The 43,227-nt window shown below is 33.2% G+C and carries 30 protein-coding genes; 20 read left to right on the forward strand and 10 right to left on the reverse strand.

Annotated elements, in window-relative coordinates:
* Window positions 1-85: 85 nt before the first annotated feature.
* The 5 genes from B5X64_RS12380 to B5X64_RS12400 all read right to left on the reverse strand — a co-directional run bounded on the left by B5X64_RS12380 (window position 86) and on the right by B5X64_RS12400 (window position 6,846).
* Window positions 86-529: a hotdog family protein gene (locus B5X64_RS12380; RefSeq protein WP_079465552.1), complete on the reverse strand. Its 444-nt coding sequence runs from the start codon at window positions 527-529 to the stop codon at window positions 86-88.
* A gap of 133 nt (window positions 530-662) precedes the next feature.
* Window positions 663-1,094 (reverse strand): hotdog family protein, encoded by a 432-nt coding sequence (locus B5X64_RS12385; protein WP_079465553.1) that lies wholly within the window; start codon window positions 1,092-1,094, stop codon window positions 663-665.
* The gene (gene darB, locus B5X64_RS12390) at window positions 1,094-2,233 is read right to left on the reverse strand and encodes a dialkylresorcinol biosynthesis protein DarB (RefSeq protein WP_079465554.1); all 1,140 of its coding nucleotides are present in this window, start codon (window positions 2,231-2,233) and stop codon (window positions 1,094-1,096) included. The genes B5X64_RS12385 and darB overlap by 1 nt, the downstream gene beginning before the upstream one ends.
* 2 nt (window positions 2,234-2,235) lie before the next feature.
* Window positions 2,236-3,150: a hypothetical protein gene (locus B5X64_RS12395; RefSeq protein WP_079465555.1), complete on the reverse strand. Its 915-nt coding sequence runs from the start codon at window positions 3,148-3,150 to the stop codon at window positions 2,236-2,238.
* 42 nt (window positions 3,151-3,192) lie between these two features.
* Window positions 3,193-6,846 (reverse strand): MMPL family transporter, encoded by a 3,654-nt coding sequence (locus B5X64_RS12400; RefSeq protein WP_079465556.1) that lies wholly within the window; start codon window positions 6,844-6,846, stop codon window positions 3,193-3,195.
* 190 nt (window positions 6,847-7,036) lie between these two features.
* Here B5X64_RS12400 and B5X64_RS12405 point away from each other — a divergent pair, with 190 nt between their 5' ends.
* The 6 genes from B5X64_RS12405 (at window position 7,037) to topA (ending at window position 22,300) form a co-directional block, all read left to right on the forward strand.
* Entirely contained in the window at window positions 7,037-8,041 is a 1,005-nt protein-coding gene (locus B5X64_RS12405; protein WP_079465557.1) for a hypothetical protein, read from the forward strand.
* 3 nt (window positions 8,042-8,044) lie between these two features.
* Window positions 8,045-9,184: an EpsG family protein gene (locus tag B5X64_RS12410; RefSeq protein ID WP_079465558.1), complete on the forward strand. Its 1,140-nt coding sequence runs from the start codon at window positions 8,045-8,047 to the stop codon at window positions 9,182-9,184.
* Window positions 9,185-9,200: 16 nt separating this feature from the next.
* Window positions 9,201-10,238 carry an acyltransferase family protein gene (locus B5X64_RS12415; RefSeq protein ID WP_123921039.1) on the forward strand — a complete coding sequence of 346 codons (1,038 nt, stop codon included), beginning with the start codon at window positions 9,201-9,203 and terminating at the stop codon, window positions 10,236-10,238.
* Window positions 10,239-10,564: 326 nt separating this feature from the next.
* Window positions 10,565-15,322 (forward strand): PKD domain-containing protein, encoded by a 4,758-nt coding sequence (locus tag B5X64_RS12420; RefSeq protein WP_079465560.1) that lies wholly within the window; start codon window positions 10,565-10,567, stop codon window positions 15,320-15,322.
* Between the two features lie 608 nt (window positions 15,323-15,930).
* Window positions 15,931-19,374, forward strand: coding sequence for a T9SS type A sorting domain-containing protein (locus B5X64_RS12425; protein ID WP_079465561.1), 3,444 nt, complete (start codon window positions 15,931-15,933; stop codon window positions 19,372-19,374).
* A 355-nt stretch (window positions 19,375-19,729) separates the two neighbouring features.
* A complete protein-coding gene (gene topA / locus B5X64_RS12430) occupies window positions 19,730-22,300 on the forward strand; it encodes a type I DNA topoisomerase (RefSeq protein ID WP_079465562.1) in 2,571 nt (856 codons plus the stop codon).
* Window positions 22,301-22,355: 55 nt separating this feature from the next.
* On the opposite strand, the gene B5X64_RS12435 is transcribed toward topA, so the two are convergent.
* The 5 genes from B5X64_RS12435 to B5X64_RS12455 form a co-directional block, all read right to left on the reverse strand.
* Window positions 22,356-22,817 carry a hypothetical protein gene (locus B5X64_RS12435; RefSeq protein ID WP_079465563.1) on the reverse strand — a complete coding sequence of 154 codons (462 nt, stop codon included), beginning with the start codon at window positions 22,815-22,817 and terminating at the stop codon, window positions 22,356-22,358.
* A gap of 102 nt (window positions 22,818-22,919) precedes the next feature.
* Entirely contained in the window at window positions 22,920-23,141 is a 222-nt protein-coding gene (locus B5X64_RS12440) for an ankyrin repeat domain-containing protein (protein ID WP_079465564.1), read from the reverse strand.
* A 51-nt stretch (window positions 23,142-23,192) separates the two neighbouring features.
* Window positions 23,193-24,059, reverse strand: coding sequence for a WG repeat-containing protein (locus tag B5X64_RS12445; RefSeq protein ID WP_079465565.1), 867 nt, complete (start codon window positions 24,057-24,059; stop codon window positions 23,193-23,195).
* Window positions 24,060-24,430: 371 nt separating this feature from the next.
* Window positions 24,431-24,910, reverse strand: coding sequence for a hypothetical protein (locus tag B5X64_RS12450; protein WP_079465566.1), 480 nt, complete (start codon window positions 24,908-24,910; stop codon window positions 24,431-24,433).
* Between the two features lie 211 nt (window positions 24,911-25,121).
* A complete protein-coding gene (locus B5X64_RS12455) occupies window positions 25,122-26,228 on the reverse strand; it encodes an aspartyl protease family protein (RefSeq protein WP_079465567.1) in 1,107 nt (368 codons plus the stop codon).
* 411 nt (window positions 26,229-26,639) lie between these two features.
* Here B5X64_RS12455 and B5X64_RS12460 point away from each other — a divergent pair, with 411 nt between their 5' ends.
* The 14 genes from B5X64_RS12460 to B5X64_RS12525 all read left to right on the forward strand — a co-directional run bounded on the left by B5X64_RS12460 (window position 26,640) and on the right by B5X64_RS12525 (window position 42,174).
* Window positions 26,640-27,725 (forward strand): glycoside hydrolase family protein, encoded by a 1,086-nt coding sequence (locus tag B5X64_RS12460; protein WP_079465568.1) that lies wholly within the window; start codon window positions 26,640-26,642, stop codon window positions 27,723-27,725.
* Window positions 27,726-27,836: 111 nt separating this feature from the next.
* Window positions 27,837-28,907 (forward strand): formimidoylglutamase, encoded by a 1,071-nt coding sequence (locus B5X64_RS12465; RefSeq protein ID WP_079465569.1) that lies wholly within the window; start codon window positions 27,837-27,839, stop codon window positions 28,905-28,907.
* 3 nt (window positions 28,908-28,910) lie between these two features.
* Window positions 28,911-29,912 (forward strand): glycosyltransferase, encoded by a 1,002-nt coding sequence (locus tag B5X64_RS12470; RefSeq protein ID WP_079465570.1) that lies wholly within the window; start codon window positions 28,911-28,913, stop codon window positions 29,910-29,912.
* A gap of 103 nt (window positions 29,913-30,015) precedes the next feature.
* Window positions 30,016-31,146: a glycosyltransferase family 4 protein gene (locus tag B5X64_RS12475; protein WP_079465571.1), complete on the forward strand. Its 1,131-nt coding sequence runs from the start codon at window positions 30,016-30,018 to the stop codon at window positions 31,144-31,146.
* 30 nt (window positions 31,147-31,176) lie between these two features.
* Window positions 31,177-32,019, forward strand: a complete 843-nt coding sequence (locus tag B5X64_RS12480) for a polysaccharide biosynthesis/export family protein (protein ID WP_079465572.1) — start codon at window positions 31,177-31,179, stop codon at window positions 32,017-32,019.
* A 3-nt stretch (window positions 32,020-32,022) separates the two neighbouring features.
* Entirely contained in the window at window positions 32,023-34,515 is a 2,493-nt protein-coding gene (locus tag B5X64_RS12485; RefSeq protein ID WP_079465573.1) for an exopolysaccharide transport family protein, read from the forward strand.
* Window positions 34,516-34,720: 205 nt separating this feature from the next.
* Window positions 34,721-35,614 carry a type IX secretion system protein PorG gene (gene porG, locus B5X64_RS12490; protein ID WP_079465574.1) on the forward strand — a complete coding sequence of 298 codons (894 nt, stop codon included), beginning with the start codon at window positions 34,721-34,723 and terminating at the stop codon, window positions 35,612-35,614.
* 6 nt (window positions 35,615-35,620) lie between these two features.
* On the forward strand, window positions 35,621-36,370 hold the full coding sequence (uppS, locus tag B5X64_RS12495) for a polyprenyl diphosphate synthase (RefSeq protein ID WP_079465575.1): 750 nt from the start codon (window positions 35,621-35,623) through the stop codon (window positions 36,368-36,370).
* Window positions 36,371-36,398: 28 nt separating this feature from the next.
* Complete coding sequence (locus B5X64_RS12500) at window positions 36,399-38,936, forward strand: BamA/OMP85 family outer membrane protein (protein WP_079465576.1); 2,538 nt, start codon at window positions 36,399-36,401, stop codon at window positions 38,934-38,936.
* 4 nt (window positions 38,937-38,940) lie between these two features.
* Window positions 38,941-39,486: an OmpH/Skp family outer membrane protein gene (locus tag B5X64_RS12505; RefSeq protein WP_066681129.1), complete on the forward strand. Its 546-nt coding sequence runs from the start codon at window positions 38,941-38,943 to the stop codon at window positions 39,484-39,486.
* Window positions 39,487-39,559: 73 nt separating this feature from the next.
* A complete protein-coding gene (locus B5X64_RS12510; protein ID WP_079465577.1) occupies window positions 39,560-40,063 on the forward strand; it encodes an OmpH/Skp family outer membrane protein in 504 nt (167 codons plus the stop codon).
* A 69-nt stretch (window positions 40,064-40,132) separates the two neighbouring features.
* Window positions 40,133-40,618, forward strand: coding sequence for an acyl-CoA thioesterase (locus B5X64_RS12515; RefSeq protein WP_079465578.1), 486 nt, complete (start codon window positions 40,133-40,135; stop codon window positions 40,616-40,618).
* 10 nt (window positions 40,619-40,628) lie between these two features.
* Window positions 40,629-41,489: a dTDP-4-dehydrorhamnose reductase gene (gene rfbD / locus B5X64_RS12520; RefSeq protein WP_079465584.1), complete on the forward strand. Its 861-nt coding sequence runs from the start codon at window positions 40,629-40,631 to the stop codon at window positions 41,487-41,489.
* 1 nt (window position 41,490) lies between these two features.
* Window positions 41,491-42,174, forward strand: coding sequence for a hypothetical protein (locus B5X64_RS12525; protein ID WP_079465579.1), 684 nt, complete (start codon window positions 41,491-41,493; stop codon window positions 42,172-42,174).
* Window positions 42,175-43,227: the final 1,053 nt, after the last annotated feature.

The following is a 43,227-nucleotide window of genomic DNA, read 5'->3' on the forward strand; positions in this document are numbered from 1 at the left end:
TATATTTTTCTCAAATATATCGAGAATTTAGTCAATAAAAAAAGCCAACTCTAAAGTTGGCTCCTGTATTTTGGAATGAAATTTTTTATGATTCGATTTCCTGAATAAACAAACTGATTTGCGTACGAATCAACAGTTGATCATCCAAAAAAGTTTCACAGAAAATATTACAGATATTTTCATATTTCGAAATCAAGGAAGCTTTAGAAATAATCCTGTCACCAATTTGCGGCAACCCGAAAACTTCAATTTTTTTGATGTTGGTAATAAAACCGATTACTTTGGTGTTTGATTCCGGATCTTCAAAAAAGCTTTGTCCGAGAATCGATGATGAGGTTTGTGCAGAATGTTCAATTAATCCTGCTTCCACAAACTGATTGTTGTGTACAAAAATATTGTCTGGAGTAATTTCAAAAGAAGTCACAACATTTTCCGGAGTAAGCTCCAGAATATAATCTGCCATCAACATCGGGTTGCGATGAGGCAAAAAATGATGAATATTGATGAGGTTTTCTTCTTTTAATTCCATTGTTTTTTAAACCTATTGTTGATAACGTCACTTCGAGTAGATTTTGATAAAAATCGTATCGAGAAGTTTTTGATTAAAGTTCTCGATATAAATTCTTGCAGAATTTTACTCGAACTGACGAATACTGTTTAAATTATTTTACGACCGTCTTCATTTCAGACTTTGCAATAACTTCATTATTTACTTTCGTACTGATTTGAACCAAAGTTACACCCATCATTTCATTGATGATTTTTACTTCAGAAACCAATTGATCTCCAGTTTTAGGTAAAGTTTCTGCTGCAAAGGTTTTAATCGCACCAATATATCCTGTAGGAGCTTCTTTTCCTAAAAGATAAAATTTATATCCTGTATGAAGCGCTACACTTTGCGCCTGATGTTCGATCAAGCCTGAGGCCTGAAAAATTCCTTCATGCACAAAAATATTTTCTTCTTTAATGGTAAACCCTGAAACCAAATGCTCTTCAGAATATTCTGAAATACGGTTTACCATCACAAAAGGAAATTTCTGTGGAATTAAACTTTCTACGAAATTCTGGTCAGATGTTGGTAAAGAAATATCCATTAGCAAACCGTTAATAAGGCACAAGAATAAGCAAATCTTCCACTTTCGGGAACGCAAAGCATGATTCTTTCTCCTTTTTTAAGTTTACTAGAATTCATCAATTGTTCAACTGCAATAAAGATTGAACCAGCCCCAATGTTTCCAACTTCCGAAAGGTTATAGAACCATTTTTCCCAAGGGAAATCAAGACCTACTTTAGCAAATTCCTCTTTTAAACCTTCTTTAAAGTAGCCGGAAGAAATATGTGCCAAAACATGGTCGATAGAATCCGGATCAAGATCGTGTTTGGTAAAAGATGCTCGTAGACTTTCTGCACCTTTCACTAAAATATATTTATCTAAAATCTTGGTATCTTGTTTTAAAGCAAAAATAGATTGGTTCAACCATTCTTCAGCAGGATATTCTGCCCAAGATTTTAAGCTTCCATCTTCCTGTTTTTCACAACCGGAATACATACATGCTTCGATCTCGTGAGCATAAGAATAGAAATCGATCCATTCTATTTTCAAAGAAGTTTCGTTTTCTCTTGGTTTGTTTTCCAATAAAAATGCACCGGCTCCGTCAGAAAGCATCCATCTCAAAAATTCTCTTTTGAAAGCTACAATTGGTCTTTCTTCCAGAAGTTTTAAGTTTTCGGCTTCATGATTAAATTTATCTGCAGTCATCCATGCAGACATTCTTTCTGAACCTACGCAAACTGCATTATCTTTAACTCCGGCTTTAATATTTAAGAAACCATAATTTAAAGCGTTCATTCCTGAATTACAAAGTCCGGTTGAGGTGTTAATTTCAACAGATTTTCCGATGTTCAGTTCACCATGCACCATTGATGCGTGAGAAGGTTGAATTTGGTCTGCAGAGGTTGTTCCGCACGAAAGCAATTCCATATCTTCTTTTTTGAAATTTTCATCAAAAAGACCTTCAATTGCTTTTGCTGTAATCTGCGCATTGGTGTGCGTAGATTTTCCGTTTTTATCTAAAGCGTAATATCTGGTTTTAATTTTATTATTTCTTAGAATCAGTGCTTTTGCTTTTGACGGTTTGTCATTTATATAGCCAAGATACGTTTCCATTTCGTCATTAGAAACCGGTTCATTCGGCAAGTATGTTGAAGCTTTTGTTATAAATACGTCGTACATTTCTATTTTAAATTAATTCCTTGTAAATATTTTTTCTGTTTTTGTCTTTTCGTCCATAAAATTGGAGCAAGCAAGATATGAAAAATCAACACAATAGGTGAGATTATCCAAATTGCTGCCATCAAATATACCTTAAAGAATTTTATCAGCAATGGTCGTTTTTCTTTTTTCTTTATGATCAGATTAGACCAAATTGTAAAGATTTTATTCCCTACTTTTTCAACTCTCACAAGGAAAGCTCTGATTTCCACAGCTCCGTTCTTTACCAGATCAGGTTGAAGATTGGCGAGATTATTATTTTCAAAATGATTTTCAATAATCTTACCATATTTTCCGGCTCCGTTGATCTCTTCATCCGAAACTCCGGCGGCGGGAAGTATTCCTGATTTTTCTTTTTGCCCGGTAGTCATCCAGCGAAGAATAGTCAATACGCTTGTGTAATTGTCTCTTCTGTCTACTAATGCAATATTTCCGACCAGTTTAGCATCGAAATTCTTTAAATAAACTTTCAGTTTTTCCTGAGAAAGCATCCACATATTTCGGGTTGCAGAAATGGTAACCACCGGTGTGTTTTTTAAAATATCTGCTGCATATCCGCTTTTCAGAAATGAGATGATCGGAATTGATGGCGTAAGATACCAAACCTGATATCCAAAAAGAATCAAATCAAATTTAGTATTGAGCACTTCTTCCGGTGGTGGAAGAATTTCGCTGGGAATCTGTAAATAAGATTCGGGAAACGTGTTAAAAAAAACATCACTTGGCCACGGAAAAGGAAAATCTTTTTTGAGCTGAATGTTGTAGTACGTCACTTTATATTCGTCTTTTTTATCTTCAAACGGCTGAGCAATATTTTTTACAATATCCTCCAGCTGTCCGGTTTGAGTGTAATAAATGACAAGTATATTTTTTTGCATTAATCTATTTTATGGATTACAAAAATAAGATTTTCATATTTATTATTCGTGCCTAAATATTTTTATTGATTCTGAAATAAGAACCTCTTTATAATTAGAGTTTTCAAAAGTCTGATTCTTTCTATTCAATAAAATAATTGTCTCAGGAAAATCTTTGATATCATTAAGATTAAAATTATCGTCAGAAATTAAAAGAACATCAACTTTTTTATTGATTTGGCTCTGATTATCAATGTAGAAAATTTTTCTTCTTTGTACCAGATAATTGTTTTTTGCAACCAATCTTTTTTCTTCTTCATTAATTAAACTGAAAATTCTTCTTCCCGCTTGTTGCAGTGTAAGCAAAATGTCTTTTTGCCCAAAATCATCTGCAATGTGAAAAATGGTCGCATCGCTTGAGATGTGTTTGTTCAATTCAAAATAAACCGATTTGTTTTTGTTGAAATCTTGTTTTACAGGTTTTACAACTTCGTTCTCTTTATATAAATAGCTTAAAAACAGTTTCTTTTTAAAATAGTTTTCGTCTTCCAACTCATTTCTAAGATTGGCAAATTCTTCTCTGAAATACGCATTGATTTTTTTCGTTCTTTCAGAATAATCTTTTCCAAAATTTAAATCATCTTTATTGATTCTGTCGCCCACTTTTACGGTAATGCTTCCGTCGTAGATGATAAAATCGCCTTTTGGCTGCACTTCAGAGTTTCCGTGAATATAAATCGGAACAATATCTAAACTAAATTGTTCGGCGAGATAAAAAGCGCCTTTGTGAAATCTTTTTACATCATTCGTATAAGAACGTTCAGATTCAGGAAAAACAACTAAAGAATATCCTTGTTCAATTTTTTCTTTCAATTGCTCCATTCCGTTTTCTATACCTTGAGAAACCGGATAGAAACCTAAAGCTCTGACCAGTTTTCCGAAAACCGGAGAATGATATACCCAATCATTTACCAAATAAATAATTTTATGATTACTCATTGCCAAAGCTAAAGTATCGAGAAAAGAAGTATGATTGGCAATAATTACGGCGGGTTTAGAAAAATCTTCATTCGGGTTTTTAATCACTCTTTTCTTTACAAACGGATTGGAATATAAAACAGAAGTCAGAAATTTTGCTAAGATTAATTTAATTAAGTCTAAAGTTTTCCCTTTCGATCTTTTCACAAAAATACTTCCGATTGCAGAAAAGATCAATCCGCCTAAACCATAATATAAAAATGAAATAACAGAATTTAAAAACAGTCTTAAAGTAATTGGAGATAATCCTTTTTTCGATCTGTTGGTAATTAAAAACCTAAACCAAAACGGGTATAAAGTAGACGTAATGACGATCACTGAAAACATTCCGATTAAAGCAACTAAAGCTAAAGAATGTAAAGCCGGATGTTTTGCAAAAATCAACGAACCGATCGATAAAATAGTGGTGAAAACTGCCAGAATAATAGATGTTCTGTAAGTCGGAAGCTCATTTTTCCCGTTTGTATGTTCTTTCTGCATTGCTTTCGTGAGGAAAATGCTGAAATCGTCGCCGACTCCAAAAACCAAAGTACAAACGACGGTGCTGAAAATATTTAATTCCAATCCTAAAAAATAAAGAATTCCAGCTGTGACAACTCCCGTTAAAACAATAGGAAACATTGTTAAAAGCGAAAGTTCAAAATTTCTGAAAAAAACAATAATCGTTAAAACAATTGCTAAAAGAGAATAATTAATCAATGTATTAAAATCTCTTTTCAGTAAACCTAAAAAGTTTTCATTCATCTGTTGACGGTCGATTGCTAAAGCTTCGTGGCTTTTTTCGACATCTTTGATGAATGCGTCCCTATTTTTCTCGTCAACTTTTACAACATTCGAAACGGTATAAAATCCTTTTTCATTGCTAAGGAATTCTGAGATTTGGAACGCTTTTACTTTTTCATAATCTTTTAAACTTAAAGTAGAGTAAGTTTTATTTAAGTTTTCATTAAACTGGTCAAATGCAGAAGCATTGAAACCAAATTTGTTTCCGTTTTGAACTAATTCAGAAATTATCTGGTCTTTTTTGTTTTGATTCCAGAACTGATTCCACTGGTCAACTTTTTTCTGCTGATCTTTTTCGGATAAAACCACATTTCCAATCGAGTTGTAGCTTAAAATTTTCCCTTCCTGTTTTTCCTTTTCCAAAAACTGACTCAATTGAGAATTTCTTGTCAACGCTTCACTTTCAGAATTTCCGTAAGAAATGGTATAAATCGATTTTGAAGTGATATCAGATAATTTTTCAAGCTTGGCTTCACTTATTTTAAGATCTTTCGGAATATAATTTAAATCGCCAATGTCTTCATTAAAACCAACGTGTCTGAAACCGAAAAGACAAGCGATGATGATCAGAGAACATCCGATAATCAACGGTTTGTTCTTCTCATAAGGATAGCTCCCTATTTTATCGATGAAATTGGTGTTGGTTTTTTCTTCATCTGCTTTTGGATGATACAATTGTGGAACAATAATCAACGCTGCAAAAGATGACAGGAAAACCGTAATCGAAGCAAAAAGGCCTAAATCTTTCAGCGCTTCTGAACGAACGAAAACCAGGCATAAAAACGAAACCGCGGTAGTTGCGCTACTCAGAATAATGGGTTGTGTAATTTCTTTATAAAGCTCTTCAATATTATTGTTGTGCTTGTAATGCGTAAGAATATGAAGGGCATAATCAATGGTAATTCCGATGAGAATTGCACCAACGCTGAGCGAAATTGCGGAGATTTTATCTTTAATAAAGTATAAAATCATCAGTGAAATAAAAACAGCAAAAACAGTCGGCAAAAACACAATCAATGGCGTGAAGAAGTTTCTGAAATAATACATCAGCAAAATCAGAAGAACCGTCATCGAAATAATCACCGTATTTTGAATATCTTTCTTGATCTGTTGAGCATTGGCAACGGCAATCACAGGTGATCCAAAATAACTGATCTCGGTTTTTCCGTTAAAAGTTTTGTTGATCTCGTCTTTGATTTCGTTTAATTGATTGACGAAAACTTCGTTGTTTTTGGTGTCGTTACTTTTATTTTTAGGATCGATGAAAAGCAAAAGATTTTTGCCGTCTTTGGTGACGATATAATTGTCTTCAAGCTTAAAATCTTTGCTGATATTAAGCGCATTCAGTTTTTTGATACCAAGAAAAGTAATTCCGAGAGGGTCTTTTTTGATGAAATCTTTGGTCACTAAACTTGTAGGCGAAACCAGTGAAACATAATTATTCTCAACCTGTTTGGCAATGCTGTCTTTGTTGAGCTTTCTTTCGATTTCTGCGTAATCTTTTTCGTTTAAAAACAAAGGAAGATTCTGGTTGACAAAATCGAAAGTCTCAGAAATCTCATTGTCATTTACTTTTCCCTGAACTGAGCCAATGTATTTTTTTAAAGGTTCAATTTTATTTAAAAAAGTATCTGCAGTTTCCGAAAGCTGAAAATTCTCGTCTTTAGATTTCTTCTCAATAATGATAATGATTTTATCGGAAAAGTTAAGTTGCTGTAGAACTTTAGCCGTTAAATCAGACTTTTCGTTTTTAGGAATAATTTGATTAATGTCTTCCTCGAAATTTATTTTCGAAGCAAAAAAGCCACAAATGATAAGAATTCCCAACGCCATAGCGATAGAAATAAAACGATTTTTTGAAATCAGATAATATAAATGGATGAAAAAACGATGCATGAGCTTCTTAAATCAGGTTTGCAAATTTAAATTTTTAAGTAGTAGTTCAAAACAATTATTTGATAAGTTTTAACTGTAAATCAATAAAATATTGAATGTAAAATGAAAAAAACTTATACTTTTGTAAAAATTCCCTCACTGTTAAGTTATTTATAGCAGGAAAATGTTCTTAAAGGCACAACGGTTTTATATGTTGAAAATATTTGATGAAAAATTATCCGGATTTCTGTTTGTAGTAATTTTACCGTTTCTGCTTTTTTTCATGTCTTATTATGGATTTGAGTCTTCTTATACTCAGTTTAAGACTTCTGAAAGACCACCAGAGTTTTTGTTTTCTTCGGTGTATTCTTACAGGATAATTCCTAATTATCTGAGTATTTATATGACAGATTTTATGGAGTACAGTATCAATAGTTTTTTATTGCCATGGAAAAATCTTCTTATTAAAAATGGAACCTCGTTTTATCATGGTCTTTTTTTGATGAATACTGTTTTCTTTATTTTAAGTTCGATAATTATTAATGCGATTTTAAAATTTAGAGCGGTTGAACTATTTTCAAATATTCATATCAGGAGAATTGTGCATCTTTTGATGATTTTTTTTATTGTGATGACGCAGTATACTCCTTCAAACTGTGATGCAATTGCTTTGTTTTGTTATTTATCGGGAATTGTTTTGACTTTAAAATATCTTCACACCAACAGAAGTCTGTTTTTTTATTTATTGATTATTCTCATTGTGGTATCAACTCTTGTGAGGGAAACTGCATGTCTTAATATTGCTTTCTTTGCTGCTGTTTTTTTCAGTGTAAGAGAATTAAAACAGAAAAATTTTCAATTTATTTGGAAGGTGATTCCTTTACTTTTATCTTTCCTGATTCCCTATTTGGGTTTAAGGATTTTTTTAAATCACGAAGAAACGTCTTTTATGGAAGGAGTTTATGTTGTTGCTAATTTTACAAGTCCTTTTAATCTTGCCGGATTGCTGTTTTCTGCTATTGCACTTTATTTTATGTGTAGACTTTGTACAAATGATAAAAGCAGATTGGTTTTCAAAAAATATTTATTCTTTTCACTGCCTTATATTGGAATGATTACTTTAGTTGGGCTCTTTTGGGAAGTGAGATTATTTTTACCACTTATTTTGACTGGAGTATTGGTAGCAGGTCATGATTTTAAAAAAATATATATTTAAGCGATGAGTTTATTGCACCCCTATTATCTGATTGCTATTATTTACATGCTTATTTTAAGCTTTCAGGAAGTTTATGTAAAAAAAGTTGAAAAAAAATGGCTTTGGTTTTTGGCGGTCTACTTAATTATTGTTGCAGGGCTTCGTGAGAATGTGGGGCCTGACTATGGGAGTTACCAAATGATTTATTATTATTCTGATACTAAAGATTATGTGAGTATCATTATGAAGGGCTTGTTTATGGAAGGTCCCCAATCCATGGAGCTTGAGTGGCTGTTTGTGCTGATCAATAAAATACTGATCAATATCTTCAATGCTCCTTTTTATATGTTGACTCTTGTAATTGCAGTAATCACTATTTTTTTCAAAATAGAATATATCGATAATAATACTTTTTATCCTTTTACATTTATATTATTTCTTTTTATTCCAGGATTTTTTGTAGGTGAAAGCGGGCAAATTAGGCAATGTCTAGGGACGTATGTCGTTTATTATGCGATACGCTTCATCAAAGAAGAAAAGCTTTGGATGTATCTTCTGTGTATTTATTTGGCGGCAGGAATTCATAATGTTTGTTACTTGTTTTTACCAATGTATTGGATTGCTAGAATTCCTCTGAACAAATTTTGGATGCTTGCTTTAATTATTTTATCAATTTTTGCTTCTCCATTTGAAGTGTATAAAATTTTTGGTAATTTTTTGGATAGTATTGCCAGCGATAGTATGCTTGTTGTAGGATTTAATGGATATATGGATGAGAGTGTAGAAAGATTAAACGGAGGTTTTGGTATTCCCGAAGGGATGATGATGATTCTTACTTTCTTTCTGTTTTGCTTTGATACACCAATGAAGGAGAAGTTCCCTTATTATGAGTATCATCGAAATTATGCTATTGTAGCAATTTGTTTCTATTTTATTTTCCGTAATAATTCTATATTTTCGTCACGTTTGGCAGGATCCTTTATCATCTTTGCTTACATATTAATACCCAACGCTATGTATGTTGTATCCCATAATAAGAAAAAGATGATTCATTCATTTATTATGGCTTTAGTATTATTTTATTTTGTTGTTTTTTCTAGTTTTCAAAATATAAAATCAGGAAGATTTACTATTGATCTTTATAAAAATTATCTTCTCCCGTAATTTAAAATTTAATATAATGAAAAAAGAAAGGATTTTAGTACTAGATGGTCTAAGGGGGCTTGCTATTTTACTGGTTTTTTTGTTTCATGGATATTATGTTTGGGATATATTTTACCCTTATAAAAAATTGTTTTCGGAGAATATATTATTCAAATATGGTAGTCTTGGGGTACAGTTGTTTTTTTTAATATCAGGTTTTGTTATTTTGATGTCTGTTGAGAAGACTTCTGGTTTTTTAAAGTTTCTTAAAAACAGATGGCTTCGGCTTTTTCCAAGTATGCTGATCTGTAGTGTTTTCATATATTTAACTGCCGGTTTTTTTCATGAGAGACCGTTTGGTATTCCAGAGTTGAAATCACTTTTACCAGGTGTCTTATTTATTAACAATGGTATTTTAGAAAAAATTTTCGGAACCAATTTTCCGGTTTTGGAATTGTCTTTCTGGTCTTTGTACGTTGAGGTAAAGTTTTATATTATTTTTGGCGCACTGTTTTTTGCTTTCAACAGGCGTGTCGCATTAATAGGCATTTTTCTGTTATACCTATCTGCATTAGTCTTACAGATTTTGTGTTTTCATGAATTATTATTTGAGAATACATGGATTAAAATGTATGTTGGAACATTTATTCATTTTGGATGGTTTGTTGTAGGTGCTTTAACGTATATCTATTATTATAATCGAGATAGGAAATACTTATTTATGATCCTTTTTGTTTGGATGTGCTCATTATTGTATGGATATAAGTTTCAGGATTTAATGTTGCTTATCTATTTGATTGTATTGAATTTAATTTTTTTTGGAGCCTTATTTTGGAAAAGACTAAATCTTTTTTTCTCAAACCGTTTTTTTCAATTTATTGGATTTATTAGTTATCCATTGTATCTATTGCATGAAAATATGCTGATATCATTAATTATTAAAATTTACAATCAATATCCTGAAATTCCACCTTTGCTGTTGCCTGTTTTTTCTTTTGTATTTATCGGTTTTCTGGCCTATATCATTGCAAAATACCTAGAACCATTTTTAATTAAACTAGTAATGAAGCTATAGTTGCTTACGTACCTTTTCAATTAAGTGTTTTTTTATGAACTTTAATCATTCTGTGAAGAAGAGTATTAAAAATAGTGTTTTAATAAAGATTAAATTCATTCAAATAACGGCCAATATTGAACTGTGGAATTCGGAGATTCACCCTTTGAATATTATATAATTTACCCTATTTTACGATCTCTTAAGTATATGGTATTGTCTTAGAACCTCAAAAATTTAATTTATTTATCTATAATTAGTGAGAAATTAGTACATTAGGAGAGTATTTTATTGAGGAGGTATCCGAAAAGCCTTAAATAGAGTAGGAATAATAAAAACACATTACGATGAGAAAAATAATTTTATTTTTTCTTTTATTTTGTGCATTGATAGTCAGTGCGCAAACTACATTGTCTAGGTTCAATGTTGTTGTTTCTGGAAATAACACATTAACTTTTTCAGACTCAAGTACAGGAAGTCCCACTACTTTTGCGTGGGAATTTGTCGGCGGAAATCCCACCACATCTACAAGCCCTAATCCCGTTGTGACGTATGCAACACCAGGGAGTTACACAGCCAAGCTTACAGTAAGTAATTCTTTTGGAAGTTCTTTTTCTACAAGAACAGTAAAAATCACGACAGGAAATATAATTGATCTTAGCACAGGAAGGAATGATGATGGAACTCTTATGCCTGAGATTGGCGCAGTAGATACCGACTGGACGTATACCAGTCCCACTGGAGCAATAAGTACGCCAATCACACGTCATGCTAATGTATCGGGTTGGTCTTCTGCTTCTACGGGTGGAGTAGCCGGAATTACAAGATGGATTACAGGTAATAATATGATTTATGGCGACCATTATTATGCAAGTAAAGAGTTTGAGATACCTGAGGGTGTAACGACAGCCGTCTTAAATTTAAGAACTTTATCATTTGTCCGAAGTTGGACTTATCTGGTCAAGAAAAACACTAATGGAACAGAAAGTGAGACTTTGATCACTAATACTGTTTGGCAGAATGATGGTGCTAGAGGGTGGCTAAACAGCAGAAATCCGGAAGTTATTAATTATCCTTTAGCTGCGGGTAAATATTTTATTAAAGTGAAGGTCTTTACCAACAATTCAGGGCAAAGACAAGCTACGGATACCAATGCTAATGTAAATTTTGGAAATGCTATTGTAATATCTCCAATCGCAGAGTTTTCTGCCACACCAACTTCTGCATTTGTAGGAAATAATGTGCAATTTACAAATATGTCTCAGGGGACGCCTGCTTCTTTATTGTGGAAATTTGAAGATGGAGCGAATGTATTAACTTCAACTAATAATGATCCTGCTGTTGCTTTCTCTACAGTAGGAAACCATTATGCAGAATTAAACGCAGATCATGGAAACAGCTTGCTTTCTTCACTAAGAATAAATAATTACATTCAAACTGTTACGCAGGATACGCCTGTAGTTGCTGTTACGCAGCCATCATGTGGCATTTCTTCGGGAGCAATTACAGTTACGTCGCCTACTTCGGGGGTCACCTATAGTTTTGACAATGGAGTCACTTTTCAGTCGTCTAATACACTTTCAGGATTGTCTTCAGGAACTTATGTTGTGAAAGTAAAGAATGAAAATGGAATAGTCTCAGCAGCAACAAATGTTGTAATAAATCCTGCTCCTACTGTTCCTGAAACACCAATATTTAATATAACCCAACCCACATGTGATATCAATACAGGAAGCGTAACTGTAACCTCTCCAGCTTCAGGGGTAGAGTATAGTTTTGATGGAGGAGTTACTTACCAAACATCTAGTACAAAGACTGGTCTTTCGGCAGGAAATTATACTATTGTAATAAAAAATACTGACGGATGTATGACGTCTGCTGCAGTTGTCATTAATTCAATAAATTGTTTAGACTGGACAAAGGCTCCGAATAGTTACATATTTACAGGAAAAGATAAGAATGGGAATAATGTTGACGGATTATATATTCCCGTAAATAAAGCTTATGCGATGTGGAAGAATGGCAAATATATGGGGGATGTAAATAGTTTATTAACAGGTGTCCAAACACCATCAGTATATTGGGAAGATGTTTCAGGTTTAATTAAATCGATATCTATAGAGCCGGGTGCAACTACTGAACAGTCTAGAATTAAAATTGAAATAGATAAAGCAAAAGGCAAAGGGAACGCAGTAGTAGCTTTACACATAGGAAACGGAACTACAAATGACAATGTTTACTGGAGTTGGCATGTTTGGGTAACTGATATGCCAGGATTGAGTGGAGAAGCTACCACCGGAATGGATTATAAATATGATAATATTACACCATTTGTTCCCAAGTTTATGGATAGAAATTTAGGAGCAACAAGTAATACTTTTTTAGGTAATGAATGGGCCAAATCCAATGGCTTATATTATCAATGGGGCAGAAAAGACCCTTTCCCAAGTTTAGCCAACAAGGATGGATCATACTATGAAATAAGTACATTGAAATTGGGTAATGTGAATAATGCGGCATATCCCGGGAATAAAATCCAAAAAATAAACCGTACAAGTAATGATATAAAAGATAATTTAAGATATGCTGTTGAAAACCCTCTAACATTAGTAGAAAGGATAAATTTACAATCCGGTAGTTTAGATTCCTGGTTTTCTAATAGTATTTATGAAGTAAATAATACTAAGTACTATGATCTCTGGGGAGATAATTATGAAGGATATTTGGAAGATAAGATACCTGGAGATACCGGTTTTAAAGGTTATCAGCTGAAGTCAGCTTATGATCCATGTCCTTGTAACTATAGAGTGCCGTCATTTAAAGGATCAGCTGCAAAAAGTAAATTTTCTGTTTGGGGTAGAAATTCTGATAACAATGATGATGCTACTGATTTAATATTAAATCCTAACGGAAATACCACAACAAATAATCTGTTCCCAGGGATTAAAATTTATCCAGGATTAGGAGTAGATTTCACCTCAGTACCTGGAAGAAATCTTGGTAAAATGTCATTGGCAGGTAAAATTTATGCAAATGGAGCCAACAGAACATATCCAAGTAATAATTTTGCTGATGTAGCATCCGAAGTAGATTCTTGGAGTGCAAGCTTAGGTTTTTTGGGGGCAAGGTTTTTGGGTGTTGTAAATGACTATGCAAGACTAGATGTTAATCCAACATTTGGCTTATATCAAATAATACATTCAAGCGGTACAAGTAGTGGTATTAACACTTACGGTAAAACGGTAAGGTGTATTGAGGATCCAAACAAAGAATTGATAGCTGATTTTGCAACTGATTTTTTCTCAACAGGACAATTGAATTATACAACTGGTATTGATAATCCTAATGCTTATATGATTGCAGATAATCAGACTTCGCATTCAATTCCGATGAATAAAGCTTTTGCCATCTACAATCAATATCTTTCAAATCATGGATGGCCTGTTGGAAGCTTTACTACATCTGTAATGTGGACTTCAAATAAAACACTAATAAAAAAAGTATCATTAACAGGACAAGATGAAAATGGAAATATCACAGTGGAATTTGGAGCAGGCAATCCAAAAGGCAATGCGGTCGTAGCATTAAAAGATGGACAAGGTAAAGTTATTTGGAGTTGGCATATTTGGGCTCCTGAAACAGCTCCTGTCGCTCTCGCTCCTTATACCACAGAGAGTGTTTTGCCCAACGCAAGTAATTTGGTTAATCCTACCAAAAGTGGTTTGCCTCCATTGACTACAGAGTTTATGGACAGGAATTTAGGAGCTTTACAGGCTTTTCCTGATTTGTCCGCTTCGCCTACTGCCGTGGAAGCTCAGCAAATTCAAAAATCTGGAGGAATGCTTTATCAATGGGGAAGAAAAGATCCAATACCAGCTTTTTTTAACCCTGTTAATTTTGGTAATTCAATATCTGGAAGTGGAGATGATCGCTATTCGGTGTATTTAGAGACAGGGAAAGATGCTAATGGTAATTCTCTTTATGCATTATCAGTAGATTATTTTGCTCACAAAACTTCTACTTATAGTATTCCTTATACTACTTATAGTAATGCAAATGTTGTGCTTACAGAGCCAAGACATGAGCAAATAAGAAAAGTTTTGAAATACTCTGTAGAAAATCCATTTAAGCTTTTGTATAATAGCAGCTTTACGCCTGTGACTGGTACCCGTGAAAATCAAATCGACTGGATATCCAACCAAAGTGGTCTATTTGCTGATAGATGGGGGCATGGAACGAAAAAATCTCCCTTTGATCCATGTCCTGAAGGATGGAGAGTACCAGATGTTTCTTTTCCCTATTTAATGGGCAATACAAATGAATTAATACAAGATGGTCAATATGGTAGTTCTCCATGGTATTTTGGGGATATATTAAGGGGAAACAAACCTCAGTCTGGAACTTCAGCTCCTTTATATCCGAGATATGGATTGAATCAGTCAGTGGGTTATCCTATTGGTGGGACGAATACTTTGAAATATGATGGAATAGAGATTTTAAGGAATTCTGAAAACAAACGCTATGGTTGGGTATTTAAAAATGCTCAATATAATATAGGTAATTTTCCAGCTACAGGATATAGAGCATTGTATAATAATCCAAATATGGATCAAATAGGATTTAGTACAGCTGTTTGGACTGCTTCCTTAGGCGATCAGCTATATGGAAGAGCTTTTGCGTTAGAAATCAATACATCTACTTTAAAATCCGGGATTGGTATTATTCCGCAAGGTGCAATTCCTTGCCGTTGTGCAAAAATAAAATATGATGCAAATGGAAAAGAAATAGGACGTTATGATCCTGACGCGATTCCTGTAACGCCTGGCTCTTCAATGAAAGCCTCCAATGTTTTCAGTAAAGCTGAAATTTTAGAAAAAGAAAAAGAAAATAAAATTGTTCTTTTCCCCAATCCAGTGAAAGATGTTCTTTACATCAAAACCACTGAAAACAAAGATTATTACTATCAGATTTATAATGCTTCAGGACAGCTGGTAAAAGCCGGTAAATTTGAAAATACACAAACGAGTGTTTCGTCATTGGTTCAAGGCGTTTATTTAGTGAGAATTAACAATTCTGAAGCCTTGGTTAAAATCATAAAGAATTAACTTTTTAGTGATGTTAGATTTCATGATATTTTAGGCTTAATAAGCAAAATAAATATTACGAAAACTTTTTAAAAGAGAAACAGAATAGCTGTAGAATGCCGTAGATTTCATGATTTTAAGAGATTAAAATTTGAGTTTCTGGTTATTTGAAAGCTGTTTTGTTTTCTCTTTTTTTATTTTCTATAATCTCATCAAGATTGGCAATGCATAGGTTTTTCTTATATCTATAATTTTTTTATTGCACTATTTTTTATTAATTTTAAAAATATTGTAAACGGGAGATTCATATCCAAACTTTACAAAAATTATTTACTGCCTTAAGCTTTATTTTACTTAAAGGCATTTCCATTTCTCAATTTCTTTTCATTTAAAGTTTTATTAATTATTAATGAAACTTAACTCAGACTCATGTGTTTATTGAGTCGGATATTGTATTTTTGTGCGCGAAATAATTGGAATGAAATTTTCATACATATGTGAATATGGTTGTTTATTGTGTAAGATAATTTGTTTATATATTTTTATTTTATGAGTATTTTAACTTTATGTTATGTTTTTGAGAATTTTATTTTTAGATTGCATGCTCAAATTACAAATCAAATTACAATATGAATAGAAAATACTTTTACAGTATTGCAGTGGCTTTCTGTTTCTTTTCTGCTGATGCTCAGAATCTTTTAGAATCAAAAAAAACTTTTTCTAATTCCGAACATACGGCATTGAAATTAAAAACAGACACTTTGGGTAATCGATTTCCGGATAAAAGTAACGGAATCACCGAAAGAGCAGCTGCGAAAGATTGGATGAAGGCTCCGAATAGCTATATTTTTGAACCTTCACAATTGAATGACGGAATCTATATTCCTGTGAAAAAAGCTTACGCTATGTGGAGCGGCTATGAATTCTTAGGCTCTAGTATTCCAGATGGTGTCATCACCGCAGATGTGCTGTGGGAAGATAATCATGGCTTGATTAAATCAGATGCAGGTTATGCTTTGGAGGTTTTGGGTTCTGGAGAAAGTGCTAAAATAAAAGTACCGATAAACAAATCAAAAGAAGGAAATGCTGTTGTCGCTTTTAGAATAAATGGAGAAATTTTTTGGTCATGGCATATTTGGGTCACCGATGATCCCACAAACGGGTCTACTTATAAAAGCTATACCAATGTTAGAAGAGAAAAAAGCGATGGTACACTAGAAGTTATTCCTGATGCAGAGTGGAAATGGATGGACAGGAACTTGGGGGCTCTAAGCAATTCCCTAACGGCAGATGATTGGAATAAAAACCAAGGTCTGTTATATCAATGGGGTAGAAAAGATCCTATTCCGTCTTTGGTTGACAGAGGAAATGACTTTTACGAAGTTTCAGGTTCTATTGGAAGGGTACGTCATAGACAGGCAAAAAACTTTACTAACGCACAAAATTTCGATAACTTGAGGCAGTTTGTGCCCGTTTCTAATGCTACGGTTAATAATAATATCAAACTTTCGATAAAAAATCCTTTAAGTCTTATTTATGTTAATAAAGATGACAATTCGGGACTTGCCTACTATAATAATAATGCAAATCTTATGATCAACTGGTTTGGTAAAACTTCTACATTGCCTGATAGTAGACTTACCGAGCTCAACCTGTGGTCAGACAATTCAAAAGGAAAAATTGTCACAAATTATAATTTCTACAGCAGTAATGCGCCCTATCGTAATAAATCATCGTTTGACCCATGTCCTAACGGATGGAGGATTCCTTCGATGTTAGTAGCCAATCTGGCTTCTGGTTCTTATGTAGATGATGTTAGAATTGATTATTCTCCGTTTGGAGTAAGAACTCTTTTAGGTAAGAATGCTTTTGAGGCTAATCGATATCATATTATTAAGCCCAACGATAATAATGTGCCTGCATTTATGACAGCATTTAAGCTTTATCCAAATGTAGGATTTGATTTGTCTAATGCTGGAGGATTAGATATGGGTGTTTTCCCCGGAACCGGAGGCATAGCAATCAATGCTCAGGGAGGGCAGTATACGGATCAACACCATGTAGGTTTGTGGACATCTACAATGACACGACATTTTGATGTAACTCCTGCCGTAGGATCACGATTATTGTTTATGGTACCAGATAAAGGGCAGAATGATATTCCAGATTCTGGAAATCCTACCATTAAAGGTCGATATTGGTATACACCGACGGGCACAGCAAAAACCTCAGATGCCAATGGCTGCAGATGTATAAAAGACCCATTGTCTCAGCTTAATAATTATGACTTTCCTACCGAATACATCAATACGGCTTCTGAATATACTGTTGGGTTAGATAATCCAAACACCTATCAGATTGTAAAAGATGAGGTAGCTTCTGTTGTTGAAATTCCAGTAACTAAAGCTTTTTCTGTTCAGAGCCAATTACTCAATAATCCAGATGTTTTAAATGCTTCTAGTTTTAATGATTTAAAAGTTAATGTTCTATGGACGACCAATGCAAATTTGATTAATACAGTAAATATTACAAATCCTTCGCCGGGCTCATTGACCGATTTAGCAAATTCTAAAATTGTTGTTAATGTGAATCCTAACCAAAGCGGAAATGCCGTGGTTACTCTGCATAATGGAAGTATTACAAACCCTGTTTATTGGTCATGGCATATTTGGGTGACAGATACAGCGATAGAGTCTAATGTTTATGCAACTGAAGCTCCTAATGCTACAGCGACTAATTATGTAAATTACGTTCTAAAAGGGGATGTTTTAAAAACAGAGTTTATGGATAGGAATTTAGGAGCCATTGATGCTTTTCCTACAGTTGCCAATCCTCAATCGCCTACGGTTGAAGAGTATTCAAGAATTAAAGCTTCTACAGGATTGCAATATCAATGGGGAAGAAAGGATCCAATTCCTTCATTTCAATATGCCGACAGATCTTCTTATGATATATTTTTAGGAAATGCGAATTCAAATGGAGCAATAGGCTATACTATGCTTACTGCGCAATCATACAACAATATGTCAGGAAGTTATATTGTTCCTTATAATACATATACAAATGCTTCAAATGCAAATGTTTTAGCAAATGATAAAGCAAGTGATAAAGCTGCTAAAGTACTTTCTTATTCGGTAAAAAACCCTTTGGTTTATATGATTCCAAGTTCTTTTGCACCTTACAATTATTCCGTTCCTACATATACCAATGGAACAGACTGGTTGTTAGATGAGCCTAATTTTGCTGCTGACCGATGGGGAAGAGGAGGTAAAAAATCACCTTTTGATCCTTGTCCTGAAGGATGGAGGATTCCCGATCTTACCGGTGTTGCTATTATTTCCAATAAAGACTTTGGAATGTCTCCCTGGTATAAAAAAGATGAGAATGTAGCAGCAAGTTATAATTTAGTAACTGATTATTTAGGAACGCAAGTGAAGAATTCGGGTAATGCAAGTGTTGGTTTTGTTTTTAATAATTCAGAATACGCAGTAGGAAATTATCCTAATGTAGGATCACGTGGCGTAAGAAGTGTAATGGCAAATCAAACTCCCGTTGGCACCTACACTGTGAATAATTTTCAGTATCCTGGTGTTTGGACGGCAGCTATGAATTCCAATTATATTGGTAGACCGATTAATATTTTATTTGATGCAGCTTCAGCAAACAATCGCTTCATTGCTTTTCATGATAATAATGATCCGTACTTTGGGATGAACTGTCGTTGTGTAAAGGTAAGCTATAATCAAAATGGATCAGAAGAAGGGCCTATTCCTGCAATTCCGGTAACGCCTGGTTCTGCAATGAAAGCCTCAAATGTTTTCAGCAAATCTGAAATTTCAGAAAAAGTAAAAGAAAATAAAATTGTTCTTTTCCCAAATCCGGTGAAAGATGTTCTTTACATCAAAGCCACAGAAAACAAAGATTATTATTATCAGATTTATAATGCTTCAGGGCAACTGGTAAAATCCGGGAAATTTGAAAATACACAAACGAGTGTTTCTTCATTAACTCAAGGTGTTTATTTAGTGAGAATTAATAATTCTGAAGCCTTAGTTAAAATCATAAAAAAATAATAGATAAATCTATCCTGTATGTAAGAGTTAAAGTGCAGGATGTGAAAAATTAATTATTTGTATTTCTTTGCTTATTATTGCGATTAAAAATTAACGTAATTATAAGCAAAGTTTTTTTTTGGAATAATTTTCATTTTTTAATTTGTATTATTTAAAATATCAAAGATGCTAAATGTTTTTGTCTATTAGCTCTCTTCTTTGATAGCTTTTTTTATTTGTTAATCACTTGGGAAGTCGGTTTTTACTCTCATAAAAATCATCCACAGAACCTTAAGTGCGCCATTTGAACTTCTAAATAAAATGATTTAACGAGTTCATCTAATAAAAAATCTTTACTTTTGCAGAAATTTTCAGTATGTCGAAAAATTTAGTAATCGTAGAGTCCCCAGCCAAAGCAAAAACCATTCAGAAATATTTAGGAAATGATTTTGAAGTAAAATCTAGTTTCGGACACATCCGAGACCTTCCTAAAAAAGGAATGGGAATTGACTTGGAGACCTTCAGTCCCGATTACGAAGTTTCTGCGGACAAAAAGAAATTAGTAACAGAGCTTAAAGCTTCTGTGAAAAAAGCCGAAATGGTTTGGTTGGCTTCCGATGAAGACCGCGAAGGAGAAGCTATTGCATGGCATTTGGCTGAAGAGTTAAAACTAAAACCAGACAACAGGAAAAGAATCGTTTTCCACGAGATTACCAAAAATGCGATTCTTAAAGCTATTGAAAATCCGAGAGATATTGACCAGAATTTAGTCAATGCTCAGCAGGCAAGAAGAGTTCTCGATAGAATTGTAGGTTTTGAAATGTCTCCGGTACTTTGGAAAAAAGTAAAACCAGGATTGTCTGCAGGTAGAGTACAGTCGGTTGCGGTACGATTGGTTGTAGAAAGAGAAAAAGAAATTCGTGCTTTTACTCCAAAAGTAAGTTTTAAACTAGACGGAATTTTCTTAAACAAAACATCTCAGGAAATCGCAGCAAAGCTTAAAAAAGATTTCGAGAAAGAAGAAGAAGCCGAAAAATTCTTAGAGCTGGCAAAGACCGTTGAGTTTAAAGTTCTAAATGTAGAAACAAAACCAGGAAGCCGTTCCGCGTCTGCACCGTTTACAACTTCTACCCTTCAGCAGGAAGCTTCTTCAAGATTAGGATACAATGTAACCAATACAATGCGTCTTGCTCAGAGATTATATGAGGAAGGATTCATTACTTATATGAGAACCGACTCGGTAAACCTTTCTCAGGAAGCAATTGAAGGCGCAAAAAATCAAATTATATCAGAATACGGAGCAGAATATTCTTCTCCGAGAAATTATACCACAAAATCTTCATCAGCACAGGAAGCTCACGAAGCTATCCGTCCGACAGATTTCTCTGTAAAAACAATTTCAGATGTGCAGTTAAGTAAGCTGTATCAGTTAATCTACAGAAGAACACTAGCTTCTCAAATGGCAAATGCTAAAATTGAGAAAACGGTTATAGAAATTGGAAACGCTAAACTTCCGCAGCATTTTGAGGCGCAAGGTGAAGTTATTATTTTTGACGGTTTCCTTAAAGCATACGGAATTGTAAAAACAGAAGATGAAGATGAGGACAACAATGAAAAATTGTTACCAAAAGTAAGCGTTGGTGAAGTTTTAAGCTATAAAAAAATTACGGCACAGGAAAAGTACACAAGACCAAGCGCTAGATATACAGAAGCAGGATTGGTAAGAAAGCTTGAAGAACTGGGAATTGGCCGTCCGTCAACCTATGCACCAACGATTCAGACGATTCAGAACCGTGAATATGTTGATAAAAGAGAAATTGAGCCACAAGTAAGAGAGGTGGTAAAAATCTCTTTAACGAATGATAAAATTAAAAAAGAAGTCCTTGAAGAAAAATTCGGAGGCGACAAAAATAAATTTGTTCCCACTGACATCGGAGAAGTTGTGAATGATTTCTTAACCAATAATTTCAGTGAAATTCTAGACTTCGGGTTTACCGCAAGAGTAGAAGAAAGTTTTGATGAAATTGCAAGTGGTGCTCAGAAATGGAAAGAAATGATGTCTGATTTCTACTCAAAATTCCATCCAAGAATTGCTGATGTAGAAGAAAATGCAGACCGTGCAAATGGCGAAAGATTATTAGGTGTAGATCCGAAAACCGGTAAAAATGTTCATGCAAGAATCGGAAGATTTGGAGCCATGATTCAAATTGGAGAGCAGGATGATGAAGAAAAACCAATTTTCGCATCATTAATGGCCGGACAAAATATTGCAACCATCAACTTGGAAGATGCTTTGGAGCTATTCAAATTGCCTTTCGAACTAAATAATTTTGAAGATCAGACGGTATCGGTTGGAGTCGGAAGATTTGGTCCTTACGTAAAATGGGGCGACACGTACATCAGTATTCCTAAAGGGGAAGACCCTCTTTCTATAGATCAAAAACGTGCGGAAGAAATCATCGCTGAAAAGAAATTAGCTGATGCGCCAATTGCATCATACAAAGGTGAACCCATTACAAAAGGAACAGGAAGATTTGGTCCTTTCATTAAATATCAAAGTATTTTCATCAACGTTCCGAAGAAATATAATTTCGAAAACCTTTCTCAAAGCGACATCAACGAATTGGTAGAAGCCAAATTGGAAAAAGAAGCCAACCGTTATATCCAACAATGGGAAGCCGAAAAAATCTCAATTGAAAATGCGAGATGGGGTCCTATCGTAAAACATGGAAAAAATATTTATAAAATTCCTAAAAAGAAAGACGATACCAAGTATGAAGCAGACGAGCTGAAAGATGTTTCTTTAGATGAGGTTAAAAAATGGATTACTGCACAAGATCCAAAAGCTTTCGCTGAGAAAAAGAAACCTGCAGCGAAAAAGCCAGCTGCAAAAAAAGCAACGACAGCGAAGAAAACGGTTGCTAAAAAACCGGCAGCGAAGAAATAAATAGTTTTTAAACTTAAATAAATAAACCCCTTTTGAAATTATCAAAAGGGGTTTATTATTTTATTCTAGGACAAAATCCTGAATTTTGAAAAGATATTTGAGGGAAATAATCACTACCTTTTGCGCAGTGTTGAAACCACCGCTTATATTTTTTAACTCTAAAATCATAAATATTGATTATTAAATATGGTTGCTTCAAAAGCTCTTTCGATAGTTTAATATTAAAAGTAGCGATCTGTTGTGAGTTACGTTTATAAGTATTATAATTGAATGTAAGTATAAAATCGTTATTTAGTTTCTCGAAGCTTGATTTTTCATAATTAGGAATTATTAAATCTCCAGGATAGTAATTAACTCTAATTCTTTCTTCGTCTCTACTATTATTATTGCTTAGGGACATTGCTGTGATCTCTCCATCAATATTAACATCATTTACCTGTAAAATAACATTAAAATTTTGAGCGTAAGTGTTAAGAAAACTAAATATTACGATTATTAGAAATATATTCTTTATCATTTATTTGTATTGTGAAATTATTAAGTGTGTACTGCGAGTTTATTTTTCGGGCAAAGAGTTTGGTTCTTTCGCTAGCATAAGATTATATATAGATTTTCTTGATTATAATTTATCATTCAAATTTAAGTTTTCCTTCGCTCCCAAACTTAAGAGAAAATCAATAATATCATCATTTTCTCCATTTTTAGCAGCATCCAACGGCGACATTCCATTATTACCAATCCCGTTGATATCAACACCCTCTTCCAGTAATTGTTTTACTTGGTCGATATGACCGTAGTAGCACATTTCAAGTAATTCAAATGTTTTGTCTTCGTTTTCCACTTTTAATTTTTATCAAAAGATTATTAAATAAAATATATTGGGTAAGAGCATTTATTCAGTAGGAATAACTAGCTGCCCACTTTTGTTTAAGTAATGAACTCCACCACCAAAATGTGGCGCACCATAAAATTTTATGAATTCCCCTTGAAAGCCTCTGTAACAGTGCATTTCTATCCTATTAAGAACTTTTCCCTGCTCATCAATAATTGCATCTAGAAAATAATCATTTGCGATCTCAAATTCTTGTTCATTTATTCTAACAGCACAAATTCCATTTTCAAATTTATCTACTAAATAGAACTTTGGTTCAATTATAACATTATTTAATTCATCTTTAAAACCCCAAAGCTCATTTTCTATAAATGGAATAAATTTGCTGGATCTAAACTCATTTTTGTTATCAGTTTCGGAGTGACTATTATTATAAGTATCTATATCAGAAATAATTTTGGGGTCAATTTTTTCTCCTTTGGTATTTATTGGATAAAAATTAGAATATTTTATATCGCTTACGTAAGCAATTCCATTTTTAAAATTACCATGTCCGTCTTTCCATGTTTTTCCGAATTCATTTACTCCGTTTTTATTCACAAACCAATGTTCTCCGAAATTTGAAATTCGTGCAAATCCATCATTAAATCCTGATTCGGGAAAAGCATCTTTAATGTTAAATGCAACGTTGCCTAGCGTATCAATAAATATCCATTTATAGTCTTTTTTTATAACTTCTTTAGAAACATAACAAAGTCCGTCATTAAAATCACCAGTAATAAGATATTGTGCTTTTATCTTGATTTTTCCGGTTTTGTCAATAAATCCATATTTTCCATTTTCTGATTCAAATTTATAAAGCCCATTTCCCTGTCCATAAGAAAGGTTTGAAAATAAGATGATTAGTAGTAGTATTTTTGCTTTCAAGGTTTTATAAATTTTTTTGATTAGTTTTTACTTCCAAAGTAACAAATATATTCAAAAAGAAGACTTTTAATAATGTTTCTTCCTCATTAAATTGGGGTAAGCGTGACACTCACGCCAGCGTTACAGACAATTAATAACAAAAACTGATTAAAATGCTGGATTTCCACTAAAAAATACTCACCATCCAATCATTGAAACTCTTGGCTGACTCCCCATGACTCATCGTTGACTCTTCAACACTGGAAAATGAGTCTTTAACACTCTCCGTTGAGTCATTTATATTCATCGAAGAGGCTTTATGAATGAAAAACGACTCTTTTATACTCGTTGATGAGTCTAAAAGAGTCGTTGGAATAAGTTGAGGAGAGGTTTTACTCTGTATCAGGTTTCTTTTTGTTCCCTTTTTTGGTAAATCTCTGGCTTAAATCTTCATAGATTGGTTTTGCTGTTGCTACGCCTTTGTCAGAAGCTTCTTTTGTTGTTCCGTAGTAGAGTAGGGCAGAAACCAATGCTTCACTTCCGGCAATGGTTAATGTATCTTCAATATCCGAAGACAATTGTGTTACTAAGTTTCCAAGTGGGGTAAGTGATGTAACTACTGCTTCATCTTTCAGAAACTCTACTTTATCCATGTAATTAGGGATAAATTCGGGATTGGTTTCCATGTAGCTTTTTACTTTCTGTACGGTAGCTACTGTTTTATCACCCATTTTAAACATCGATTCTTTTTCTTCTTTAGTAAGCCCCTGAAGGTAAGGCGCAAGAAGCGTTCTGCAATCCTGTAATTTTTGGTTTACCTCTGCAATTACAGCCAGAGGTATTTCTACACTGATTTGATTTTTTGTGCTCATCGTTTGTGAATTTAATTGTGTTAAACAATTAAAAGTAAGAAATTTAAGGATAGGTTGCTGTAAATTTTTAAAAATAAGTAATAATCGTTTGTGAGCAGTTATTTATAACCTGTTATGTTGGGGTATGTAGGGATTGTAGATTTACACCATCGGTAAAACTGGTTGCTAAGAAGTAAATTTTAAACCTTGAAAAGCTTAAGTACACAGAATTTTAAAAGTTAATTTTTATTTTTTCTTTGTTTCGAATGACGGTTATATTTTTAATTTCTTTTTGCAGTTCGAAGAAATCTTCCATTTTATTATTGCATGGTAATGCATCAGGAGGTAGTTTTTCCCCATTTATTTCGTAAATAATATCTCCTAAATGTAAATTTTTTACTTCTAATTTAATTTTTGAGATGACCCAATCTCCTGTTTCGCGATGATAATTCGAAACAAATGCAAATGAAGGTACAATATTGACCGCGTTTTGTTTACCTTCAATTACATATAAACTGTTATCGTTTAAATTTAAGATGATGTTAAACTGTTTCAGAAAAGTAAATCCTAAATTGTTATCATCAAAATCTGAGGCCACTAATTGCTGGTTTTCTAATTCTAGATTCCCCATTTTAAAATTTATATTAGATAAATAGTATTGTTTTTTTATTGCCTGTACTCTGCCATGCGCACCTGTAGAGCTACCTTGGGAAAGAAAAACGGAATACTTTTCTTTATCAAAAAGTTTATCGAGTTTATAGTCAGAAATTACAAGCTTTCCGTTACTTCCGGTATCTATAAGAACATATCTTTTTTGGTTTCCTATCTTCAAAAGAACTTTTGGTTCTTCAGTATTAGGTAATTTTATTTTTTTGTAGCCAGATAAATTTACATCACTCAGTTTTTCATAAAAATTAATTTTCTTTTGGTCTGTATTAATCTCAATACTGTAATTTTTCATAATATCTCTTCCAATAATACCATCAAGATTATTGTGGCAGAGAACACTATCCATAGCACTTAGATCCATATAGACCATCTTTAGATTGTTAAAACCTATTTTGTCAATCTCAATGGAGGATTGAGCAATATCAACATTTTTTATTATTCTACTTATATCGCCCAATGTTTTGGAGTCGATAATTTTTTGGTTTTTAAAGGCTGTAGAATTAAGAGCAGAAACTTGTGCTCCCGTATCAAAAAGAAAATCATACTCCTTCCCATCAACTTTAACCTTTATAATAGGAAAACCATCTTGGTCATTATAAGGAACAGAGATAATTTGGGCATTTAATATTTGAAGAATAAACAGAAAAGAAAGTGTTAAAAAATATTTCATTAAAAAGTTTTTGATATTTTATTAGAAAGTAAAACTTCGTTAATTCAACCAAAATAGGCTTGTTTAGGAAGTTGTGTTCATATTTTTAATAACCCAAATATAACAATTCTGTCTACAAATTTAATGCTTGTACGCAATTTCTAATATTTTATAACTTTTTGTATTTCTTTGCTTAGTTTACGCCTTTGTATAACTTTAAACGGTCAAATTTTAATGTTCTTTGTTTGCCTTTGCGCTAAATTATAGATCATTAGTAAAAACGGATATGCATAAAATATTTTATTCCGAAAGCCTTTTTGAATTCAATTTAAAATAAATTGGGTTGTTGCGCTGTTTAAAATAAAACCCTAAACCGCAGGATACTCTTCATTTGCATTTCTTCTACATTAGCAGAAAATCAAATCAAATCAAATGAATCAATCAAAATACACACGCAAAGATTTTTTAAAAACTTCAGCTTTAGGAATTACAGCTGTATTTTTGGGTTCGTCATTTACTAAAGCATTTGATTTTTCAGACAAACCTTATTTTAAATTAAAATCAATTGGTCGTTCGTTACAACTCGAAGGATATTATATTTGGTGTTCTTCTCCGATTTGGGGTGAAGACGGAAAAGTACATCTCTTTTATTCCCGGTGGAAAAAGGAAAAAGGAATGGGAGGCTGGCTCAATGGCTCTGAAATTTGTAGAGCAGAAGCTGATTCTCCATTCGATAAATTTGAGCATAAAGAGGTTGTTCTCAGTCCGAGAGGAGAAGGGTTTTGGGATGCAACGACGTGTCATAATCCTATAGTTAAAAAAGTAGATGACCAATATTACCTCTTCTTTATGGGAAATTCCAACGGAAAAACGAATACCAAAAGAATCGGATTGGCTGTTTCAAAAAAACTTGACGGAGAATGGAAAAGACCTGATCAACCTTTACTTCTTCCCGGAAAAGAAGGTTCTTGGGACGATCATTGTACGACAAATCCTGCTTTTGTAAAAGGAAATGACGGAAAATATTGGCTTTTTTACAAATCCTGGAATACAATAGAATACGAGATTCAGAAAGGAACGGTTCGAGGCAATCGAAAATACGGATTGGCAAAAGCAGATTCTCCAAGCGGATCTTACACAAAGGTTTCTGAAAATCCCGTAATTGATTTTTCAAATTTACCAAACAATGCACAATTAGAAGATGCATTTATCTGGAAACAAAACGGAAAATTTCATATGGTTGCCCGTGATATGGGATTTTTTAACCACGAATACGGTTTGCATTTAACGACAAAAAACGGAATAGAATGGACAAAACCTGAAATAGCTTATCTTAATATGCAGTCTTATATTCAGGAACCCAATCCTCCAAAACATTTAAAAAGATTTGGAAGACTGGAACGTCCTATGATTTTGATGAGCAAAGACGGGAAAAGACCTCAGTTCTTATTTGGAGCAACACAAGGAGGAACGTTTGAAACTTCTACAACTTTTGTGTTTGAGATTTTGAATCGTTAGTTTTTGAAAATTTATTATTGCTTTTAATTTAAAGGCCTTAAAATTTAATTCTCAAGTTCGGCTTAGTCATTTAATTTTAATATTTTTGAGTTTTAATAAGTATTTGAGAACATGGATTTTGAAGATTTTATAATTTCACCAAGAAATTTCAGAACAGAAAACTGGCAGATCGGAAATAAGATTACAAAGGAAATAAAAGAAGACAGTATTGTACTTCTTTTTGTTTCTGACTACAGAGGAGCAAACGGTGATGCTGAAGTTCAGGATTTTACGGCGGTAAGAAAAGAATTTTACAAACTTTCGCAACTGGATTTTGAAATTCCGATAGTTGATTTAGGAGATTTAGTTTCCGGAAAATCGGTGGAAGATTCTCACTATATTTTACAGGAAGTTTTGTCGGCATGTCATTATAAAAGAGCTATTCCGGTGATTATCGGGGGTTCTAATGACTTTGCATTCTCGCTATTTTCGGGTTTACATTTTCATCAGAAAAATATTAACTATACGCAAATCAGCAATATTATTTCCATAAAACAAGGGGAAGGTATTAATGAGCATACTTTTTTAAGCAAAATTTTAGGTTCGAAAAACTTTTCAATTAAAAATTATCATCATTTAGGATATCAAAAACATTTGAACGAACAGGATTCTGTAAAGCTCATCAAAGAAGTGGAGTTTGATATTGTGCGTTTAGCAGAAATGATGAATTCTACAGAGAAAACCGAGCCTTTTTTCAGAAAAGCAGATTTGGTAACGGTAAATTGTGATGCCATTGAAAGTTTCAGTGATGCATTTTCTATGAATCCGCAGGTGAATGGTTTAAACCGAAGAGAAATCTGTGCTTACATGAAAGAAATCGGTTTAAGCGAAAATCTAAAATCTGTAGGAATTTTTAATTATAATATTTATTCTGAAAACCAACTCAATCATCAGCTTTTGGCACAAATGCTTTGGTATCTGATTGAAGGAATCAATATACAGCAATCGCATCCTAAAGAAAGACATTACGAAATGTTTTATGTTTTGATTGAAGATCGACAATATGCGTTCAAGCGTGATACCTTCAGCAATCTTTGGTATTTTGGTGATGATGAAAACATAGAAAACTGTATTCCGTGCTCAAGAAAAGATTTTGATGAAGCTAAAAAAGGTTGGCTGAGCGCAAGATTTACAAAAATCTAAGCAATGGAAAATCCGAGCTCAAAAGTTTCTGTGATTGTTCCCGTTTATAATGTTGAACATTATTTGGCTAAGTGCCTTAATTCTTTGGTGAACCAAAGTCTGCAGAATATTGAGATTATCGTTGTAAATGACGGAAGTAACGATGGGTCGGAAAATATTATTCATGAATATTCACAAAAATATCCGGATAAAATAAAAGCTTTCACCAAAGAAAACGGCGGTTTGAGCGATGCCAGAAATTTTGGGATCGACAGAGCAACCGGAGATTATTTTGGGTTTGTAGACAGTGATGATTACGTTTCTGGAACGATGTTTGAAGAAATGTTGAATCTGGCTGGAAAATATGATGCAGAAATGGTAATCTGCAACATTCAGAAAGTAGATGAAGATGGAAATGTAACCCAAAAGCTCACACAAATTCCGCATATGCCTGAGAAAATTGTTTTGGAAAAACATTTTTCTGTTTTTTCTGACTTAAGTTATTTTGCCTGCAATAAATTATTCAAAAGAGAGTTATTTATTGATAAAAGATTTAAAAAAGGCGTTCATTTTGAAGATATTCAGCTGATTCCTCAGCTTTTGCTGGAATGTAAAATATTGGCGCAAACGCAAAATTTTCATTACCAGTATCTTGAAAGAGCAGATTCTATTTCGAAAACCCACAACGAAAGAGGTCTGGATATTTTGAAAGCTGTAGAAGAAGTAGAAACAGCTTTTAAAATTTCAAAATATTCTTCAAAAACGGAAGAGTTGAAAGGTTTTCAAATTTTAGAAGGAATTTATACCTTTTTGGCTTATCTTGCTTTTGTTAAAAATGAGACACAATTTTACAAAATGTCTCAAGAATTAGAAGATTTTATAAGAAAAAGAGATGTTAAAATGAAAGATATATTGTGTTACAGTCGTTTTGGTAAAAATTATCTTTTATCTTTACCCCTGAAAAAAACTATATTTTATCTGCTTTTTTTTGCCAGACAGAAAAAACTGATAAGGAAACTAGTGTAAACACAAATAAATTTCCAGTATTTTGAAATAGATTTTTGAAAGTGTATTCTTTTTTAAATTTTATTTTAATATTTGCCGGACGACAAAGGCCCAAAAGCAATAGATGAAAAATTTTGAACTATTCTTAAATGAAACAGGTATTTCTATTTTTTACATAAAATTAGGATTGGGTTTCTTATCTTCTTTTCTGATAACTTTTTTCTCAATTCCTACGATTATTAAAATCTCAAAACGTAAAAACCTAATGGATGAGCCCGGTGTACGGAGCTCTCATCTCAGGAAAATTCCTAATTTGGGAGGTATTGCGATGTTTTACTCCATAGGCATCTGTACCTCAATTTTTGCGTATGAAATTTTCGATTTATATAAATTTCTTTTTGCTTCGCTCATTATTCTGCTTTATGTTGGGATTATGGACGATATTGTTGTTATGCGTGCTTATAAGAAGCTGATAGCACAGATTGTGGTATCAGTTTTCATTGTCATTGGCTCAGATGTAAGGATTAGAAGTTTGTTTGGGATTTTTGGGGTTTATGAGATTCACTATTTGGTAAGTGTGATTTTTACAATCATTACTTTTATTATTCTCATCAATGCTTTCAATCTTATTGACGGAATTGATGGTCTTGCCGGTGGCTATTCTCTTATCTGTAGTGCTCTTTTTGGAATTAGTTATTATCGTTTAGGAGAGTACAATTATCCTTTGGTTATTTTATCGATTGTTTTAATTGGTTCTGTACTGGCGTTTTTGTATTATAATTTATCAAACTTGCGAGCCACTAAAATATTTATGGGAGATACAGGATCTATGCTTTTAGGGTTTTTATTGGCATTTACATGTATCTGTTTTATAGATATTTTTATAGATAAGAACATGGTGAGTGTCCCGAGATATCATTTGAAGTCGGCTCCTGTAGTGGCTGTTGCTATTCTTATCTTGCCTATTGTAGATACTTTAAATGTCATTATGGTAAGACTTTGGAATAAAAAATCACCTTTTGAAGCCGATAAAAACCATATTCACCATAAGCTTCTTAAGCTTGATCTCACCCACAGAAGAGCCAGTTTTTATATTATATGCTATTACCTCTTTATTGTAATGATTACCTATTATCTGAGACATATTAATGTAAATCTATTATTGGTGATTATCCTATTTTTAGGCTTCCTTGGAGCTTATATTCCAGATATTATTTTTCTAATGCGGAATAATAAGCTGAAAACTGATAATTAAATTATATTTTTACAAACTACATTTATTGAGATGAAAATTTATACGTATTTCCTATTTTTAATTTTACCTTTTGTATTGGTTTCCTGTATCACAACCAAAGATGTAAAATATATGCAACCAAGTGAAAGTCTTGTTATCAATGAAGAGGGATTAATTCCTTACAATACTCCTGTTTATAGGGTTACCAAAAATGATATGTTGACTTTGAATATTGTGACAACTCCTGAAGGTGATGCCGCACAGTTTTACTCTTCTTTAAATGCTTCTGCAGGAGGAAATAATAATATTTCATTTAGTGGAAGTGGAGGAAATGGAAGTGGAGGAAATGCAATGATTTATTTTAATGGTTTAAAGGTTGATTCTAAAGGGGATATACTGGTTTTTGGGATAGGTTATGTAAAAGCAGAAGGAAGAACAATAGAAGATATTACCCAAGAACTTCAGCTTAAAGTAAATGAAAATTTTCAAGACGGAAAATCTGAAGTAAGACTTAATACAGACGGCATAACCTATTACGTTTTGGGTGATATTGAGACCACCGGAATTACGGGAGAAAAAAAAGCTCATAAAAATACATTGACTTTAACGGAAGCAATTGCTATTAATGGAGGTTTAAACAGAACGATAGATCGTAAAAATATCGTAGTGTACAGAAAGCTACCCGAAGGTATTAAGAAAGCTAAGATCGATCTTACAAGAGAAGATGTGATGAATTCTCCGTATTTTTATGTGCAAAATGGTGACGAGATTTTTCTTACAACTCAAAGAAGAGCGCTCAACGGCTTTGGAAAAGATCCTATACAAACGCTTATTAGCGGTGTCTCTGTGATTACTACAGCGTTATCAATTTATCTGCTTATTAAAAACCTTTAATGTATGATTCCAGGAAAAGATGCTTTAGTAGATAAAAATGAGCCACAAAAAGAAAAATTTGGATCATTTGCTTTGTTTGATATAGAACACTTTTTAAGAAAAGTTTTGCGAAACTGGTATTGGTTTGTACTCATGCTTTCTATTGGTTACGCTGTATCTTGGTTTTATGGGAAATACTATGCGCAGAATATTTATGCGTCAGATTTAAAATTAAGTATTTCAAACAATACCGCCAGTTACTTTACGCCAAGTCAGTCTATTAATTTCATATGGGGTCAAAATGGCAATCAGGATGGTATTTATCTGAAAAAAATGTTACTATCTAGATCTCATAACGAGTTTTTGGTAAAAGAATTAGGCCTTTTTGTAAATTATACCACTAAAGGAGCCATTAAATCTACTTATTTGGATAAAAATGACTCCCCTGTATTTTTGGAAGTAGACCGAAAGCACTTGCAACAAGTCAATTACCCAATTACCCTAACACCTAAAGGAGGAGGTTCTTATAAAGTAAGTTTGCCGGAAGAGGGGCAGTCAGGTTACCTGTATTCATATGATGTTGAAGGTTTTCAGAGTATTGAAAATTTTGGAAGACCTGGTGATAAAACGATTAAAGTAAACGAATGGTACACCACTCCAAATCTTAGATTTAGATTAATCCCTAACCCAGTCTCGCCTTCAATTAACTATGAAAACATTATTGTAAATCTTTCCACGGTAAATGATGCTGTAAACGGAATTGTTTCTACGGTGGGTGTTGATTTTGATAAAGAAATTAATAGCATCATGATTATCTCTAAGACCGGGTTTAATCTAAATGGTACCGTTAGTTTTCTTAATAAATCTGTGGCTGAGCTTCAGAAAAAAAGGTTTAATGATAAAATACAAGTCGATCAAAATACAGGAAAGTATTTGAAAAATAGCTTGGCAGATATTAGAAAAAAACTAGATTCAAGTGCGGCATATCTTAACTACCTTAAGGTTTCAGAAGAGCTCTATGATATTTCTAACAGAGACGAAAAATCTTTGCAGAAAATAAAAGATTTAGAATCTAAAAAAGCTGACATACTGAGTAAGATGAATTCTTTAAACAGTATCAAAAATTCTGTAGAATCTCAAGGTTTCGATAAAATGATAAGTCCTTCTGCAGCAGGTTTTGATGACGGTCTTTTTACAGCATCTGTTTCTGAACTAAAAGCGCTTTATCTTAAGAAAAGAGAATTATCATCAATTTACACCCCCAATTCGGAACCTATTAAAGAAATAAACCGCTTAATTGGCGAGGCAAAAGCAAATTCTTCAGGATCTCTTAGAAATGTTCATACCGTATATATTACTGAACTTAATAAGATTGAAAAACAGATTGTAGAAGCAAGTTCAGATCTTACGACCTACCCTGAAAAACAAAGAAAATATCTTGATGCTGAAAGAGGCTATAATATGATTGAGGCCACCTACAACAGTTTGCTAAGCAGACAGAATGAAAGCCAGATGAGGCTTGCTACCAATCAGTCTGATATTACAGTAATTGACCCAGCGAAAAATCTCGGACAAGGCCCTATTGGTCCTAATGTGAAAGGAACGAAAATGGTAATTATGAGTGGATTTCTTACATTTCCGCTTATTTTAATTCTTCTGGGAAGTCTTTTTGATAGTAAAGTAAGAAATATTAAAGAATTGATTGGTGCCACCAAAATTCCATTATTGGGTGTGATTGGCAATAATAATAATAATGATAACATGCTTACGGTTATTAATACTCCAAAATCTTCAGTTGCAGAAGCCTTCAGAGGTATTAGAGCAAATATGAGATTTTTATCCGGAGAGGATGATAAAAGTAAAGTAATCTTGGTAACTTCATCAGTAGGAGGGGAAGGGAAAACATATGTTTCAATAAACTTGGCTTCAGTTTTAGGTTTAAGTGATAAGAAAACAATCTTATTGGGAATGGATTTGCGAAAGCCTAAAATTTTTGGTGATTTTAATATTGATAATAAATTGGGGATTTCAAATTATCTTACGGGAGAAACAACAATTGACCAGATTATTAACAAAACCAACATTCCAAATCTTGATGTTGCTACTTCAGGACCTATTCCTCCAAATCCTTCAGAGCTCTTAATGAGCGAACGAAATGTAAAGTTAATTGAAGAGCTAAGAAAACTCTATGATTTTATTATTATCGACTCGCCTCCTGTGGGGCTTGTGGCTGATTCTTATGAATTAATGAAGTATTCTGATGCCAATTTATATATCGTACGTCACGAATATACCGAAAAGTATATGCTTAAATTGATTACAGAAAAGTATCACAATGACGAAATCAAACATTTAGGATTTGTTTATAATGATTATGTGACAAAGCAGGGATACGGTTATGGTTACGGATATGGTTACGGATATGGCTATGGCTATTTTGATGAAGATAAAAACTATACAGAACCATTTTTAATTAAAATAAGAAATAAAGTGAAGGCTTATTTTGATAGAAAATAACAACATTTGTTGAAGTCGATTTGTTATTCATGTATATCATTAGAAGTATTAAAAAAAGAATAAATTTCCCTCTTTTCCGTTTACTTTATAACAAATTATATTTTTTTGTTTATTTTTAACTAAACATTAAGATTATCATTAATATAAAAATGTTTTATATTTGCAAAAATTAATTTTTAAAATAACCATAAATCCATATTCTTTTATGAATAAAAAATTATTGTTTAGCTTCCTTACCCTCCTAGGAACGGTGGTAAGTTTAAAAGCACAACGAAATGAATTGGGAATTCGCTTAGGGATGAGTAATCTTGTTGGCGACATAGGGAAAACCAACTACATTTTGCAGCAACCTTTGGATTTGGATAGAGTTTCAGAGTGGGGCGTTCCTTTTTATGGTGGTATTTTATACAGATTTAATTTTAATCCGCATCAAACTGTTAGAGTAGACTTAGGGTATAATCAGGTACAGTTTAGCGATAAGGCAGCAAAAGAAGAGTACAGAAGAAACAGAAATTCATTCGGTAAAAATAATATTTACGAAGCGAGCATCATGTTTGAGTACAATTTCTTCCCGGTAAATAATGAGCAGCTGAGTATGCTGAGCCCTTATATTTTTGGGGGATTTGGAGGTTTAATGTTTGATGCTCCAAAGGCAACTTTAACTCATGATTTCAGAAGAAATGCAGATGGTGTAGCGCAGGCTCCAATCAATGAATTAGATTTTGTTACCACTACAGAATATTCTATGGGTAAAAAAACAGTGGCACAAATTCCTTTCGGAGTTGGTTTAAAATATAAATTCAATCACGGATGGGCTGTTTTTGCAGAAGCTACTTTCAGATATAGCTTAACAGATCAGCTTGATCACAGCAAGATTCTTGCAAAAGATGTGATTAGTAATTATAATGCAGATATTTTAAGCCCTACAACCGGAGGTTCTTTGCTACAAACAGGAAATTACTACGGGGTCTCTAAAGAAAGAGAAGCTACTTTTATAAAAAACAGAACGGTAGGTGACCCTGACTCTAAAGATTGGATGAATACTTTCAGTTTAGGATTGACCTATTCTTTTGGTAGACCACCATGTTATTGTGATTAAGAAACTATGTCGTTGATAAAAAAACAAATAAATTCTGAGAATTTACCGAAGCATGTAGCCATCATAATGGATGGTAACGGAAGGTGGGCAAAATCTCGAGGTGAAGAAAGATCTTTTGGTCATAAGAATGCTATTAATGCTGTAAGAAATGCTATAAATGCGTGTAATGAAATCAATATTCCTTACCTCACCCTTTATACATTTTCTTCAGAAAACTGGAATAGACCCTCTGATGAAGTAAGTACTTTGATGAGCTTGCTTGCTGAGACCCTTTTACTAGAAGCTGAAGAGATTTTTACTAAAGGTTTGAGAATGCATGTCATTGGTAATTTAGATAAATTGCCTGTGATGGTAAAAGATCAGTTGCTTAGCGTCGTTGATCTTACAAAAGAAAATACAAAAGGAAATTTGGTACTCGCAATAAGCTATGGCTCACAAAACGAAATACTAAATGCCGTAAAAAATATAAGCTCCGATGTAAAAGAAGGAAAGCTAGAGGTGGAGAATATTGATGAAAAATTATTTGAAAATTATCTTTATACAAAAGATTTTCCACCAGTAGATTTATTGATCAGAACAAGTGGTGAAATAAGGATAAGTAATTTTTTGCTTTGGCAGATTGCTTATGCAGAACTTCAGTTTCTCAATGTTCTGTGGCCAGACTTTACAAAAGATATTTTCTTCCAATGTATTGTTGATTATCAAAATAAGGAAAGAAGATATGGTCTTACAGGCGACCAAATTCAAATTCAGTAAATTTTAAGAAAAGAAAGATTACGATAAAATGAAGTTTAGACTATTACCCATCATTATGTTTGCTGCTTCTGCACATTTTTATGGACAGGTAACTCCACAAGACAGTACAAAGGTTGATGCCTCTACTGTTATTGCAGAAAATCAAACAGGAACTTACACGCTGAAGGACATTGTTGTTGATGGGGTAAAAAAATACACACCAGCTCAGATCTTTAGATTTACAGGCTTATCGAAAGGTGAGACGGTAGACATTCCCGGACAAAAGGTAAGTAATGCAATTAAAAAACTTTGGGATTCTCAATCTTTCTCTGAAGTTGAAGTTTATGTAGAAAGCATTGAAGGACAGACCGTTGTTCTTAGATTTTACCTGCAAGATCTAAAAGATCTTGGAGAAGTGAAATTTACAGGTAAAGGAATAGGTAAGTCTAAAAATGAAAAACTAGCAAAAGACAATAACTTAAAGCCAGGAACAAAGATTACTCAAAACCTTGTTTCTAGCCTTAAAACAAATATTCCTAAAGACTACGTTAAAAAAGGTTTTGCTGATGCTAAAATCACCATTCAGGATAAGGTAAATGGGAGTGATCCTAACCTTGTAGACTGGACGATTAATGTAGATAAAGGAAAAAGAATAAAAATCAGTCACATCGAGTTTGAAGGAAACGAAAGCGTAACTGATGCAAAGCTTAGAAACAAAGCTTTCAAAGAAACCAAACAGAAAAGATTTGGTATCGGTGGTATTCTTAAATCTTCGAAATTTGTTCAGGAAAAATACCAGGAAGACAAGCAGAATTTAGTAAATTATTACAACTCTTTAGGATACCGAGATGTTGCAATTGTTTCAGACTCTGTATGGAGAAATAAGAAAAACAACTACGAAATCAACGTTAAACTAAAAGAAGGTAAAAAATATTACATTGGTGATATTACATTTATCGGAAATACAGTATATCCTACAGAATTTCTTGAAAGAAAATTAGGATACAAGAAAGGAGATATCTATGATGCTGTAGGTTTTAACAAGAAAGTAGGAGAAGACGGCGGAAAAGAAGACGATTCTGATATCAAATCGACATACATGAATAATGGTTATCTTTTCTCAAACGTTACTCCGGTTGAAAAATCTGTTAATGGAGATGCTATTAATCTTGAAATAAGAATCAACGAAGGTGAGCAGGCAAGCTGGAATAAAGTAACATGGTCTGGTAATACTACCACTCATGATCATGTAATTTTGAGAGCATTAAGAACCAAGCCGGGAGAGTTGTTTAAGAAAACAGAAATCAAAAGAACTTATTTTGATTTGGCTTCAATGACATTCTTTGATCCTCAACAAATTGGACAGGATATTCAGCCAAATCAGCAGGATAATACTGTTGATATCGGTTGGAAATTAGTGGAAAAAGGTTCTTCTCAGGTTCAGTTACAGGCTGGTTACGGAGGTAACAGTTTCATCGGAACTTTAGGGCTTACTTTCAATAACTTTTCATTAAGAAACTTTTTGAAACTTAAGGATTTCAGACCAGTACCTCAAGGTGATGGGCAAACGTTATCTATTCAAGCTCAAGCGGGACAGTACTTCCAGAATTATGGGGTTTCATTTACAGAACCTTGGTTATTTGGTACAAAACCGACAGCACTTTCTGTAAGTTTAAACAATTCAAGAGTTAATTATAGCCAGTCTATAGGACCAGACCAGAGGTTGAATATTTTCTCAGCAACGGTAGGGTTAAATAGATATTTGAAATGGCCAGATGATTATTTCTCTTTATACACAGGGATTCAGTTTCAAAAATATAACTTCAGCAATTACCCTTTTGAGTTTGGTGATACCACAGAATTGTATGGTAACGCTAACAATTTAAGTTTAAATGTTGGATTAAGCAGAAACTCTGCAGGTATAGATCCTATTTTCCCAACTATGGGTTCAAATATTGAATTGTCAGGTAAATTTACACCACCATATTCATTGTTTAGTAATAAAAATTACTCAACGATGACGCCTACCGAAAAATATAAGTGGATGGAATTTTACAAAGTGAAGTTTAAAGCTGATGTTTATAATGAAGTTATCGGAAAATTAGTCTTAAGATCTTCTGCAGAAATGGGCTTCATGGATGGTTACAATAAAGAATTGGGGGCACCGCCATTTGAAAGATTCTATGTAGGGGGAACCGGCCTTTTCGGAGGTAGATTTGATGGTAGAGAGCTAATTCCATTGAGAGGATACGAAAATGCCTCTACATATGGTGGGCAGGCAGAAGATATTACTCAGAGAGGTGGAGGTACTATTTATAACAGATTTACGTTAGAATTAAGATATCCGATTTCATTAAATCAAACTGCCAAAATCTATGCACTTACTTTCGCAGAAGGAGGTAACGTTTGGAACAAATGGGGAGATTACAATCCGTTCCAGCTTAAAAGATCTGTAGGTGTAGGTGTGAGAGTTTATATGGGAGCATTTGGTTTAATAGGATTTGATTTCGCTTACGGATTTGATAAAACAATCAGTGGTGATGTATCTGGTGGTAGAACACACTTCTTAATGAACCAATCTTTATAACAGTATGAAAAATTTTAAAACTCTTTTCACTTTAGCGGTAATTTTGCTTTTTAGTTTTAGCAATGCTCAAAAATTAGGAGTCATTGACACCCAATATATTTTGGACAAGATGCCTCAGTATAAAGAAGCAGAAGCAAGACTTAACTCTCAGATTGATACTTGGGAACAGGATATTAAAAACCTTCAATCCCAGTATGAACAAAAAAGAGCTGCTTTCGAAAGTGAAAAAGTTTTATTAATTGGCGATCAGCTTAAACTTAGAGAAAAAGAAGTCTTAGATCTAGAAAAAAGTATTCAGACGACGCTAAGTTTAAGATTTGGAAAAACCGGAGAAATCAATCAGCTAAGAGCTAATTTGGTTGAGCCTTTTGAAGACCAAATTTGGGGAGCTGTAAAAACCATGTCAGAGAAAAATGGCTTGGGCATAGTTCTTGATAAAAATAGCCATGTAAATGTGGTTTTCCTTCAACCAAGATATGATTATACAGATAAAGTATTAACAATCTTATTAAAAGGAACTGAAAAAGAAAAGAAAACAAATAAAAAGTAGTAAAAGTTTTATTAGGACTTAACTTTTACTTAAATTTAAAATCTAAAAACAAATTAATTATTTATTACCCGTTATGAAAAAATTAAGTGTATTATTTGCAGCAGCAATGATGATTGTCTCTGTTGGGATGGTAAAAGCGCAAAAAATTGCTACTCTAGACTTAGTAAGCATACTTAATGCAATGCCAGAAAAGAAAAAAGCAGATACAGATCTTAAAGCTTTCCTTGATGCTAAAGAAAGTGAAATAAAAAAGAAAACTGATGCTATGCAGACAAAATATGCTTTGTATACTAAAGAAGCTCCTACAAAAACTGAAGCTGAAAACAAAGCAAGACAAGAAGAAATGCAAAAGTTACAGACTGAAGCTCAGCAAATGAGTGAAAGAGCACAAAAAGATCTTGCTGAAAAAGAAAAACTAGCTTACGCTCCTATCGAAAAGAAAGTGATGGATGCTGTAAACAAAGTGGCAAAAGCAAGCAGCTATGATTATGTAATGGATACAAACTCTGCAGGTCTTATCTACAAAGGAGGTCCTGATGCAACTCCAGCTGTTAAAAAAGAATTAGGTCTTCAATAATTTTTGAAATTAACAAAGATTTATAAAAACTACCACTTCATTTCGGAGTGGTTTTTTTATTTTTGCGATATGGAAAAAGAAGTCTCAACGACCGTAAAAGTAAGATTCAGTGATTGTGATCCTATTGGGCATTTAAATAATGTAAAATATCTAGATTACATGTTCAATGCCAGAGAAGATCATGTAGAAACCTTTTATGGCTTTACTTACGAAGAGTATACAAAAAAAACCGGCTGTACCTGGATTGCCATTCAAAATGAAATTGCTTACCTAAAAGAAGTAAAATACAATACTCAGGTTGTTATCAGCAGTAAAACGATAGAGATAGGAGACCGAATTTCTAAAGTTGAGATTTTAATGAAAAGTCTTGATGAAAAAACCATTCATGCAGTGCTTTGGGTGACGGTAATTTATTTTAATATAAAAACAAGACGTTCCGATGTGCATCCGGAAGAGATTATGCAGACGTTTGGAAATTTTTATGTTGATTTAGAGCAGAAAGACTTCCAGTCTAGAGTTAAGTTTTTAAGATCACAAAATGCAAAAAATTCATAAAACAAATCAAATGCAAAAAATACTTGTTATAGGCAGTAATGGGCAATTGGGAAACTGCATCAGAAAAATTGCTCCCGATTTTGAAACTCGTTATGAATTTATTTTTACAGAGTCACAGTCTTTAGATATTACAGACGAAGATCAGATTAATGATTTCTTTTATGATCAAAAACCCGATTTTTGTATCAATGCTTCCGCGTATACCGCGGTAGACCTTGCCGAAAAAGAAACTGAAAAAGCTTTTGCTGTGAATGCAGAAGGAGTAGAAAATTTGGCTAAAGCTTGTGCAGATTACAAAACAGTACTCATTCACGTTTCTACCGATTATGTATTTGATGGTGAAACCAATTTAGATTATTCAGAAGATGACTTTACAAGTCCTATCGGTGTGTACGGAGAGTCTAAACTAAAAGGTGAAGAATTAGCGTTAGAAAATAATCCGAACACAATTATTCTAAGAACCTCTTGGCTATATTCAGAGTTCAACAAAAACTTTGTGAAAACAATGCTTAATCTATTTTCGCAAAAAGAAGAATTAGGAATTGTTGGTGATCAGTTTGGGCAACCTACTAATGCTAATGATTTGGCGGAAGCAATTATGAGTATCGTCGAAAATTCAAACAAAACTTTTGGAGTCTTCCATTTTTCCAATTATCCTGAAACAACATGGTTTGAATTTGCAAAAAAGATTGCCGAGTTCTCCAAGTCACCGATAAAGCTAAATGCATTGACAACAGAGCAATATCCAACTCCGGCAAAAAGACCAAAAAGAAGTACCATGTGTCTCGATAAAATAGAAAACACCTACAAAATTCAGCCAAAATATTGGGAAAACAGCTTAGAAGATTGTGTTAATATACTTTCAAATTAAAATGAAGATAAAAAATACAGCCCTATTCATTTTTATGATGGCAGTTGCATTCATGAATGCACAAAATGTTTATTTATCTAAAGTTGAAAAAACAAAAGAAAATAAAGATAAATACTTTTATAAAATAGACCCCGCAAAATCTAATGCAGAATATTTGGGTGAAATTGATGTACAAGGATTTTCCAATGATGACGCTACGATCTATACTTCCATTTATAAAAAAGCAAAAGAAATAGGAGCCAATGCCTTTTCTTACAAACCATTTGAAAGTGTAGACGAAAAAACGCAACCATTTAATCCGGCAAACTACCAATTAGGACTTTACTATATAACAAAAGACGAGCTTTCAAAACCGTCAGATGTAATGTACTTTTTTTCATCATCTTCAAAACCGCAGACCATTAGCATTAACAAAAAAGATTATATTTTGCAGCCAAGGTCATTTACTTCAATCAAAGGTGTTCCTGGAGAAATTTATACAATCTCTACAAAAAAATTCTTAGGCTCTACCATCAAGATTTCTGTCAATGAAAACTCTCAGGCTCAATATTTTCAAATTTCATCCGCTAAAATTAAACCCAACACTTATGGTGAACCCGGGATTAATCTGAAATCAGGCGATATTATTGGGCTCGACAAATCATTTGGTGATTTTCTAAGAATGATTTACACCGAAAATAAATAATAAGCTTCTCAAAATACCATAATCTACCCTCGATTTCTTTCGGGGGTATTTTTTTAGGAGCTATTTCCCGCTGTCCACTATATCTTTTTTTTGCCAACGTTTTTTTCAAGCCAATGCAAAAAAAAGGATGTCGTTCCCATCAGGGCTAAGAAATACTATATAATAAAGACGTTTTAGTTTACCTATTCAATTTTCAGCAATCTCGAGAATTGCCTTCCATTTTTTTACCGGTCTTACGCCTTACTAAGCCGCCAACAACAACAAAATGGCATTACATTCCCCTCCATTGGAGGAGGAGCAAAAAATCAAATAATTTTTTGATGGGGTGGCTTTATCATCTCAAGCTCTCTGCAAAACTTCATACTTATCCCACGAAAATTTACCAAAGAACAGAATAATTGCTATCAAACACTCCTTAGTCTTAATTTGCTAAGTGAAAAATCTTTCTTTACTTATATAATATATATTAATCTCGATTTGAATAAACTGGGTTATGAATTAAATTTTCAGCTCCCTAGGAGCTGTATCTTTGTAGAAAATAATTGTTATTTAGAATATGAGCTCCATAGGAGCGACACCAACGCTCCAACAACTTCTATTTACCCCTTAAAATGATTGTCTCACGTAACCAGTAGTTTAAGTTTAAATATTAATTAAATATAAACTTAAGTTTAATTAAATTAGGATTGTGTTATTAAAAAGTTCTACTTTTGCCCCACTGAAAAACGAGAGTTTATTGGTAGCGCAGAAGAGCTTTTAAGGAGGCGAAAACGATAAGACTAATGTTATCTATAAGTAGATAAATATCTTAAAAGACTTTTAAATTTTTTAGAAATAAAATTTGGTAAAGTTAAAAAGATTTGTATCTTTGCAGTCCGGTAAAACGGGAGCGCAGGAGTAGATAGGTTGAGTGTTTGGATAAGGGTTTAGGGTCATCAAAAAACTTTAAAATTTCTTGAAAAAACATTTGGTCAGTTAGTAAAAAAGTTTTACTTTTGCACACGCAAATCGGTACTGAAAACGACAGAAAATGTAGGTATCGTAAAAAGCGGA

This window comes from Chryseobacterium balustinum (assembly GCF_900168205.1).
In the GTDB taxonomy this organism is placed as follows: domain Bacteria; phylum Bacteroidota; class Bacteroidia; order Flavobacteriales; family Weeksellaceae; genus Chryseobacterium; species Chryseobacterium balustinum.

Excerpts from the sequence above, each read along its gene's own strand:
- B5X64_RS12455 (WP_079465567.1), bottom strand. The coding sequence starts at position 26,228 with ATGAAATATTTTTTAACACTTTCTTTTCTGTTTATTCTTCAAATATTA.
- B5X64_RS12485 (WP_079465573.1), top strand. The coding sequence starts at position 32,023 with ATGATTCCAGGAAAAGATGCTTTAGTAGATAAAAATGAGCCACAAAAA.
- topA (WP_079465562.1), top strand. The coding sequence starts at position 19,730 with ATGTCGAAAAATTTAGTAATCGTAGAGTCCCCAGCCAAAGCAAAAACC.
- B5X64_RS12405 (WP_079465557.1), top strand. The coding sequence starts at position 7,037 with ATGTTGAAAATATTTGATGAAAAATTATCCGGATTTCTGTTTGTAGTA.
- B5X64_RS12400 (WP_079465556.1), bottom strand. The coding sequence starts at position 6,846 with ATGCATCGTTTTTTCATCCATTTATATTATCTGATTTCAAAAAATCGT.
- B5X64_RS12385 (WP_079465553.1), bottom strand. The coding sequence starts at position 1,094 with ATGGATATTTCTTTACCAACATCTGACCAGAATTTCGTAGAAAGTTTA.
- B5X64_RS12470 (WP_079465570.1), top strand. The coding sequence starts at position 28,911 with ATGGAAAATCCGAGCTCAAAAGTTTCTGTGATTGTTCCCGTTTATAAT.
- B5X64_RS12515 (WP_079465578.1), top strand. The coding sequence starts at position 40,133 with ATGGAAAAAGAAGTCTCAACGACCGTAAAAGTAAGATTCAGTGATTGT.
- B5X64_RS12475 (WP_079465571.1), top strand. The coding sequence starts at position 30,016 with ATGAAAAATTTTGAACTATTCTTAAATGAAACAGGTATTTCTATTTTT.
- B5X64_RS12395 (WP_079465555.1), bottom strand. The coding sequence starts at position 3,150 with ATGCAAAAAAATATACTTGTCATTTATTACACTCAAACCGGACAGCTG.
- B5X64_RS12425 (WP_079465561.1), top strand. The coding sequence starts at position 15,931 with ATGAATAGAAAATACTTTTACAGTATTGCAGTGGCTTTCTGTTTCTTT.
- B5X64_RS12460 (WP_079465568.1), top strand. The coding sequence starts at position 26,640 with ATGAATCAATCAAAATACACACGCAAAGATTTTTTAAAAACTTCAGCT.
- B5X64_RS12420 (WP_079465560.1), top strand. The coding sequence starts at position 10,565 with ATGAGAAAAATAATTTTATTTTTTCTTTTATTTTGTGCATTGATAGTC.
- B5X64_RS12480 (WP_079465572.1), top strand. The coding sequence starts at position 31,177 with ATGAAAATTTATACGTATTTCCTATTTTTAATTTTACCTTTTGTATTG.
- B5X64_RS12435 (WP_079465563.1), bottom strand. The coding sequence starts at position 22,817 with ATGATAAAGAATATATTTCTAATAATCGTAATATTTAGTTTTCTTAAC.
- B5X64_RS12410 (WP_079465558.1), top strand. The coding sequence starts at position 8,045 with ATGAGTTTATTGCACCCCTATTATCTGATTGCTATTATTTACATGCTT.
- uppS (WP_079465575.1), top strand. The coding sequence starts at position 35,621 with ATGTCGTTGATAAAAAAACAAATAAATTCTGAGAATTTACCGAAGCAT.
- darB (WP_079465554.1), bottom strand. The coding sequence starts at position 2,233 with ATGTACGACGTATTTATAACAAAAGCTTCAACATACTTGCCGAATGAA.
- B5X64_RS12505 (WP_066681129.1), top strand. The coding sequence starts at position 38,941 with ATGAAAAATTTTAAAACTCTTTTCACTTTAGCGGTAATTTTGCTTTTT.
- B5X64_RS12380 (WP_079465552.1), bottom strand. The coding sequence starts at position 529 with ATGGAATTAAAAGAAGAAAACCTCATCAATATTCATCATTTTTTGCCT.
- B5X64_RS12465 (WP_079465569.1), top strand. The coding sequence starts at position 27,837 with ATGGATTTTGAAGATTTTATAATTTCACCAAGAAATTTCAGAACAGAA.
- B5X64_RS12510 (WP_079465577.1), top strand. The coding sequence starts at position 39,560 with ATGAAAAAATTAAGTGTATTATTTGCAGCAGCAATGATGATTGTCTCT.
- rfbD (WP_079465584.1), top strand. The coding sequence starts at position 40,629 with ATGCAAAAAATACTTGTTATAGGCAGTAATGGGCAATTGGGAAACTGC.
- B5X64_RS12500 (WP_079465576.1), top strand. The coding sequence starts at position 36,399 with ATGAAGTTTAGACTATTACCCATCATTATGTTTGCTGCTTCTGCACAT.
- porG (WP_079465574.1), top strand. The coding sequence starts at position 34,721 with ATGAATAAAAAATTATTGTTTAGCTTCCTTACCCTCCTAGGAACGGTG.
- B5X64_RS12525 (WP_079465579.1), top strand. The coding sequence starts at position 41,491 with ATGAAGATAAAAAATACAGCCCTATTCATTTTTATGATGGCAGTTGCA.
- B5X64_RS12415 (WP_123921039.1), top strand. The coding sequence starts at position 9,201 with ATGAAAAAAGAAAGGATTTTAGTACTAGATGGTCTAAGGGGGCTTGCT.
- B5X64_RS12450 (WP_079465566.1), bottom strand. The coding sequence starts at position 24,910 with ATGAGCACAAAAAATCAAATCAGTGTAGAAATACCTCTGGCTGTAATT.